Here is a 56,412-nt window from a genome sequence, read left to right as displayed (position 1 = left end):
ATAAGGCTGACCTTTGCCACGTTCTGAGAAAATAAACTCTTTTTCTGTTGTTTCCATACACTAGTTTTTGTGTATAGCTTTTTTAGGAATGGACACTGTAAAGAAAAAGGAGCGCAGTTTAAAATTAAAACAGCCGCTAAACAGCTAAAAAAGCACTATGTCTTAAATTTTAAAAAAAGGTTTGCAATCAATTGATTAAAAATTTGTTAATTACGTTTACACAGTTATTTTTGCTGTCCCCTGATTGTGATCAAAACGCTTATATGAACCACAGCAAATCACGAAAAGGAAAACCAAACAAAAAATAAAACGAGTTAAATAACCTAAACGAGAAGAATTACAGTATGGAGTTTTTACAAAACAATTTAATTTATCTGATCCCTGCAATGGGGCTGATTGGCATTCTTGTAATGGCAGTTAAAAGTGCCTGGGTGAACAAACAGGATGCGGGTGATAAGAACATGCAGGAGCTGGCCGGATATATAGCCGATGGCGCCATGGCTTTTTTAAAAGCTGAATGGAGGGTACTCAGCATTTTTGTGGTGTTTACTGCAGCATTGCTGGCCTATTCAGGAACCATACACGAGGTAAATGGTGTAGCCTTACATTCCAGCTGGATCATTGCTATCGCATTTATTATTGGTGCTGTATTTTCTGCAACGGCAGGATATATAGGAATGAAGGCCGCAACAAAAGCTAATGTTCGTACTACCCAGGCGGCAAGGACCAGCCTAAAGCAGGCTTTAAAAGTATCTTTTACAGGCGGTACCGTAATGGGGCTTGGTGTAGCAGGTTTGGCCATACTGGGTTTGGGCGGCCTCTTTATTGTTTTTCTTAAGGTATTTAATGTAGTTGAGCCCAACAGCACAGAAATGAAAACTGCCATAGAAGTACTTACAGGCTTTTCGCTTGGGGCAGAATCTATTGCCCTATTTGCCCGTGTGGGTGGTGGTATTTATACCAAAGCTGCTGATGTTGGGGCCGATCTGGTAGGTAAAGTTGAAGCCGGAATTCCTGAAGATGATGTACGTAACCCTGCTACCATTGCGGATAACGTAGGTGATAACGTAGGCGATGTAGCTGGTATGGGTGCCGATCTGTTCGGCTCGTATGTAGCTACTATTCTGGCAACGATGGTGTTGGGACAGGAAATTGTGGTCGATAAATTAAATGGAATCGCAGTTGACAACCTGAACGGATTTTCACCGGTACTGCTCCCAATGGTCATCTGTGGCTTAGGCATTCTTTTTTCTATAGTAGGTACCTGGTTTGTGCGCATTAAAGGTGAAGACTCCAATGTGCAAACGGCCTTAAATTTAGGCAACTGGGGCTCAATTGTAATTACAGCCATTGCTTCTTATTTTGTAGTTACGGCCATGCTTCCTGAACATCTGCACCTGCGTGGTGTTAATTTCAGTAGTCTGGATGTATTTTATTCCATTATAGTTGGCTTAGTAGTGGGTACTTTAATGAGTATCATCACCGAATACTATACGGCAATGGGCAAAGGGCCGGTAAATTCAATTATCCAGCAGTCGGGTACCGGTCATGCCACCAATATCATCGGTGGTCTGTCTGTAGGGATGAAATCTACCGTTGCCCCCATTCTTGTTCTGGCCGGTGGTATCATTTTTTCTTATGCCTTTGCAGGTTTATATGGGGTTGCCATTGCAGCTGCCGGTATGATGGCTACCACTGCCATGCAGCTGGCTATTGATGCTTTCGGGCCAATTGCAGATAATGCTGGTGGTATAGCCGAAATGAGCCAGTTGCCACCTGAAGTACGCGAACGTACAGATAACCTGGATGCTGTGGGTAATACTACGGCTGCTACGGGTAAAGGTTTTGCCATTGCTTCTGCTGCCTTAACTTCACTGGCCTTATTCGCAGCATTTGTGGGCGTTGCAGGCATTTCGGCAATAGACATTTACAAGGCGCCTGTACTTGCCGGTTTATTTGTAGGTGCAATGATCCCTTTCATCTTTTCGGCTTTATGTATTGCAGCCGTTGGTAAAGCTGCGATGGATATGGTACAGGAAGTACGCCGTCAATTCCGCGAAATTCCGGGTATTATGGAATATAAGGCAAAACCTGAATATGAAAAATGTGTAGCCATTTCAACCAAAGCCTCTATCCGGGAAATGATGCTGCCGGGTGCAATCGCACTATTGGTACCTATTCTTGTTGGTTTTGGTTTTAAAGGAGTTTTCCCATCAGTAAGCTCAGCCGAAATACTTGGTGGCCTGCTGGCTGGCGTTACGGTTTCGGGCGTTTTAATGGGTATTTTCCAGTCTAATGCCGGCGGAGCCTGGGACAACGCCAAGAAATCATTCGAAAAAGGCGTAGAGATCAATGGTGAGATGCATTATAAAAAGTCTGAACCCCATAAAGCTTCAGTAACAGGTGATACCGTTGGAGACCCTTTTAAAGATACTTCAGGCCCGTCCATGAATATTCTGATCAAACTGATGTCGATCGTCTCGCTGGTGATCGCTCCTTATATTGCAGTAACCGGTACCGGGGCCACGGTAAAACTAACTGCACCGGTAACACCAACTGAGCTGGCCGTTAAACCGGCAAACGGTTTAAAAGTTGTCCGGGTTACGCAAAATGTAACAGCAATTAAAAAAGCAGCAATTAAAAATTTTTAGTTTAGCAATAAGCTTACAAAAGGGATTCAGAAAAGAATCCCTTTTATTTTTAGATATATTTTCTTTAGGTTTGACAAGATTATGATATGGTTATGACAATCATAAAGAAGAATAAAATTAAACGGCATAAAAAAACAACTTATTAAACTAAACCACAAACTATGAATTTTAGAAAGTCGATTGACTTACTCACTAAGGAAGCAGCTGAGAGCGGTGAGGGAACACTAAAAAGAACATTAGGGCCGGTAAATCTGGTTGCTTTAGGTATTGGGGCTATTATTGGTGCGGGGCTGTTCTCCATTACCGGTTCTGCCGCAGCCAACAATGCAGGCCCTGCCATCACAATTTCATTCATTATTGCTGCTCTGGGATGTGGCTTTGCAGGATTATGCTATGCAGAGTTTGCTTCCATGATACCGGTAGCCGGTAGTGCCTACACCTATTCTTATGCCACCATGGGCGAGTTTGTAGCCTGGGTAATTGGTTGGGATCTTGTGCTGGAATATGCACTGGGAGCCGCAACTGTTTCCATTAGCTGGAGCAGATATCTGGTCAAGTTTCTGGCTTATTACGATATACATCTGCCCGCACAGGTCACCATGTCGCCCTTTGAACATGCCACCCTGCTTGATGGTACCGTAGTTTCCGGTATGTTTAACCTGCCTGCAGTATTCATCATTGTAATCATGTCTTTCGTACTGATCAGGGGAACCAGTGAATCGGCATTTGTAAACGGACTCATTGTAGCCATTAAAGTAGTGATCGTTTTCATCTTTATCTTTTTGGGTTGGAAATACATCAATGCAGATAATTATTCGCCATATTTTATTCCGGCCGACAAGCCTGGCCACGAAAGTGTGTTTACACACGGCTGGGGAGGGGTAATCCGGGCGGCAGGAATTGTGTTTTTTGCTTACATAGGCTTTGATGCCGTTTCTACAGCTGCACAGGAAGCTAAAAATCCCAAGAAAGATATGCCCATCGGCATTCTGGTTTCTTTGTTTATCTGTACCATATTGTATATCCTTTTTGCACACGTAATGACAGGGGTTGCCAATTACGATATGTTTAAAGGTCAGGATGGAATTGCCCCTGTTGCTGTTGCTATTGACAATATGGGGACGAAAGATGCAGCCGGCATAGTAACACCCGCCTATCCATGGTTAAATAAACTGATCATTCTGGCCATTTTAGGTGGTTATGCCTCAGTAATCCTGGTCATGTTACTTGGACAATCGAGGGTATTTTTCTCGATGAGCAAGGATGGTCTGTTACCTAAAGTTTTCTCTAAAGTACATCATAAATATAGCACACCTGCCAAAAGCAATTTACTGTTTATGGTATTTGTAAGTTTATTTGCCGCCTTTGTGCCTGCTACTGTAGTTGGTGAAATGACCAGTATAGGTACCCTGCTGGCCTTTATTCTGGTATGTATTGGTGTAGTTATTTTAAGGAAACGTATGCCGGATTTGCCAAGGGCATTTAAAGTACCTATGGTTCCGTTAATCCCTATATTGGGTATAGCCGTTTGTTTGGGCATGATGGTATTTTTACCGCTTGATACCTGGGTACGCTTATTGGTATGGATGATCATCGGTATTAATGTTTATCTTTTTTACGGCATGAGAAATAGCCTGCTTTCGGATAACAACCAGCTTACACTGGCTAAAAGCACCAAAACCGTTTCTTATATAGGTTTTGTACTGGCCATACTGCTGATCATTGTAGCCATTATACACCATCACATTACAGATGGGGCCGATACAGGGTTGTATTATTTCTCTTTGGTTTTTGCGGCTGCGCATCTGGTGCTGTATGTGATTAAAGCTGCTACTTCCGGACAAGTGAAAGCTAAACAATAAATTCATTCGATATAAAAAACCGCCTGGTAACTTATCTGACCAGGCGGTTTTTTTATGACCATATTATCTTGCTCTTTCTACTCAGGTCAGTTCTTCACATAAAACGCCGTTTTCCGCAAGAATAAATTCCACAACATCTGCACAGGGAACTGAAGAAGCTATCCTAAGTAGCTTATCTTCAAATGTGAACAACCAGTTCTTTTTTCCAAACAACAAATTAAAAATTGGTTTTACAGCTATCAGGTCTATCCTGCTTTGTACTGACGTTTTAAAGATAACCATGTTCATTGCTTTTTAAATTATAGCATAAAGATGGGTTGTAAAACCTATACCGGAAAGCAGAAAATGGCAGGCCGCGTTAAAGATTCGGTGAACTACAAAAAAACGCCGGTAAACAAATCTTTAGTAATCTTTATTCTGAGCCATTTTACTGGTCAGGTTTGCATCAATAACATTTTGCGGAATGGGCAGTAAAAGATCCCTGGCCTGAACTACCGGTCCGGCAATCTTATTGTAAAGCTTTACCCTTTCCAGCCATTTTCCGGTCCGCAGCAAAGTATATCGTCTTTCTTCTTCTGAAAAAAGCTCTCTTGACCGCTCATCCAGAATAAAATCAAGAGTTACCTGGCTTGCATTAACCTGTGCTGCATGGGCCCTGGTCCTCAATGCATTAATTGCATCTTTTGCCAGATCTGTTGCACCTAACTTCAGATAAGCTTCTGCAAGTATCAGAAAGGTTTCGGCAGACCTGACCATCATCTGATCGTTATACTGGCGATCTACAGTTACATCCTGCGGGCTTACGTAATCCCATTTTCTCGTGCTTGGCCAATTCGGATTGGTGACTTTCTCGTTAGAGGTTCTATCCAACTGGATGACATCACCAAGATTTTTCCCGACAGGTATGCCTGCAGGGTTATTAATGGCATACGAAAACCGCCAGGCATAATCAGAGCCCCTATCGTCATTGGCATCATACAAAGTAAGTGCAAATTTTGTTGGCGACAAGCGTCCAATGCCACGACCTCCATAATCGGCACTTACGGCAAAGGGGTTCTTTGATTTGCCATCGGTACCACTCACTGCAATAGAATAATACCGGTTAACCCAATACCTGCGCATGATATTATTTCCTTCTCCTCCAGCTACATTCAATTCGTTCTGTAAAACCCAAAGGGCCTCTGTATTTCCTGCTGAACGATTGGCGTTTCCATCAACAAAAAGATCCGTGAATGCTGTACCTGGTTTAGCTGCATTCACACCAAAACGCGTGGTAACTAGTTTATAGTTGGGATTTGTAGTTACTTTTAAAGCATAATCCCTGGCCTTATCATTTTTACCTTCTGCAAGATATAGTTCTGCCAGGTAATGCTGCACAGCCCCCTTTAACACTTTTCCGGGATTGGCAGCAGAAAGTTCGGGAAGAAACTGCTCTGCAAATAACCAGTCTGCTTCTATAGCTGCCCTAACCTCTGCTACCGGAGTCCTTTGCCAGTCAGTCCGGATGTTTGTACCAGAAGATTCTTCCAGTGTTAACGGAACATCTCCCCATAAATAAGTGAGGTGCCGGTAAGCCCAGCCTCTGAAAAACCTGGCTTCGGCAAGCACCTGGTTTTTCTCTGTTTCGGTTAGGCTGTTCGGCTGTCCGGCCCTGTTGATAATGGTGTTTGCAGCATTGATCGTTTCGTACAGCCAGGACCACACATAACGGTAATGAATTACCGAGGCATTATTATTGGCACCCCAGCTGTTAAATACCTTTTCATAGGTGTCTTCATAATTTCCATAGGCATTGTCGACACCAATAAACGCTGGTTCAAGCATCAAATTGGTTGAACCGCCATAGGTACTGCCAGACCTTGAACGACGGGCTTCATCGTACAGGCCATTTAATCCTGCATCAAATCCGGCTTTATCTTTATATAAGTTATCTGCCAGTAATATATTTGGAGAGGACTCATTGAGTGTATCTTTTGAGCAGCTTGAAATAAGTGAAATGGTTAATGCGAGCTGCAATGTTATGGTTAGTGCTTTCATAATAAAATCTATAATGCTATAAGCCAATATTTAAACCCAGTATAAATTCTTTTTGTAGCGGAATGGCATCCTGGGTATTCAATTCTGGGTCCAGGCCGGTCCATTTGGTTATCGTAAACAGGTTCCGCATATTAAGATACACCTTAAACCTGCCCAGCTTAAGTCTCTCCAGCATCCTGGCAGAAAGGTTATAGGACAATGAAATATCTTTAACCCTCAAATAGCTGTCGCTTTGAAAAATGGGAACACCATATATGTTCGCGTTAACGTCGTTTGCATAATATTCGTTGGTAGGGTTGTCGGGCGTCCACCAGTTTTTACGCATGGTGTTATACCGCACACCAGAATTTACATTGTCTGCCAAAAAAGTATTTCTCCTGTTTGTACCTACTACCCCCTGTGCAAATACATAGAGTGAAAAGTTCTTATAGGTAAAATTATTACCCATTCCCCAGCTGAAATCTGGCTGCCGGCTTCCAATAATGGTCTTATCCCTTGCATCAATCTTACCGTCGTTATTGTAATCCACTACTTTGGCATACCCGGCCTTGGTATTGGGCTGGGGCGACTTGCTAAAGTCTTCCCCTACCTGCCAGACTCCCCCGTAAATGTAATCGAAGTTCACATCAATCGGCTTGCCAAGAAACCAGGTATTTAAAGTGTCATTTTTGCCATTGCCGTATAGTTCTTCTATTTTATTCCGGTTAAGCGAAATATTGGCAGTAGTGGTCCAGCTAAAATCTGCAGACTTAATGTTGATGCTGTTAAGGCCTAGTTCAATCCCTCTGTTAGCTGTTTTCCCAATATTTTGGGTAATGGTATCCACACCATGCACAGGAGAGATTTGCCGCTTTAGCAGCAGGTCATGTGTTTTAGATAGGTAAGCATCAATTGAGCCTGTTAACCGGCCTTTGAATAAGCCAAAATCAATACCCGCATTAAGGCTATTGGTTGTTTCCCATCCAAGATCCGGATTGGCCAGACTGGTAGGAATATAACCTGGTGCTGTTGCATATCCATTTACATAAGATCTTTCTGATAATTTTGCCAGTGTACGATAAGTACCTACAGCCTGGTTTCCGTTGCTGCCGTAAGAAAGTCTGAATTTGAGATTGGAGATGGTCTCTACATTCCTGAGAAATTGTTCTTCTGATAAATTCCAGCCAAGCGCTACTGAAGGGAAAAATCCATATTTTTTGTTGGCCCCAAAACCCGAAAAACCATCCCTGCGACCGGTTAGCGTTAAAAGGTATTTGTTATTGAAAGTGTAATTGATACGGCCCATCTGAGATACCAGTGTTTGCTTTGAATAAGAGGCACCAGGTGTTTTAGAGAGGGCAACATTAGCCTGGTAATAGGTTAACACATCATTAGGAAAACCAGTTGCGTCTAAGCTATTGCCCTTTATGTTGTCATATTGATAGCTGTATAAGCCGGTGAAGCTAATGGAATGTTTGCCAAAAGTGTTGTTGTAATTTAATATATTTTCTATGAGCAGGTTTCTCTGCAGCGTTTGCCCAAGACTCAGGTTGCCGTTGTCTTTCAAACCTGTCCGTGTATTTCTGCCATAATAAGTACTCTGATCACGATTGGTATATTCAACTCCTGTATTTAACCGATAAGAAAGCCCTTTTACAAAAGGCAATTGTACATTCAGGTAATTGGTGCTGACTACCTTATAGGTTTCATCATCATTACTTGCCAATGTTGTTGCCAGGGGGTTGGCAAAGAAAACATCATCCGGCCATGGATAAACCGTAAGGTTTCCGCTGGCATCATATGCAGTGGTAAGCGGGTTAAAGCGGTATGCACCATAGTCTCCTGTAAAAGAAGCCGCCAACCCACTTCTATTGTTGTAAGACAATTGGGTATTGGTGCCATAGGTAAGCCACTTGGTTACATTCATTTCCAGGTTTACCCGGGTAGACATTCTTTTAAAATCGTCATTTAGGGCAATACCCTTAACACCTAAATAGGTGGCAGAAACGTAATACTTCGAATTTTCACTTCCTCCGCTCACACCAAGTGTATGCTGGGTACGACTACCCATCCTGGTTGCCAGATCAACCCAGTCGGGGAAAACTTTTGAATCGTATACAGCCTGCTCTGAGGTTGTTATGGCAGTATTAGGTTCGCGTGTACGTTTAAAAGCATAAAATTCTTCAGGGCTCAGCATATCCGGCAGGTTGGCAAAAGACTGCAGTCCGTAAAAGCCATCATAGGAAATAACGGCTTTACCTTTACTCCCCTTTTTTGTGGTGATCAGAATAACACCATTAGATCCTCTGGAACCATATATGGCTGATGCTGAAGCATCCTTTAAAATATCAATAGACTCGATATCAGGAGGGTTAATGTCAGATATGCTGCCATTATAAGGAATACCATCCAATATAATAAGCGGATCATTGGTGGCCGTAATGGAATTCTTACCTCTGATCACTATGGAATTATTGTTACCCTCAGCACCACCACTGTTCTGATCAACACTTACGCCTGGCAGGGCACCTTGCAGGGCCTGGGCAAAATTAGTATTAGGCAGTTGGTCAAGTCTGCTCTTATCTACTGAGGCAACGGCCCCGGTCACATCTTTGCGTTTTTGTGTACCATAGCCCACAACCACCAGTTCGTCAAGCTCGTTTGTGCCTGATGAGAGCGCTACGTTTAGTACGCTGCCCGCTGCCGTATTCACATTTACCTCTTTAGTTCCATAACCGATAAAACTAAATATAAGAACATCATTTGCCCCCGCACTAATCTGATAGTTACCGTTAGGGTCTGTAGCGGCACGTTTAGTGGTTCCTTTTACCGCCACAGTTACACCGGGCAATACACCCTTATCTTTTTGATCCGTTACTTTCCCACGCACTAGCTTTTCCTGCGAAAAAGCAGGTACAACAGCAGCAATATAAAACAACAAGACAAGCGCAATCCAGTTTCTGAAGATTAGTTTCATACAGTTAAAAAATAAAATTTGGTTAGCTTTAACTCCTACTAAGTTACCTATAGTTATAGCGCATAAACAGGGCAATTGGTTCATATGTACCGGCGGTTTGTAGCAGCATACAACCTGTTTTGAATAAAAAATCACCTTCTCAGAAGATCCCTGGTAGCTTTGCGCTTTTTCAGCGCAATTATACAGGCTCCGAAAAGAATGGTTATTTTTTCCGTACTTTGTATACTAAATCAATCTGTTATGGAATTTAACTTCAGTCAAATCCTGTCAACATCGATGGTCTTGTTTGCCATCATTGATATCCTGGGTGCCATTCCTATTGTGATAGAACTCAGAAAGAAGGCCGGACATATCCAGTCAGAGAAAGCCACACTTGTTGCTACAGTATTGATGATCATTTTTTTATTTGCAGGTGAAACCTTATTAAAGGTAATTGGATTGGATGTTGCCTCTTTTGCTATAGCAGGTTCTATGGTAATCTTTTTTATTGCCATGGAGATGGTACTGGGGCTTACTATATTTAAAGAAGGTGATGCACCTGAAACGGTATCTATTGTACCACTTGCCTTTCCTTTGATTGCAGGGGCAGGCACCATGACTACCCTGTTGTCTTTAAAAACAGAGTATGCAACTCAAAACATTGTAGTGGGGATCCTGATCAATATGATGTTTGTTTACTTTGTATTAAAAAATACAGAGCGGTTGGAAAGGTTATTTGGTAAATCAGGTTTAAATGTACTTAGAAAAGCATTTGGAATTATCCTGCTGGCCATTGCCATTAAACTGTTCCGGAACAATACAGGTTTATAGCATTCATTACTGTTTGATCAAACGGGCAACGAACATGGTATCAGCCTTAGCTGCATAACCTTTAATTACCTGCATTTTTTCCAGTTTTAAAGGTAAGTTTTCTAACAGGAAAGCTACAACATCCTCATTTTCTTCTTTAAATACCGAACAGGTGATATAGATCAGGGGTTTGCCCTCCTTCAGATATTTGACCACATTAGCTGCTATTTTTTTTTGCAGCCCCGAAAAATAACTGATCTTATGGTCTTCAAAATAATATAACATTTCGGGAGTTCTTCCCCAGGTCCCCGATCCGGAACAAGGTGCATCCAGCAGGATGCCATCAAACTCATAATGATGAAGGTCCTGTTCGTTATTTTGCAGCAGATCCAGTACTTTTTTCTGATATTTTTTTAAACCCGCCTGCTGAAAACGCTCATCAAGATTATGTAAACTGTTTTCCCTTACATCACTCACCAGCAACTCAACCTTTGGCTCCAGATCATATAACAATAACGATTTACCACCAGATGCCGCACAACAGTCCCACCATTTATCCCAGGCTTGCGGTTTAAAGAAACTGCCTGTTTGCTGTGAAGAAAGATCCTGTACCTGGTACTGTTTATGCGCTGCTAAAACGGAATCTAATTTTGTTCCGTTGGGCAGTGCCAGTGTAGTTTCACTTATTTTTTCAAAATCGATCTCCTCCAGCCGTAGTGTAGCAGCAACTTTCTCCATATAACCGCTATCAACCCTGATAAACAGGTCCGGCTGTATAAAAAAGGAGGGAATAAAATCCTGCTGATCGATACCTGCAGATAGCTTATGATGAAAACTAAAAACATCATCCAATTCAAATGAAGGATATTGTTGTTTGATCAGTGCTAATTTTTCGGGAAGAGAAAGCACTACCTGATCCTTTAAACCTGGCAAATAAGTATCGATCACCAGGCTTGAGGTATGGCTACATAGAAAGTCGGCCACGGCCAGACGAAGGGTATACTCTTCTTTGATCAAAGCTTTCCCAAGCCTGAAAAAATTATACAGATAACGGCTTGCCCATCGCCTGTCTGACGAACCCATCTGCTTGTTCCGTTTAAAATAAGCAAACAAAAAACGATGCAGGGGCAATACGCCATCATAACTTTTAAAGATCTGTTCAAATGCCCTTAACTGGTGTTCTACCCTCATTCAACAATATTTAAAGCAAAGTTTTTATATTTAAGCAGCATTAAACTGGTATTAATGTACCCCAATGTATTGTTGTGCATAAAACGAAAAGAATTGTGCAGACCTTTATATCTTTCTTTGGTCAGGTATTTTAAGTAATCAACGCCATAGCTGGAAAGTAACTTACCAAAATAAAAACCAATGTCAAAGCCTTTAAACGAATACTCTCCAGGCTCAAAATTGAATGAGGCCCGGTACTTTCTGATGAAGGTGTTGACTTCAGGTCTGGTATAGTCAATTTTATATGAAGAGGAAATGATGGTATTTAAAGCTTGCAGCTGCTCGGTATTGTAGTTCTGTTTGCTCCAGTCCGGATGCCCGAAAACCGAGATATTTAATCCTGTCTTCCTGATTTTCATCAATTTATCCAGTGTGGGCACAACAAATTTCCTGTCGGATGAACTGACAATAATTACGTATTGTTTTCCTTTTACAATTTTTGGCTCCATGGTAAAAACAGAAGCATATTCCTGAAAGCTGAATTTATTCCTTTCAGTAAAGTAGGCTCTTAAAGGTTTGGCCATTACTTCATCACTGGAACCCTTTGGATTGATCAGTACAACTACGGTATTTGCCGGATTATAATTTTTGCTGATGTAACTCCCAATTTTCGCTGCATGCTGATCAACATTGTTTACAATTGAGATGAGGTTGGGGTTTGTAAATTCTTCCGGATGGGCTGCCGATAATGGATTTACTACCGGAATATTCCTGGAAACGGAATAATTGGTAATGTATTTTAATCCTTCCGGAAAAACAGGCCCTACAATCAGGTTGCTGCCCATTAGCCCTCCATTGTCAATCAGTGCCCCTATCTGGGCATTGTTGTCCTGCGTATCGTATACTTTCAGCTTAAAATTCTGACCTGATGCAGCCGCAGAATCTATACCCAACTTAAAACCCTGATAAAAATCGATGGCCATTGCAGCTCTCTCTACCTCGGCTTTTGTAGCAGTTTTTAACCGGATCTCATTTAGTCTGAAGGGGGCAAGCAACGAAATACTGGCCTGCTCAAATTTTGCAGCGGGCTTTTCTGTTTTCGGCACTTCTTTTGGAACTTCCGGCTGCTTACTTTCAGTCCTTATTTTTGGCGAACAGGCCGATAAAAAAAGAACTGAAAGTATCAGGATCCAATATTTATTCCCACTCAATAGTAGCTGGTGGTTTTGAGCTAATGTCATATACAACGCGGTTAATTCCTTTTACTTTGTTAATTATTTCATTAGAAATTTTTGCGAGTACGTTATAAGGCAGATGACACCAGTCGGCAGTCATGCCATCAACAGATTCAACAGCACGAAGGGCTATTGCATTTTCGTAAGTACGCTCATCTCCCATTACCCCTACCGATTGAACCGGCAGGAAAATGGCTCCGGCCTGCCATACCTTATCGTATAAGCCTGCTTCTTTTAAGTTATTGATATAGATGGCATCTGCTTCCTGAAGAATGGCTACTTTTTCAGCAGTAACCTCGCCCAGTATCCTTATCGCTAATCCGGGTCCCGGAAAAGGGTGACGTCCGATGATAAAGTGCTCCAGTCCCAAAGAAGTCCCAACCCTTCTCACCTCGTCCTTAAACAAAGTATTCAGGGGCTCCACAACTTTAAGTTTCATGAAATCGGGCAAACCACCTACGTTATGGTGCGATTTAATGGTAGCTGAAGGTCCTTTTACAGAAACGGATTCTATGATATCAGGATATATGGTACCCTGTGCCAGCCACTTCACATCCTGTACCTGGTGCGCTTCATCGTCAAACACTTCAATAAACACCCTTCCAATGGCCTTACGTTTCAACTCAGGATCAGAAACTCCGGCAAGCTGGCTCAAGAAACGATCTTTTGCATCTACACCTTTGATGTTCAAACCAAGGTGTTTATATTGTTCCAGTACGGCAGCATATTCATCTTTTCTTAACAAGCCATTGTCTACAAATATACAGTGCAGGTTTTTACCTATGGCCTTATGCAATAAAATAGCAGCTACACTCGAGTCTACCCCTCCTGAAAGGGCCAATACCACTTTATCATTGCCCAGTTTTTCTTTTAAATCAGCAATGGTGGTTTCTACAAAAGCATCGGGCGTCCACTCCTGCTTACATCCGCAAATGCCAACAAGAAAATTCTCCAGCAATTGTTTACCATCGGTGCTATGTGTAACCTCAGGGTGAAACTGTATGGCATAAGTTTGTGTGTCTTTAACCTGGTAAGCCGCAACTTTTACACTATCTGTACTGGCTATCAGTTCAAAGTTTGCAGGTACTTTCGTAATGGTATCGCCATGTGACATCCATACCTGCGAACCTGCAGTAATATTTTTAAATAATTTATTGCCTTCGGCAACGAAATTCAGGTGGGCCCTGCCATATTCACGTGTAGAAGAGGCTTGTACTTCACCGCCTGCATGTTGTGCGATGTATTGTGCACCATAACAAACCGCCAGCATAGGATGTTTGTCAAATTTGTTCAGATCTATCTGTGGGGCGTCTTTCTGACGGACAGAATATGGGCTACCTGACAGGATGATACCTTTAACATCTGAACCGATTTCAGGAATGTTGTTAAATGGGTGAATTTCACAATAAACGTTTAACTCACGCACCCTACGGGCAATTAACTGTGTATATTGGGAACCAAAATCGAGAATTATGATTTTTTCTAGCATGGCCAAAGTTAAGAATACTTAATCACTTCCACGCCAAATCTCTTCAAAAAATCAACGCCTTCATCGCTGGGCAATCCTTTATAGGCTGCATACGAATCCCGGTAATGAACCACCCTTATGCCCGAAGATAAAATGAGGCGGGCACAGGCAATGCAAGGCGATAAAGTGGTGTATAATGTTGAACCTTCAATTTTAGACCCGTTCTTTATACCATACAATATGGCATTCTCTTCTGCATGCAGGGCCAGAGAGCAGCTTCCCCGGGAATCCCTGGCACAACCTGCTTCCGGCCATTCTTCATCACAATTGTGTGTCCCTGCCGGAGGGCCATTGTAACCGATCGAGATGATACGTGTATCTTTTGTTAAAACAGCCCCTACCTGAGCACGCACACAATGTGAACGGCCTGCCAGGTCGGATGCTAAATTCATAAAAATATGGTTAAAACTTGGTTTTACTGTCATTCTAAGCTTATAGCCCTGATACTTTAAATAGCTCAGTGGCGTTTATTTATAATTATTGTTAATGGATTTTTTGGGCTAATTTATGTTTAAAATTGCATATTAGCACAATTATATACTTTAGGTGAATGTTTGAAGCAATATTACAAGGGATAGGTGCGGGTATTTTATTTTCTTTTTTAACAGGACCAGTGTTCTTTTCAATGATCAAGACCAGCATTGAAAAGGGATTTAAGGCAGGCTTTGCGCTGGCAATCGGCGTCATTCTAAGCGATATCATTTTTATCAGCTTAACCATATTCAGTTCGCAGTTTGTGGATTATAAATCTGAATATTTCGAATACATAGGAATAGTTGGTGGCCTGTTTTTACTGGGAGTAGGTTTATATTATCTGTTTAATACCGTTAAAGTGAATTATGATATTGCTGAGATTGCCAAGGTAAAAAAACGGGGTTATGTATTGAAAGGCTTTTTAATGTGCCTATTATCTCCAACAACATTGATGTTTTGGATAATGGTTGGAGGCATCATTTCCGTACAGCTCCATTATAACCTTTCAGAAAAAATAATCTTTTTTATCATTGCCATGGCTACCCAGCTGACCGTTGATGGCTTTAAAACCTATTATGCAGCAAAGTTAAGGTACAGGATCAAAGAAAAGACTATACAGAACCTGAACAGAATTGCCGGTGCGGTAATCCTGATATTTGCAATCAGGTTGTTTATTGAGGTTGTTTTAAAGCATTACAAATAAAAGTAAATAAGCCATTATGTTCACAGTCTGGCATCTGTTAGGCTTCTGAAGGGGAGCAAACAGCGCCTAGGCCTGTTCACAGAAGGCATATTTTTTCAATAGCATAATGCAGATCAATAACATTGTGCAGATGAAAGTGCTAATACAGCTGCCTAAGACGATCGTCTGACAGCAAAAATGCTTACTGGGAGAAGGCATAGGAATAATTGATGCCCTTCAGCATCACTTGTTCCAGCCTTCGAGTAGTACAGCTTTTTTGCCCCTTTAATAGGCCCTTTGGTTATTTCCTTCTTTCCAGTTTACAAATGCTTTATTTACTACCTTATTACCACCTGGCGTTGGATAATTGCCAGAGAAATACCAGTCGCCACTATGATTAGGACAGGCGATGTGTAAATTATCCAATGTCTGATAAATCACTTCAACTTCGGCTACCGTATTTGCTGGTGTAATGATCCTGGCAATCTGTGCAGAAATTTCTTCCTGTTTAAAAGGTCTGTAAATATCTTTCACATGATTTACTATCTCTTCTTTAGGCAACAGCAGCGAAGCCTTACATTTTTGGTATACTTCTTCTATTACATTTTCCATACCACGCGCTTTCAGCAATTGTATGGCAGCTTCAAATGCAACAAATTGCCCCATTTTAGACATATCAATACCATAACAATCAGGATAACGTATCTGAGGTGCAGAAGAAACAATAATGATTTTTTTAGGATGCAGCCTGTCAATTATTTTGATGATGCTCTGCTTTAAAGTTGTACCCCTTACAATAGAATCATCTACAGCTACAAGTGTATCTGTATGATTTTTGATTACCCCATAAGTGGTATCATATACATGTGCTACCATATCTCCCCTGTCAGCATCCTGGGTAATAAAAGTCCGTAGCTTAACATCTTTAATGGCCAGCTTCTCTACTCTTGGGCGCATAGACAGCAGCTCATCCAGTTCTGCATCACTCAGCGTATCTTTACGGCGCAACAATGCTTCTTTCTGTACTTCCCTGATGTAAGCGTGCAGCCCATCAACCATACCATAGAAAGAAACCTCGGCAGTATTTGGGATAAAAGAAAAAACTGTATTTTTCAGGTCGGCACTTACCGCATCCAGAATTTGTTTGCACAACAACGCACCCAGATGTTTTCTTTCTTTATAGATTTCAGCATCGCTTCCTCTTGAAAAATAGATACGTTCAAATGAACAGGCCCTTTTTTCTTCAGGTTCCCGGAAGATCTCCTGTGTTACGGTACCGTCTTTTTTAACGATCAATGCATGGCCCGGTTCTATTTCCTTTACATTTTTAAACTGTATGTTAAATGCCGTCTGAATGGCTGGACGTTCTGAAGCTGCTACTACAATTTCATCATCGGCATAATAATAAGCCGGACGGATGCCGGAAGGGTCGCGCAGAATGAAAGCATCCCCATTGCCAACAATACCTGAAATGGTATAACCACCATCCCAGTTTTTTGCAGAGCGTTTTAATATCTTAGCGATATCAAGGTTTTCAGAGATCTTATGTGTGATGGCTACATTGTCTAGCCCTTCTTTTTTATATTCATCAAACAGTTCCTGGTTTTCATCATCTAAAAAATGTCCGATCTTTTCCAGTACTGTAACTGTATCTGCCTTTTCTTTTGGATGCTGACCAAGTTCATACAACTGCTCCAGCAATTCATCTACATTGGTCATGTTAAAATTACCTGCAATAACCAGGTTCCTTGTCATCCAGTTATTCTGACGTAGAAATGGGTGACAGTTTTCTATGCTGTTCTTGCCATGCGTGCCATACCTTAAATGCCCCAGTAAAACCTCACCAATAAAACTCACATTTTGTTTTAACCACTCCGCATCCTGCATCAATTCAGGCGTTTCATTCTGGATATCTACAAATTTATGCTGTACATAGCCGAATATATCTGCAACTGCATTCTGGGCCATGGAACGGTACCTGCTGATGTAACGGTGACCTGGTTTAACATCCAGCTTGATGGTTGCTATTCCGGCCCCATCCTGTCCACGGTTGTGTTGCTTTTCCATCAAAAGATAAAGCTTGTTCAATCCGTAAAGTGCAGTACCGTATTTTTCCTGATAGTATGAGAGCGGTTTTAAAAGGCGGATAAAGGCAATTCCGCATTCATGTTTTATCGAGTCACTCATTCGTGTGTGTTGTTTTAAGCGGCAAATTTACCGTTAATAATAATGAGAACCTAGAAAGAAATAGAAAGTTTATTTTTAGATTATAATTGATGTTTAAACAGCAATCCTATCAAAAAACCTGCATTTACCGGGTGCTTGCCTTAAGCGCTACATGCCTGGAAACTACCCTTTCACCAAAAAAGACAGAGGCCTGGGTATCAAAAACCTGAGCATCACCAGATGTAAAGAAAATGGTTTTGTTTTCCCTGGCAATTCTATGCGTCATTTCGGGATGATTTTCCAGGTACAATGCCAAACTATCGGCAACAATATCATCCTGTCCCAGCAAGTTAATATGATCCGGAAGGATCGTCTTTATTTTAGGTACCAGCAGCGGATAATGGGTACATGCCAAAACAATACAATCGATTTGATTGTCCTTTGCCAATAATTCATCAATGTACTTTTTAACAAAATAATCGGCACCTGCGGCTATGTGTTCATTGTTTTCTATCAGGGGTACCCACATCGGACAGCTTTGCTGGGAAACTGATATCTCGGGAAAGAATTTATTGATCTCCATCAGGTAAGACTCGGAATTGACTGTACCCCGTGTTCCCATTACCCCAACATGCTTCGACAGGGTAAAATCACCCACAATCTCGGCTGTTGGCCTGATTACACCCAGCACCCTCCTGTCCGGATATTTAAAAGGCAATACATTTTGCTGTATGTTGCGCAACGCCTTTGCCGAAGCGGTATTACAGGCCAGGATAACCAACGGGCAACCCTGCGCAAACAACCATTCTACACATTCAAGTGTATACTGATAAATGGTTTCGAAAGAGTGGTCTCCATAAGGTGTACGCGCATTGTCGCCAAAATAAATGTAATTATACTGGGGCAGCTTACTGGCGATCGACTTAAATACGGTCAGGCCGCCGTAGCCAGAATCAAAAACACCAATGGATTGATTATCGTTCATTATAAAAAAACGGGATGGTTTTTATCAACCATCCCGCAATTTAAATATTTCAAATAAGTTTATTTTATTTTTTAGGTGCAGGTGCTGTTGTTTTAGCAATACCTAACTTAGTTTTTACAAGATCAGTAATGTCATCACCGCCGTCCCAGTAAATTAAAGCCTGGTTGGCTGTATCAAATACATAAGCAAAACCTTTTTCTTTAGAAACAGCTTTAATGGCTGCATCAGCCTTAACCTGGATAGGGTTAAACAACTCAGCATTTTTAGTTTCCAGTTCCTGCTGTGCTTTTTGTCTGGCATCGCCAATACGTTTTTCAAGATCCTGAAGTTCAGCACCCATCGTCTGCAATTCTTTAGTAATGGCTTCTTTGTTAGCCTCACTCATCGTTTTCTCTTTGTCCTGTGCTGCTTTCAGTTTAGTCTGATATTCCGAGATCATTTTCTCGATATCGGCTTGTTTTGTTTTTTGAAAAGCTTCCAATGCAGTACGTGCAGTTTTAACCTCTGGCATAGCCTCTATAATCGTTGCAGAGTTTAAATGTGCCAATTTTTGTTGTGCATTTGCAATATTAGCAGTAAACAATAATCCTGCCGCTAAAAAAAATGCGTTAATTAACTTTCTCATCCTATTTTTCTTAATAATTGTTTCTAATTTATGTTTAATATATTTATTTAATCGTCGAATCTGGCTTATAGCCTAATCTTTTAATCACATCGTTACTTACATCATAACCACTACTGGCATAGATCATCATCGTAGCCTCACTGCTCTTGTCAAAAATAAAGTCAAGGAGTTTGGCCTTTGCTACTTCTGCTACCGCCTTTGTTACGCCATCCTGGATAGGGCCTAACAATTTGGCACGGGCCTGAAACAATTCACCTTCCGGACCAAATATTTTGCGTTGAAATTCTTTTGCCTGCTTTTCTTTTTCTATAATGTCATTCTCTCTCCTTTTGCGCATATCATCAGTCAGCAACACCTGATCTGCCTGATAGGCTTTATACATTTTATCTATCTCAGTAAAGTTGTTGTCCACTTGTCTTTGCCATTGTTGCGACAAAACATTTAACTGATTTAATGACGATTTATAATCAGGTAAATGTTTCAGAATATATTCTGTATCAACATAAGCAAACTTTTGTGCAAATGCACCCATCCCTGTAAACAGCAAGATGCAAATTAAAATATACTTTTTCATTAGTACGATGATTTTATTTTGTATCGGGTTTATTGTGTGTTTTATTAATTAAATCCGCCAAGCTGCTGTGCTATACTAAAGTGGAACTGTCCTTTGTTGGCATCTGGTGAACCCGGAATCTTATCAAATCCATATCCCCAATCTATTCCCAGCAATCCAAATATCGGTAAAAATATTTTTGCACCAAAACCTGCAGAGCGTCTTACGTTAAACGGATTAAAGTCGGCAAACTTATTCCAGGTATTTCCACCTTCGGCAAATGCCGTTAAAAATGCCGTAGCCTGCTGACTTGCAATTACCGGGTATCTTAACTCCATTACATATTTGGTAAATATAGGGCTACCCGATTGTTGTGCAATATTAGGATTGGCACCTACCGGTATTACGGAGTTATTGGCATATCCGCGCATAGCGATCAGCTCCGATCCCTGAAGGAAATCAAATCCCTGCATACCATCTCCACCAAGTTTAAACCTTTCAAAAGCCGATTGTCCAACCGCACTGTTATACGAACCCAGGAACCCAAACTGGGCTTGTGCTTTCACAACAAACTTACCAGCTAACCGCTGGAACCACTGCGATTCAAATTTCCATTTGTGGTACTCCGTAAATTTATAACGTTGTTTATCAGATGCTGTTGCATAATTTACGTTATTCAGTAAAGAATAAGGCGGTGTAGCCTGTACCGTAAATTTAAAATAAGAACCACCTGTCGGGAAAATCGGGGAATCCCTTGAGTCCCTGCTCAGTTCCTGTGTAAGGTTAAGGTTGTATGAAGTACCTGTACTAAACAGGAACCCTGGATAATTGTTCAGGATATATTGCTGTACATTGATCGCATGTGTTAACTGAAAATAGTTATCCGGGAAGTTCAGTCTTCTTCCCAAACTTACTGTAACCCCATTCAGGCGAATCTTTTGGTACTGACTGCTGGATGGATCAATTGTACCATAATAACTTCTTCCTCCGTTAGACTGTAAGGAAGTAAAAGCACTTACCCCAAAGCTGATCGGTTTTTTACCACCTAACCATGGTTCAGAGAAAGAGAAACTATACGACTGGTAGTATTTACCATTGGTTTGCCCACGCAAGCTTAGCTTTTGTCCGTCCCCTTTAGGTAAAGGTTTGTAGGCACTTAAATTAAACAGGTTTCTTAAGGAGAAGTTGTTGAAGGTTAAACCCAATGTACCGATGATGTTACCACCACCAAAACCACCCGAAAGTTCAATCTGATCTGAAGGTTTTTCTTCTACCGTATATTCAATATCCACTGTACCATCTGCAGGGTTTGGCTTCGGTACAGGATTGGTTTTTGATTCATCAAAATTACCCAGCTGACCGATCTCACGAACTGTACGGATCAACAGGTCTTTAGAGAATTTCTCGCCCGGTTTTGTACGCACCTCACGTAAAACAACACGGTCATTTGTAATCGTGTTCCCCTTAACCGTAATGCGGTTATTGGTGTACTGTGGGCCTTCATAAATCCGCATCTCCATTTCAACAGTATCACCATAAATTTTGGTCTGTACCGGATCAACGTTAAATGTTAAATAACCATCATTCAAATAAATGCTGGACACGTCATCCCCGTTGGCACTTCCCCTTAATTTTTTTTCTAACTTCTCTTCGCTGAATACCTCACCCTTTTCAATGCCTAAAGCCCTTTGTAAAAAGTCGGTATTGTATTTTGCATTTCCTACCCAGGTAATGTTCCCGAAATAATATTTAGGTCCTTCAAACAGATCGATCTTAATGCCCACCGCTTTATCGCTGTACTGATAAATGCTGTCTTTCAGAATTACCGCATCCCGATAACCCTTATCGTGCATTTTAGCAATGAGCTTGGTCTTATCTTCGTCGTATTTTTCTTTATTGAATTTTCCTGAACCAAATACCTTATAAAAAGCCTGTTGTTTTGTTTTTTTCAGATACTTACGCAGTTTGGCCGAAGAAAAATCCTTATTGCCCGTAAAATTGATCTCGTGGACTTTAACTTTCCTGCCCTTATTTACGGCAACCTGCAATATTACACTGTTGTCCTGACTGGGGTCTGGCTTGGTCTTGTATTCAACACTGGTAAAGAAATACCCCTTTTCCAGCAAAAACTTTTTAATTGTAGCAGTGGTGCTGTTATACAGGTTATCGTTGATAATGGCTTTTCCTGCTTTTTCACCTAGTTTTTCAATGATATCCGTTTTTTGGGATTTACTTACCCCTGTAAATTCAAAAGAGCTGAGACGCGGACGCTCAACTACCTCAATATCAAAATACACGGTATCTTCTACTATTTTAGTAATATCCAGTTGAATATCATCAAACAGCCCCTGGGCCCAAAGATTTTTGATTGCATTGGCCGTAGCTTCACCCGGAAGTATAACTCTTTCGCCTTTGATCAGTTTTGACAAGGTAATGATCACGTCTTTATCCAGATATTGGGTACCTGTTAGGGTAGTACCACCAATGATATACTCTTTCGGGTTAAAATAATCCAGTTCAAGTCCTTTTACTTTTAAAGTAGGAGCTGCAGGATTGGACTGGGGGCGGGTGATCTGTGCCATTGTTGGTAAACCAATCAACAACAATAATATAAGTTGGTATATTCTTTTCATTTACAATCTAAAAATCGATGCTAAGTTAATTTAAACACATGTTAAAAAGTGTTAAAAGTAAAATTAGTTCAATTGTTCACTAATTTTACCAAAGCGGCGTTCGCGTTTCTGGTAGTCTACAATCGCTTCAAAAAGGTCTTCCCTTCTAAAGTCTGGCCACAGGGTATCCGTAAAATACAATTCAGTGTAGGCCATTTGCCACAATAAAAAATTACTGATCCTGTGTTCACCGCTGGTCCTGATCATCAATTCAGGATCGGGCATATTTATGGTGGTCAACTGGGCCGAAAAATGGGCTTCATTAATCTCATCAATATCTATTTTTCCGGCTTTTACCTGTACCGCAAGTTTCTTTGCAGCTTCAATAATTTCCCATTTGGCACTGTAACTTAAAGCCAGTGTTAAAGTACAATGGGTATTATTGGCCGTCTTATCCATTGCGCTCTTCAAATCTTCAATACATTTTTGAGGAAGCGAGGCAATATCTCCGATGGCATTCAGCCTGATGTTGTTTTTGGTCAGTGTTTCCGTTTCCTGATTGATCGTTGTGATCAGCAGTTCCATCAATGCATTCACTTCCTCAACAGGCCTGTTCCAGTTCTCTGTTGAAAAAGCGTAAACGGTAAGGTATTTGATCCCGATGTCTACACAACCTTCAACGATATCCTTTACAGACAGCACACCGCTTTCATGACCAAAAGCCCTGAATTTACCTTGATTTTTTGCCCATCTTCCATTCCCATCCATGATAATGGCAATGTGCTCTGGTAAGCGTGTAATGTCTATTTGTTCTTTAAATCCCATTTATTTACCGCAAATATGCTTAAAATGTATAACATTTTTGGGACACAAAGGTATAAGATATGCCAATACCTACAAACATATATGTATCTCTTTTTCTAAAATCGCCCCGCTGGGTACCAGGAGCACCATAATTTGGTATAACTGAGGGGTTTGATAAGTGTTGCCGCAAGGCCCTTGATCCGTCATCCGGCCATACCGCAGCATCAGGATACACCCCACTAACATCATCCAGGTAGTCGGTATGCGCTGTCCGGTATCCAATCTGTGAAAACAATCCCCAGTTCTCCTTCAGCTGTACTTTTATCCCTACACCATAAGGAATGGTTAATGCATAATTCCTGTAAGTTGCCGCCTGGCCCTCGGTCTGATAATACCTTAAATTGTATTCAGTATCGTCATAAGTACCCTTTGGGCTATAAAACACACCCCCTATCCCGGTAAATATATAAGGTGTAAACTTCTTTGTTCCTCCACCCGCAAAATAATTGAGAAAGTTAAAATCAACCTGTACACTTACCTCATTTAACGGGGTCTTAAAATTAATGTTCCGGTTTTTAAAGTCTGCATTTTCGGAAAAAGCATCATTGGCCCTGATCTTACCATAAGTATAATGCAAACCTACGGCCCAATACGGGTCAAGGTTCAGTTTGGCATAGGCCCCTGCCGAAATCCCGCTTATCTTTAATGGCTTATCCGGGTTCAGATCGCCCATATAACCTGCTCCACCCGCCATTACCCCAAGCTCGAAAGTCTGGGCAAATGCCGTCACCGTCCCAAAAAGGACAAGAAAGCAAGTCAGTTGTGGGCTGTAACGCATATTAATAATTCCGGGTATCAATACCCCAAAGTAATTTATTCCGCAATGTGGTCAGGTAGCTCTCATTATTGAGCCTGATCAGGTTTACATGAAATTTAGCCTTATTTAAAGTTACTTTCACAGACCGGTCTACCGTTTCTGTGCGCGAATCACAAGACACCAGAAACTTTGCACTTCTTGCTTCCACCTCAAAGGTTAAAGACACATCATCAGGAACAATTACCGGCCGCACATTTAAATTGTGCGGGGCTATGGGGGTAATCACAAAGTTCTGCGAGCTGGGATAAATAATGGGACCACCGCAGCTTAACGAATAAGCTGTCGACCCTGTCGGCGTTGCAATAATTAATCCATCAGCCCAGTAAGAGTTCACAAACTCATTGTTCATGTAGGCATGGATGATCATCATCGCAGAATTATCTCTCCGGTGTATGGTGATGTCATTCAGCGCAAAATTCGCTTCTCCAAAAAGGTCATAAGTAGATGCTAAACTTAGCAAGGTTCTTTTATCAAGTGAATACTCTTTATTCTTTAAGGCATCAATTGCCTTTTTTATTTCATCTTTATTGATGCTGGCCAGGAAACCAAGCCTGCCAAAATTGATACCTATAACAGGTATACCTGAATCACGGATCAGCGCCAGTGTATCCAGCAAAGTCCCGTCCCCGCCTAAACTGACCAATACGTCAGTCTGTCCGGGCAATTCCGTATGCGATGAAAAAACCTTAATATGGTCGGGGAGCTTAATCTTATCCTTTATAAAATCGAGGTATTTTTTGTAGACAAGAATTGGGCTTTTATACTGTTCCAGAACATTAAAAACCTCCTGTACATAAGGCAATACACTATTATTGAACTCCCTACCGTAGATAGCAATTTTCATTATACGTTTAAATAATTCATAAATGAATTGAAGCGGTCTTCGGTTCCGTCATCTGCTTTTGTACTGTTAAATACGGCTTTCACCTGATAATTATACCGTTCAAAAGAGGCAATAATGCCCGACAATTCTGTTTTATTAATTTTCAGGGTAACTTCAAGCTTTGTAGAATCGGGGAATGATTGCACATAAGAAGAAAGGATCTGTGCATTATCGGCCTCAACAATTTGCGCCATATGGGCCAAAGAATTGTTCCTGTTACTGATTTCCAACACAATAATCCCTCCTGGTGCGGCAACGGCAAAGATACTGGCTGCAGAGGCAATCAGGGTATTGATGGTGATCAGGCCCAGGTAATTCTTTTTATAGTCCAATACCGGAACAGCTGACAGGTTCAACTGGGTCAGCAACCTGATGATGTCGTAAATATGTGCATCCTCATAAACAAAAGGGTTTAAGAGCGACAAAGAAAGGCTGCCTATGGGCACCCCCAAATCTCTAACCTCTATCAGTTCATCTTCTGCAAGCAATCCCAAAAACTGGCTTTCGTTTACAATGGGCAGATGGGAAAGTTTGAACTCAGTCATCCGTTCCATAGCTTTCTGCGCTGAATCAGAAGTCCTAAGCGGTGGTATTGAATTAGATATGAGTTCGGTTGCCAGCATTATTTAAGTAAAATTCTGTTTAAAAAAGTTTGAAGGTATTCATTAAAGATCTCCGGACGCTCCATCATAGGGGCATGTCCGCATTTATCTACCCAGTTCAGTTCCGAATTGGGTAAAAGCTCATGAAATTCTTCTGCCACATCCGGTGGGGTTACCTTATCCTGCATTCCCCATATTAAGGAAACAGGTATGGTTATCCTCGAAAGATCTTTAGACATATTGTGTCTTATGGCCGATTTGGCCAGGGCCAGAATCCGGATTACCCTGGAACGTTCATTTACCGTTTTATATACTTCGTCTACCAGTTCTTTGGTTGCCGTTGCCGGATCATAAAAGGTAAACTCTACCTTTTCACGGATGTAATCGTAGCTTTCCCTTCTTGGAAAAGAACCGCCAAAAGCATTTTCGTATAAACCAGAGCTGCCCGTAAGTACCAGGGCCTTTACATTTTCCTGATGCGCGATGGTAAATACCAGCCCCACATGGCCACCAAGGGAATTACCAATCAGAACCACCTGGTTAACTTTCTTATATTTTAAAAATCTGTTGATGTATTTAGACAAACTTCTCACCCCCAGTGTCAGGATAGGAAGCTCATAAATAGGCAAAATAGGCACCAGAACATGGTAATTTTCTTTAAAACGGTCAATTACCGGCTCCCAGTTGCTCAATTCTCCCATTAAACCATGAAGTAATACCAGGGTTTCACCTTTTCCGGCTTCTATATATTTAAACCCACCTTCGTCTATTACTTCGTATGTCATATAAATATTTTGTGTATGATTATTGCTACTAAGTTAGTAGAGTAAAATTAATTTAATGTAATATAATATATTAATTTATTGAAAACAGCTATATCAACTAAGCAGCAGCACAATTTATGCCAATTGCTTTTTTACAATTTCAGCTATTAATTTCCCATCTGCTTTGCCGGCAAGCTCCTTGTTGGCAAGGCCCATTACTTTACCCATATCTTTAACAGAAACTGCACCCGAATCTTTTATAAGCCCTTCAATAATCGCTTCAATTTCCGACGCTCCAAGCTGCTTTGGCATAAATACACTGATCACTTCTATTTCCTCTTCCTCTACCCTGCTCAGGTCTTCCCGGCCTTGTTGTTTATAAATATCGGCCGATTCTTTTCTTTGTTTGATCAGTTTTTGTAAAAGTTTCAGTTCCGTCTCCTCAGTAATTTCCTCTGCTGTCCCTTTTTCTGTTCTGGCCAGTAACAAAGCTGCTTTTATCGCTCTTAAGCCCCGCAATTTGGCCTGGTCTTTAGCCAGCATGGCTTGTTTTATTTCCTGATCTATTGTATTCGATATCATATCATTTTAAATTATTTCCTGTCTATTATTGTACCATTTGCCTGTGCAGTTGGCATAATCAGCATATCATTTATATTTACATGGGCCGGCCTGCTTACCGCAAACCATATCGCTTCGGCAATATCATCTGCAATTAAAGGCTCCAAACCATCATAAACTTTTTTGGCCCTTCCCTCATCTCCTTTAAAACGTACTATAGAAAATTCGGTTTCTACCAGACCCGGATGAATTGCAGTAACTTTGATACCATGCGGCAATAAATCTATCCGCATCCCCTTATTCAATGCATCTACGGCATGTTTGGTTGCACAATAAACGTTCCCGTTAGGATACACATCTTTACCGGCAATAGAACCAATATTTATAATGTGCCCGCTTTTTTCAGCTACCATCCAGTTAGATACAATCTTTGTGGAATAAAGCAAGCCCTTAATATTGGTATCAATCATGGTGTCCCAATCCTCCACACTTCCTTTATTGATGGGCTCCAGGCCCTGGCTCAAACCGGCATTATTGATCAGTACGTTTACCTTTTTCCATTGTGCGGGTAAAGTTTCAAGGTGGTACGACAGATTCTCAAAATCCCTTACATCGGCCACAATCTTTTTTACTTCAATGGCATATTTATCTTCAAGATGCTTTGCATGATCTGCAAGCAGCTGCGCCCGCCGGGCTACCAAAATTAAATTGTAACCCTGAGCGGCAAATAAATGGGCACATGCGGCTCCGATACCCGAAGTTGCCCCGGTAATTAATGCGGTTTTCATCTGTATCATTTTTTTATGTGTTGACGAACTAAACTCATGATGGTCCATCTGAATAAGTTTTTAATCAAAAAATATCTGAAAAGGTACGAGTGTATTGTAACATGCTGTAATTATCAATGTATTTTTTTTAATACCGAACAAAATGACAATGTGTCTTCCCAATATTTTTTGAACAAGCAAAGCTATTAAAATTTTATTTGGCAGCTTACTCAAAAAATAAACTGAAAGTCACATGACGCAACTGGAGCTTATCAATTGGTGCCGAATAAGGACTTGGATCGTTTTTCAGCACATCGTTAAAGGAATAGGACAGTTTAATTTCGGGCGACATTTTGAAATATTCAAAGTACAGGTCAAAACCAAAGCCGGCCTCGTAGGACAAAAAGTTTTTTCTGTTCTTTAAAAATTTATCCATCGGTGCATTCGGTGCATCATTGCTCCTTTTCTTTGATGCAATGTCTATAGCATATTTCGCTCCCCCAATTACATAGGCCCTGAAATTATTTCTCCTGTCAGATTTTATTTTAAGGCTAAGCGGCAGTTCTACCATTGTAGCCTGTACCTTCTTTTCTATCGGCGTCTCTTCTCCTTCAAAATCATAATAAGCCAGGCGGTCGTTAAAAACCAGGCTCGGCGTAAACCTGAAGTCGGCATTTTCATTGATGCGCTGGTTTACCACAAAGCCAATTCCAAAGCCCGGTGAAGATTTGGATGAGATCGACTTTAAAGATCCTGAAACGGGCAATCCGGTATCGGGATCAATAAAAGGGTCACGCCAGTTTTCTTTCTTTAATATTTTATACTCAGAAGCAATGTATTGAAAAGTAAAACCGAAATGCAAACCAGCGTCATCTACGCCTCCGCCCCAGTTCTGGGCCTTAGCGCTATAAAAGGCTAAAAAACAACAAAGCAGCAGGTATATTTTTTTTATCAGCATTTCTGTTCAGCTAGGAACTTATTTAATACCAGTATATATTGCACTTATTCCAAAAGTAAGCCTGATGTCCCTGGTCTCTTTAAAACCAATCTTATCCATCAGGCGAAGAAAATCATCACCGTCAGGAAATGCTGCTACAGATTCCGGCAGGTACTCATAAGCACGCTGATCTTTCGAAAACAGCTTTCCAAATAAGGGGGTAATGTATTTAAAATAAAAATTGTATCCTTGTTTAACAGGAAAAGCCCTTGGTTTTGAAAATTCCAGGATCACCATTTTACCGCCCGGTTTTAAAACCCTGTACATATCGGCAAGCCCTTTCTCCAGGTTTTCGTAATTCCTTACCCCAAAGGCCACGGTAATGGCATCAAAATGGTCATCGTTAAACTGTAAGCCTTCAGAATCTCCGGGTTGCACAGAAAAAACGTGCTGCAAATTCCTTTCCTGTATTTTTTTTCGCGCCACATCCAGCATGCCTTCCGAAATATCGACACCTATAATTTTTTCCGGTTGCAGGATCTTTATCGCTTCAAAAGCAAAATCCCCGGTACCGGTTGCTACGTCCAGCATTACACGCGGCCGAATGGATCTAAGTTCTCTGATCGCTTTCTTACGCCAAAGGATGTCTATTCCGAGCGACATAAAATGATTTAAAAAATCATAAGTTCCCGAAATATTATTGAACATACTGGCTACCTGCTCCTTCTTTGTTGCAGTTTGAGATTGATAAGGTGTAATGTTTTCGTTCATAGTATGGTGCAAAGATAAGTATTGTTGAATTCTATTTTTCTACCTTTGTCAAATGATTATAAAATCAGCAACTTTTATTTGCAGCAATACAAAGGTTTCCGCTTTACCTGTAGCCAACATGCCCGAATATGCATTCATCGGACGGTCAAATGTAGGAAAATCATCACTGATCAACATGCTGGTTAACCAGCACGGACTGGCCAAAACCTCACAAAGGCCCGGTAAAACCCAGCTCATCAATCATTTTCTGATCAACGAGAAATGGTATATTGTCGATTTACCCGGTTATGGCTATGCCAAAGTATCCAAAACCAGCAGGGAAAACTGGGAAAAATTTATCCGCAACTACATCACAAAAAGGGAAAGCCTGCAATGTGTATTCGTTTTGATAGACAGCAGGCTGGAACCACAAAAGATAGATCTTGAATTCTGCTGCTGGATGGGAGAAATCCAGATCCCCTTTGCACTGATCTTTACAAAGGCCGACAAACAATCTACCGTAAAAACGGATAAGAATGTTGCTTTATTTAAAAAAGCCCTGGGTGGATGGTTTGAAGAGATCCCTCCTTATTTTGTCACCTCAGCCGAAAAAGGAACCGGAAAGGAAAAAGTGCTGGAATTTATTGAACAGGTAAATCTAGACTTTGTAATGCCATGAAGAAGTATTTTTCACTAGTCCTGTTTGCCCATTCAGTCTTTGCCCTGCCTTTCGCATTGATCGGCTTCTTTCTTGGGGTAACTACCACCGAAAATCCATTTAACTGGCTTAAACTTGTCCTGGTTTTGTTGTGCATGGTATTTGCACGCAATTCAGCCATGGCGTTTAACCGGTATCTGGACAGGAATATCGACGCCAAAAACCCCAGGACAAAAATGCGCGACATCCCTGCCGGTAAGGTATCTGCAAAAGAAGCACTGCTATTTGTCATCATCAATTGTATCCTTTTTATCCTTACCACTGCATTTATCAATAATTTGTGTCTTTACCTTTCGCCGGTAGCCCTGTTTGTGGTACTTTTTTATAGTTATACCAAAAGATTTACCGCCCTGTGCCACCTGGTTTTAGGCCTGGGGCTTTCATTGGCCCCTATTGGTGCTTACATTGCGGTAACCGGAGTGTTTAACCTGGTACCGGTACTGTATTCGTTTGCCGTATTGTTTTGGGTTAGCGGTTTCGACATCATTTACGCCCTGCAGGATGAAGATTTTGACAGGGACGAAAAATTACACTCCATTCCTGCAGCTTTGGGCATTAAAAATGCCTTAAACCTTTCTATAGGCCTTCACGTTTTATCTGCGCTTTGTGTGATACTGCCGGTATGTTTTACTACTTTTAGCTGGGTGTATTATGTTGGTGTTGCATTTTTTTGCTTTATGCTCATCAACCAGCACCTGCTGGTAAAACCTAACGACATTAGTAAAGTAAACAAAGCTTTTGCTACCACAAACGGCATGGCCTCTGTTATTTTTGCAATTTGTTTTTTACTGGATGCTTTTTTAAGAACCAATTATAATTTTTAGATCCTATGATCAACCTTACCATACCCAAGAAAAAAAGAGTTTATATCCCGCAGGACCTTCAAATCAAATGGGAAAACCTGGAAGTTATTTTAAATGAGCTATTGGAACGTCCGATCGGGAATGTTCAGGAACTGGAACAATGGCTTAAAGACAAAAGTGAACTGGAAGCAGCCCTGGAAGAAGATTTTGCCTGGCGATACATCAGGATGAGCTGTGATACAGCAAATGAAAGCCTGGTTAAGGATTTCCAGTATTTTGCTACCGAAATTGAACCTAAAATTTCTCCGGTTGCCAACAAGCTGAACCAGAAATTTAACGATAGCCCATTTATTGATGAACTGGACCAGGACAAGTTTTTTGTCTATATCCGGGCAATCAGAAAAGCACTCGAAATTTACAGGGAAGAAAACGTGGAGCTGCTGACCAGGCTGCAGGTTACCCAGCAAAAATACCAGGGCATTACAGGTGCCATGAGTGTAACCATCAATGGCCAGGAATATACCCTGGAACAGGCCGCGAATTTTATTAAAGATACAGACAGACAAGTCAGACAACAGGCCTGGGAAACTATACAACAACGTCGTATGGTGGACAAGGACGATTTGAACATGCTGTTTGATGAGCTCATCGTCATGCGTCATGAAGTAGCTTTAAATGCCGGTTTCGAAAACTACCGCGATTATATGTTCCAGGCTTTGGGTCGCTTTGACTATAGCCCTCAGGACTGCTATCATTTTCATGAGGCCATTGAAAAGCAGATTGTACCAATCCTTAAAGAACAGGCAGAAAAAAGGGCAGAACTGTTGGATATAGCCCCACTTAAGCCATGGGATATGGAGGTGAGCACCACCGGAAAACCTGCGCTTAAGCCCTTCAAAAATGGCGGGGAACTGATAGATAAAAGCATAGCCTGCTTCAATGCAATTGATCCTAAGCTCGGACAAATGTTGTCCATCATGAAAACAAACAACCTCTTTGATGTGGAAAGCAGGAAAGGCAAAGCACCAGGTGGATATAACTACCCACTGGCAGAAACCGGAGCCCCCTTTATTTTTATGAACTCGGCCAATTCTTTGCGCGATTTAACAACAATGGTACATGAAGGCGGGCACGCGGTACACACCTTCCTCACTGCAAACCTGGAGCTGAACGACTTTAAACATTGTCCTTCCGAAGTTGCAGAGTTAGCTTCAATGAGTATGGAGCTGATCTCTATGGACAACTGGAACATTTACTTCGACAATGAAGAAGACCTCATCCGTGCAAAAAAAGAACAGCTGGTAGATGTACTCAAAACCTTGCCCTGGGTGGCTGTTATCGACCAGTTCCAGCACTGGATCTATACCAATCCCAGTCATAATGCGGCCGACCGTGAGGAGGCCTTTAAACAAATTTACACCCGTTTTGGGGCAGGCTTTGCCAACTGGGATGGCCAGGAAAAGGAATTTGGAAACATCTGGCAAAAACAGCTGCATCTTTTTGAGGTCCCTTTTTACTACATTGAATATGCCATTGCCCAGTTAGGGGCCATTGCCATCTGGAAAAATTATAAAGAAAATCCTTCCAAAGCGCTGGAACAATATCTTAATGCACTTTCATTAGGTTATACAAAACCAATTAATGAAATTTATGAAACTGCAGGGATAAAATTCGATTTTAGTTTAGGTTATATAGAACAGCTTGCCAGTTTTGTAAAAGATGAATTGCAGAAATTAAACTAAAGACCAAATTTATGCTGGAGAAACTGTTCAGGAAAAAATCTATTGACAAAATATTGGCGGATGCTGAGAAAGGGTACAATGAGCATGGAACTTCCCTGCATAAAACTTTAGGTGTAAGAGATCTTACTGCTTTTGGGATTGCTGCAATTATAGGAGCAGGTATTTTTAGCACCATTGGCAAGGCCAGCGCCGAAGGGGGGCCTGCTGTTATCTTTTTATTCATTTTTACCGCTGTTGCCTGCAGTTTTGCCGCCTTTGCTTATGCAGAATTTGCCTCAATGGTACCGGTATCCGGAAGTGCCTACACCTATTCTTATGTAGCTTTTGGTGAACTTGTTGCCTGGATCATCGGCTGGTCGCTCATTATGGAATATGCCATAGGCAACATCACCGTGGCCATTTCCTGGTCCGATTACTTTACCGGGCTCCTCTCCTCTATACGAATCCCGGCCCTGAATATAAACGGGATCCATTTGCCCGACTGGATGACGATGGATTACCTTACGGCCTATAACGGCCATAAACACGCTGAGGCCCTTATCCATGCGGGAAAAAACTTTGCCAACCTTGACGATGCCACCAGAATAGCCAGCAGCGCCTGGAACACGGCACCAAGAATCGGCAATTTCCATCTTGTTGCAGATTTGCCGGCGCTGGGCATCATTATATTCATTACCTGGCTGGTGTACAGAGGAATGAAAGAATCCAGAAATGCCAGCAACGCCATGGTTGTCGTAAAGCTCGCTGTCATTTTGCTGGTACTAGCTGTAGGCGTATTTTATGTAGACACCAAAAACTGGAGCCCTTTTGCACCCAATGGGGTATCGGGCGTGCTGAAAGGTGTATCGGCTGTATTTTTTGCTTACATAGGTTTTGACGCCATCTCTACCACTGCCGAAGAATGTAAAAACCCGCAACGCGATTTGCCCCGGGGGATGATGTGGGCAATTATTATCTGTACCATCTTATATGTCGCCATTGCATTGGTGCTAACCGGAATTGTAAACTACAGTCTCTTATCTGTTGGAGACCCTTTAGCTTTTGTATTTGATCAGATCGATCTGAAACTCATGAGCGGCATCATTGCTGTAAGTGCTGTTTTTGCCATGGCCAGTGTATTACTGGTATTCCAAATGGGGCAGCCAAGAATCTGGATGAGCATGAGCAGGGACGGTCTATTGCCCAAATCATTCTCTAAAATCCACCCCAAATACAAAACACCCTCTTTTGCTACCATTGTGGTGGGCTTTGTGGTGGCCGTACCTTCATTGTTCATGAACCTTACCATAGTAACAGATCTGTGCTCCATAGGCACTTTGTTTGCCTTTGTTCTGGTTTGCGTAGGGGTATTGGTTTTACAAAACAAACCGGATGTAAAAAGGGGAAAATTTAAAATCCCTTACATCAATTCAAAATATATTGTTCCACCATTGTTCATTGGGATACTTGTTTTGGGCTTTACCGTATATAAAAATGAAAGCAGTGCTTTCATTTTCAACAAACCTGTTATCAACGACCCTGTAAAGATCATCACTTCATTAAATGATGCTGAAAGGTTAACAATTAAGGATGAAATTAAAGCCGAACAGGCCAAAGTAAACCTGATTGGACATAATATTGATGCTGAGGCCTATCTGAATAAATTAACTGCACAGCAATACCAGCGTTTCATAGATAAATCTGCCATAAGCCCCGAAAAGAAATATGAACAGGGATGGGCACTGTTCAGGCACAAAATACCCATGTGGATATTTTTCTTTATCAGCCTGTATATTATCTGGTTCTGTATCACCAAAAACCTTTCACTTATACCGGTACTGGGCCTGATCAGCTGCCTGTATATGATGTGCGAGCTGGGCATCTCTAACTGGATCGGATTTGGCATCTGGCTCATCGTTGGCCTGGTAGTTTATTTTCTATATGGATTTAAAAACAGTAAACTCAATGTAGAAAAGATTACCAAATAGAAAAATTTTCGATTTTTATTATAAAATTTGAGAATATATCTTTACATTAGATTAGTAATTTATTATATATTACAAATGTTAAGTTAATTCCGGTGTGGAATCAATTGAACAGGATTAAGTTGCCCTCCTAATTATCCCTATAATTGTTTGGTCGGACGACCAACAATAAAGGCTCCTCCCCGGAGCCTTATTTGTTTGGTAAAAACGTTTCATCAACTCATCTTTCCTAAAACTTATACCCTATTTTAAAACTTATGTTATCTGCTAAATTAATCTCATTTTCAGCATAGCCAGCTTGTTTCGCAAAAATATAGCGAACTCCAAGTCCCAGTCCCAATTCATAGTTGAAATGTTTACCCAGGTTTCTTCTGATGCCCCAGCTTGGTATTATAGAAATGTCGCTGATCACATTGATATTGTCGTAGTTTGACACCACAAACCAATCCGGATGATAGCTTGTTTTTATCGACAAGTAGTTGGCGGCATTGTCAGAAATATTCCTTCCTTTTTCCAGGCGTTTGGCCATGTTGTAATAATACTTTGGCTCAACTATAAGTACCGGGGCCATTAAAAATCCAGTCTGATCGTAAAAACTGTTTGCCCAGAATCCAGCGTCAAAGCCTACTTCTGTTCTTATTACAAATTTATCAGCAAGTCTGCTTTCATTGTTTACCCAAAGTCCAAGATACCCGGTTTGAACACCGAATACAGATTTTTCGACTTTGGCTTCTTGTGCGTTGGTTAACTTAGATAATCCGAGTAGCGCTACTAATAAGAGTTTTTTCTTCATGAACACGTTTAATTGCTCAAAACTAGACAAATTATTTTAGCAAAAGTCCTAGCTTCTGCTAAAGTGTTGTTACTTTCTCTTGTTGCTCAAGTAGAAATAAACGGCAGAATTTCATTCTGAAAACTGCATTTCAGAAAACTCCTAAACCCTATTTAATTTTGCAAACTCTTAAAAATTTAGTGAATCTAGCTGAATTTCAGTCAAATTAAGTTTCTCAACTTTCACCAGAGTAACTTTGCTATAACTAAACCAGTAATAAATGCCAGAACAAATAAGTACTGCAGCACACGAACAGGAAAAAATTAAATCAAAGCCCCGAAAGAAGAATGATATCATTTTCAAAGGGGCCTTTGAAGAATATTTTATACCCCTGCTTCGCTTCATCTACCCCAATGCGGATCAAATATTCGATTTTGATCAGGAGATTTTATTTATGAACAATGAACTCGCTGAAATAGACATCGATCCAGACCGGGCCGGAGGAATCACCCGGACTGATCTGCTGGCAAAAGTTTTTTTAAAAGACGGTACGGAAAAATGGTTTTACCTGCATACCGAAATTCAGGTCGAAACTAATGCGGCCTTTCCGGAACGCATATTTGACTATTACATCCGCTTACGTGATAAATATGGTCAGGCTATAGTTTCATTAGCTGTATTTGCCGGCAAAAAAAGTCAGTTGCGTCCAAATGTATATCAAACCAGCCTGCTGGGGACAGAACTGAATTTTAAGTTCTATACCTATCAGATCTTTGACCATACAGAAGATGAGCTGCTGGCAATGGACAATCCCTTTGCCCTGGTGGTAATTGTAGCACAACAGGAGGCATTATGCAGGAAACTAAATGACACCGCCCGACAAAACACACGGATGAAAATTATAGTTGCGCTGGTAGCTAGTGGTAAATATAATGCAGTACAAATCAAAGAATTTGTACGATTTTTGAACAAAATAATCATAGTTAAAGATTCAAAGTATAATATTATCTTTGATAAGCACTTACAAAACATGACAGGAGGAACAGTAACAATGGGACTTACAGAAGCTTTAAAAATGTTGGATAGAGAAGAAGGCATTGAAATTGGCATAAAGAAAACTGAAGCCAGAAAAAACCACGATTTTGTTGAGAATCTTATTGTTAAATTTGGCTTTTCCGATGAGCAGGTAGTAGCAGCTGCAGAAGTGAGTATAAACTTTGTCAAAAAAGTCCGTAAGGAATTAGAAGCCAAAAACAAGGGTACTGTCAGAAAAAATATTTAAAGAAGAAAAGACATTTTATCGTAGATCACTATTCCTTCAAATAACCTTTTTCTTTAAGTTTATTCCGATAGAAAGTCCCACCCTGCCAACAGAGTCCAACCCTGTCCGCATGGGATTAGTACTCCCAACCTGCGCTGTAACAAACTTATAACCAATAAGTAAAACAAACAGAACAACCAGCTTTTTCATACCCAATAGACGTAGTTCAAACAGAAAAGTTTCAAAATTTAAAACCTGTCTTTGTATGAAATTCAATATTGTTTTCTAAACAGCAGCAGCAAATGAAGCATGATACTGAGTACAAACAGTGTCGTTAAGCCAAGATAGATGCCACTGTCCACAAAATAATTGTGTTCAATAGATGATTGCAAGATATGGAATGCCCAAATGCTTAGAAATATAGCAAACACCATGTTTAAAAATGCAAGCACATAATGAACGGGGTTAAATGCTTTCTCATTTTCAAGATGGCGCAGTACCATCCCATTAAATACAATCACTATTAAAATAGCGACAATTGGCCAGGAATAGCTGTTGAGCAGGTAACCGAAAAAATAGGCCAATGCAAGCGCAATATTTAAATAGGACAATATCTTCAGCATGTACTAATTTACGTGATATTAAGTAAGGCAAAAAAATAGGATTATAACGAAGTTTCTTGCATTTTTTACCCCCTGGAAAAAAACACCACTCTATTGTTTCAGATAGCCTTTTTCCTTAAGCTTATTCTCTACTTTTTCCGCTATTTGTCGTCCCCATTCCTGGCCGGCAGCCATAGATTCGCGGGTAATCAACGGAGTTTTTTCTGCAAATTTCTTACCAATAGGCGTTTCATAAAAAGCTATGAGTTGGCGCAGATCTGCTTCAGTTAAATGCTTCTGATAAACCGGCAATATCAGGTCAACAAGCTTACCGATTGCATCCTTATTTATCTCGGTAACAAACTCATCCCAGAATTCGTTAGGAATATTTGATTGCTGTTGCTTAATCATGGAGATCATTTGGTCAATCGCAGTTTTAAAGGTCACCTCCGACCCCGATACCTGCATCATTTTAGTTAATGTCGACTTGTAAGTATTATTTTCCTGACCAAAAGAAAGCGTTGTAACCAACGCAAGGAGAACTGTTAAGATGGATATTTTCATGTTAAATAATTTGCACATATTGCCTGCTAATCCAAATGAAAAGCCTGCCTCATTTCATATCTGATTTTTTTCCCGTTCAATTCAGCGGGAATCCATTTAGGACTATTCTTAATTATATTTTCACACACTTCAGAAAACTCAGATGCCCCTTTCATATGTTCAATATCATTCTTTACATCAACCACATTCCCCTGTTCATCTATCACATAGTTGATAAAAATAAATTTGGAACCACCTTGTCCTGAACCTTTGGAAATGGTATTTGCGTACTTTTTTATACTGGTTTGCAGAAAAGTATCCCATGTTACCTTACCTGCAAAGGTAGGTGCTTTCCTTGTAAGTACAACAGAGTCCTTTACCAGATAATTTCTGTAAGACTGATCATTCTTTCTATCTCTAAGAATTACATACGAAGTGTACGCTTTCTCCCCATTTAAAAATCCCATTTTATGTTCAACCGAAAGCCTGAGTTGGATTGAAACACTATCGGTATAAGGCATAGGAGAAAGTTTCTTTAAATGTGAAAAATAGTATTTCATTGCTTTCGTTACTTCTTCAGGCAATTCACTTTTCACGCTTACATCTTTAATAGCTCCATCTTTAAGCAGCAAAAAATCGATCTCTGTTTCACTGCTAACGGGTATGGTATCATTACTGTTCATTAAAGTTACATTATTAAAAAAGACCCAATAATCTTTATTATAGTATTTTTCAGGAATCGATTCAATTTGAAAATCACCGGATAAATTCATAGCAGCTCGTACCGCAGATTCATATTCCTTCATATTATTGCCATAAAAAAATGATTCGGCAGTTCTAAAGGGCTCAGCATTCTTAAACAGGAAATCGGATAATGTCTTTTGTGAGGCTATATAATCCCCAAATGCATAATCTGCTAAAAACTTGCTGATTGGTAAATCCTTTAGCGGATATAAACTCAATGGATTTTCAGGTTTTACATATTTTCTTCCGTTATCATACATGCCGTAGCTTTTCCCATAAAGGAATTTATCGTTCTTAAAAGTATCATCGTAAAATAATTTTTTTACCTTACTATTTTTGCTAAGCGGAGCATCCAGCGTATAATATTTCCACTGTCCCTCTCTCTTGCCGTTTATAAGCTCACCTTCTAAACTTCTTATTTTAAAAAAAGAAGTATTGGCAATTACTTTTGGGTATTCTTGCGGATCTAATTCAAATTTGCCATTGCCCTCACTAACTAGTGTGACACCCTTTTTATTCCTATAAAAAAGCGGCGTAAAATCCCTGCTTGTTTCACATTTAGCTTTTAAAATGAGTTCTCCGGAAGAATTGTAAAATGACCATAATCCTTTCATATCATCATTTTCGAAGTGGCCTTCTCTTTCTATTTTGCCATCCGGATAATAATAAGTAAACAGCCCTTGCTTCATGCCACTTTCATCATATACACCCCTCATTTGCACAGCGCCATTTTTGTAAGTATCAATAACCTCACCTGTAAAATAAGTAAATTTATCAATTACCAGTTTTCCCTTCCTAAAGTATTGAGCAATTTGACTATCGCAAATCTGCCAATTGCTATTATAAGGAATAGTCAATTCAAATTCTTGTTTTTGAGCTTTCAAACTGCCTATTGTTAACACCATAATGATTAGCGTCAAAATGTAATATTTCAATTTCATGTATTCATGTCGCTTTTAATAAATTTTACAGGCACGTGGTCGGTTAACCATATAATTTGTAAGATAAATTATATTCACGAAATATATGGATAAAAAAGAAAAATGCCATCCAGTGCAACTCAACATTTCCGATACTGTAACTATATTGCATTATTAAAGTCTATACTGCATGAATTTAATTGGCAATATCATCTGGATTATTTTTGGCGGCATATTTATCTTCTTTGAATATATATTTGGCGGTTTAATCCTATGCCTAACTATTGTAGGAATTCCATTTGGCATACAATGTTTTAAATTCGCTATCGTCGGGCTTGCTCCTTTTGGCGTCAAAATTACCGATACTTCATCCAATACCGGATGTTTATCTACGCTAATGAACATCATCTGGTTTTTATTTGGTGGATTCTGGATTGTGTTAACCCACCTGTTTTTCGGTTTGCTTCTCTGTATTACAATTGTTGGAATTCCATTTGGAAGACAACATTTTAAATTGATGAACCTGGCTTTTACGCCTTTTGGGAAATCGATCAGGTAATTTTGTAGCTTTAGTAAAACATGATGATAAAAAACCAGGCTTTATAACTGCTGCACACAGGAGGTCCAGGCCACGCATGTAAATATGTCGCTGCTCCTGTTTATCAGTTTATTTGATCAGGAAGGCTCAATAACTGTCGTCTGGCTTTCAGACGTACGGCAAGTTTATTCACGTTCAGATTTTGCACTGTTGATCTTGTTTCAATACACAGGGCTGCAGCAATACCCGCACTTTCACCAATGACCATCCAGGCAGGTTCTACTCTTAGTGATGAAAAAGCGACATGTGACGAAGATATGCAAACGGGAACCAGTAAGTTTGTACATTCAGCGGCCTTTGGTGTTATGCTCCTGTATGGAATTTGATAAGCGATGCCCCGGCCTTCTATGCGTGTTTTTGCTGGAAATATCGTTCCTTCATTAATAAAGCCTCCGTCAGCAGTTAAAATTCGCTGGCAATCATGAGAATCGATAGGGAACGAGCCAATGCCAATGGGATCAGGTTTTTCTTTGGTCTCCAGGATATCTTTCTGTGTCAAAAAATATTCACCCACCATTCGTCTTGCTTCTCTGACATATAGGACCGGAGGAAAATGACCAAACTTGGTAAATTCATCTTTTGCATAACCCAGTTTTTTCATGCGATTTCGTACCTCATCTGGTACATCCGGATCGGTCATCAGAAAATATAAAAGCCCTTCTGTGTAATTACGGTGGTTAGTCCATATTTCCTTTCTGCGTTTTTGATTGGCATCTGGATAATCCCAATTCCCGCCAACCAGTCCTGTAGACAATTGCCCCACAATGCCATTGTTTGCATCCAGTTTATTTCCCGGAATCGGGTAAAGATCAATAGGAATACCAGCTTTAGGCGCTGCTTTATAAAAACGTCTGAACAGTTCGAATTGATGGGGATTATAATCCGAAGGCTTTTTAAACGGGATCCTGTTTGCGGGATCTTCAGACAGGCACAGCCGAAAACTGTAGGTCATAATTCTATGATCACCGGTTCCTTCAGGTGTAAGGACTGTACCGGTGATTAAAGGAAGGGGTCTTTTATCCGCATCTGATGAAATTACAGCTACTGGCTTTTTCTGATAAACAGCACCGGCAAAAGATTCTCCGAACTCATCTCTTCCCTCACGGCCTACTTTATAACTTACACCTGCTGCGGCCATCAGGTCGCCTTCATAGCTGGCATCGATGAACATTTTGCCTGAAAGCTGCTTTCCAGATCTCATTTTTAGAATTTGTATAGCTTTGTCTTTTAATCGTGCAGATTTTAATGTTTCGCCAAGTAATACCACTACCCCTGTTTCTTTTAACATCTCATTGAAAACAAGTTCAGCAATATGGGGCTCATAAGTCCAGTGTCTGGTATCCTTTTCCTCCACCTGGTAGGTAAGTTTCACGCCTTTGTCTTTGTATTTTTTTTCTACACGTTTGTGAAATTCCTCAAAAAGACCGCCTAAGGTCTCCCTGAACATTTGATTGGAGTCACTAAATCCAAGCCCGCCACTCATCATGCCCCCGGCGATGTGTAATGGTTCGATTAAAACAACTGATTTCCCTTCCCGTGCAGCAGCTACAGCCGCAGTAATACCTGCAGGCGTGGCACCATATACCACTACATCATATTCATGTACAGGCTTCCACGAAGTAAGGAAGAAAAGGATAAAAATGATTAAACTATTGTTCATTATTTAAGTTAGATAAGTTTTACTTTGCACTAAATCATGCCGGACACAAGTTATTTTAACGTCTGATTATTCCATTTCAAATAATTTCTCAAGGGGGGTGGTGACGGGGGAATAGTCGGGATTGGTATACATAATGTCAGACATGTATTTCCACCATTGCTGCATTATCGATGCTGTTCCTAAATCCTGTGAAGAGCCCGTACCAGCGGTCTTTTGAACCCCAAAAAGCGTATCTGATTCTTCGTCAAAAAAGATAGAATAATCACTGACGCCCTTACTTTTTAGCAGTTCAATCAACTCCGGCCAGATCTCATCATGCCGTTTTCTGTATTCTGCTTTAACACCAGGTAAAAGTTTCATCTTAAATGCAATCTTTTCCATTCATTTATGTTTAGTTTATGTTTACAGTTAACTTATACTTGCCCTTGCTCAATTCAAGCTTCCCTTCATTTTTAAACTTCAGCATTAAGGCCTCGCTGAGCTTTTTGTTATTGACCCTGATTTTTTTGATCCGGTAAACCTCAAACGGAAAGTAAATTTTTAATGGCGAGGGGGATTCGATAAGCTGATTAAACTCCTTTTCATTTGTAAAAGTATTTTTAACAGCTATTAAGCCTGCAACACTGCTTACGGTTGCACTGCAATTAATTAAACTGCCCATCTGTGGGGCAATTTTAACAGTTTCATAACCAGGCGAAGCTGGTTCTATTCCAGCCACAAATCGGGATAACAATATTAACCCACCACCGCTCCAGGCATGATTGTAAGAACCCCCTCCATAGCCGTTCACCCCTATTTTCCATCCTTCCCATAACGTAGTTAGTTCGCTGTCGACCATTGCTGTGTAACGTTTCTTTAACCGCTCCAACGCGATGTCCGCATAGCCCATTTTGAACAGGGCTTCCAACACATATTTTTCCATATAAGGGCTGGAGTGCTCTTCGGTTAAAAATACGTCCTTCAGCAGCGGATATTTGGCAGGCGCTGTCAATCCTGCAAGTACCGCCAGGGCATTTGACCTATCATCAGTTTGTCCTTTATAATCGGGAGAGCGATAGGCCTTTCCCGTCCAGAAACGAGTGTCAAAGCTTTTCTTCATCACACTCATTTGATTTTCAGCCCATTTAATTTCTTCTGCATGGTTTAAGGTTTTTGACATCTCCAAATAACCTTTACAGGCAAGGTAATACCACGCATTTGACATCAGATCTATATCAACGTTTTTTCCCCAATCGCCCCAATTCCAGCCGCCCGTTCGTGGGATAACCAATCCGTTCTTATCCATTTCCCATAAACTTAAATACTTTCTTATACTGGGATAGGCCGCTCTTATGGTTTCCAGATCTCCTGTATAATAATAATAAGTCCAAAAGCCATAATATCCCACACTGGTCAGCATTTGTACAGGCAGCTCCAGGTCAAAATTTCCTGCAGGTATAGGAGAAAACAATACTCCGTCTGATCTTTGCCAACCTGTCAGTTCATCAATTCCCTTTTTTGCAAGAAGATTAGCATCAGGATCCAAAGCATAAAAGGACTGCGTCATTTCAGTTACCTCATCACCCCACCATTGGGCCCGCTCCCTGTCCGGACAATCCATATAACTGTCCCTCATATTAACGTAAAGCGTCCGGGATGACTTTTCCCAAAGCTTATTGTAAAATGCATCATTACAATTAAAGCTCCCCGCAAATGTGGCATGATAACCTGTTTCCCGGTATCCCAGCGATAACACTTTAACGCCTTTTGGTATCACAAACATCATAACATGCCCGTTCATCCAACCGAAAGACTCATACTCCTGTATACCTGTTTTTGTGATATATTCTGCCCTAACATTGTTTTCAGAACCTCCAGAATAATTATCGGTAAACATTTCAATTGTTTTTCCGGCTGTAGCTTCAACTTTTAAATAAGGTGTAAATTGCGCATTATAAGGTAACTTAACTTTTATCGTATCCCCGGTTGCATTAAATGGAAAATTCAGGTTAAAATTTACGATGCCATAGTCTTTCCATTGCGGGATTGGCCGTTTGACCAGCTTATTCCAGGGCATACAGCCCGCTGGCCCAACAACAAACGGATTTCGCCATGTCTTATCGTTGTAGGATGCACTGGTCCAATCCCCCAGTGCCAACCTTGCATCGTAAATTACATTAGATTCAGCCAGACGGTAGTTCGGCTGATCGCCGCTATACACATTGAGATACGCAGGTACGACAGAACATTTCCATGACCGGTCAGAACAAATCTTACCTTGTTTATCCATATCAAGCTGAAAAAACATCCCGGCCCGCCCGCTCGAATGATGAGAAAAGCCGTTCTTGCCAAAATACCAAAGCAATACAGCAATGGTATTGGTGCCCGCTTTCAAGTATTCAGTAAGGTCTGCCTCATCGTAATAGGTATCGTCCGGATTTGGTCCACGCTTTAAGCCACCTTCAAATACAACTAATTTTTCATTGATATATAACCAGTATTTAGAATCTACGCTAATGTCCAGCAAGGCTTTAACAGGCTTTTCATCTAATTGCACCACCTTCCTGAATGCAATCCAGGAATTACTTTGGTCCTGGGCCTTATCACAAGTAATCCAACTTGTCGCTTTATCAAACACCTTTAAATCCTGGGATTTGGCGGTAAAACTGTACCAGGCAAGCAGGTTTAGTGCAAAAAAGCTGAATTTAAAAATCTGATTTATCATAAATTATTTATTAAGGATGAGTTTGCTATTGATGATTTTCACCTTTACCGTCCTTCCTTTTCTTAAACTTAACTTTCTGCCGCATAGCTCAAACTGGCAGTCTTTCCAGGCATACAGATTTAACTTTGCATCCCTGCCATTAATTTCACCTGTAAGTTTAACCCCAAGTATGGAATATACCCGGTCCAAATAGACTTTCCCTTCCCAGGGGTTACATTTCGCGATCTCTAGTTTATTGAACCAGTCGTCTACAAGGTTGGAGTATAAAGACTGCACAATAAGCGCATTGGTTGTGGTATAAAACGTGGCATCATAAGCACTACTGGTTTCATATAACTGAATCCATCCGTCGTCCGTATAATCTGCCTTTCTTATATTGGCCCAATCTCTTTTCCAACCATCCACATCACCTGCCCTTGAACCCGCAAGCAGAAATTCTCCAAGAGTCCATCCATAAAAATGAGGTTTACCAGCCTCCTGAGTAATTTCATATCTTTTTTGATATGCCATTATTGAGGCCGGGTTGGCTTGCTTGTTAACAGGCAAATAGGCAAGGTCATTCAACTGAACAGGATGTTTTTGCTTGCCCAGGTCTCCATCTCTGCCCGCTTTATTGGTAAAATATACACCTTTAGCCGATTTTAACGTCGGGAATGCCAGACCATCCAACAATATTGTCCTGTAAACCCCTTCAGGATCTAAATTAAGTTCCACCGCTTTTTGAAAACAGTATTTTGCACTAAAAAGGGCACATAAATAGTCTTGCTGATTGGCGCCCCCCATTTCATCCTGTCCCATTGCAGGTTTTATATACAAGTGCCAGTACCCCTCTTTTCCTTTTTTAGCCATATTCCTGTAGAATAATGCAGTCTGTTCAATCAGGTCGTAGGCATACCTCCTGCTCCAGACTTCGTCATTCACAAATTTTGAGGTTTCATAAGCCATCCTGCATAAATATCCAGAGTTATGGATCTCGTAATTAAAAATATTTGGCGGTCCGGGGGTGTGGTAGCCCTTAAAATCACCATAAGGAAAAACCCAGGGACAAAATACACCAGCTATACCATAAAGCCGTTTGGTATAATCCTTCATGCCCTCAATTTCAGCAGCAAACTGCTCTACCCAGGCTTTGGCAACTCCGATATTACCGGTACTGAGTAAAAGGGAATGGATATAAGACAGGTCCTGCGGAAAAGGAAAAGGCCATAAGTTCCCTGTAAAACCCATTGGGGCAGGAAATCCTTTTTTATCTTCATTAACTGTAGAAAGTATCAATCCCATTGACCTCACCCATAATTGCTGTGCATTTGTATCCGGCAGCATGAGTGTACTTGTCTGCTTCCATCTGGCATTCCACCAGTTTACGGTCCTCCTTCTTGAAACTGCTACGGCAGCTGAAACAGGTCGGTTGTAGGAAAGCTGTATCTGGTTTTGTCCGGGATGCAATTTCAACACCAGTTTATTGCGGCTTTCTTCAACACTAACATTTGTCAATAAAAAAACCGAAGCCTTCCTGTCCATACAATTCAGCTGGATTTCGAAATACTTCTCATGCTTGATGATCTTGGCTGTCTGGATTATTTTCTGTCCATAATGCACGTTAAGTGTCTCCATGGGGTCAATAATCACATCCGAAACCTGTCCTTCAACATCAATCGTAATCCCCGAAAGCTCCCGATCTACCTGATCGAACCAGGTTTCAACAGCAACTTTACCCCTGTCGGTTCCAAAACTTGTCTTGATAAAGCCGTTGTAAAATGATTGATGCTGCTTATAACTGACAACAGCAGGAGGCTCCTCATTCCAGTAAATTTTCAGTACAGGTATCAGATAATCGGCATTAAATTTGGCCCGCACCCAATGACTGATATGCATATATTGGGTCTTTCCAAACCGGTTTGTGTTTTTCTGGCAGGCCGGATTATTGTGCAGCCCTAAAGCACCGTATGAACTCCCGGATCGTCCATTTCCCTGGTAAAGATTGATCTGGGCCGTATCGGTAAAACTTGTCCGGATTACATCTCCTGCACCGATCATTTCTGAAATCCTGCGCTTAACATTTTGCGCATGGCCGGTAAATATCCATCCTGATACCATCAAAAAACAAACCGGGATGAGCTTTAAATATTTCATTAATTACAAGTCCCGCTTATTAATTTATTGTTGTTACAAATATTGGTCGTTTGGATAGTTGTTGAAGCACTATGGTAATTTGTTACCTTAAATACATAACCGCCCCCCAGTGTACAACCAATTTCATTGTTGGTAATCGTACTGTTACCGCTACAATCAAGCGGGGTCTTATAATCACCCAGCCAGATATTTGCTCCCATATGGCTGCCAGTGTATCCTCCAGTCGGGCCGGAATAACCTGCATTATATACTTTATTCCACATTATCGTATAACCATAACCAGAAACATGTATGCCATGGTTACGGTTGTTATAGATCAGACAATTGGTAATAGATATATTCCGATTGGTTGTACCTGTACCTACGTGATAAGAAGTAATGGCATCCTGGGTTGCAGCCGCCCGCCCGGTATCATAAATCGTGTCTTTATTTATGGTAATGTTTTTGGCAGAAGCTTGTATACCTATTCCTGCCTGTGCGGACACGGCCATATTATTGTGTGAAATCTCAATATCCTGACCGTAAACAGATATCATCTGCCCGCCCTGAACGGTGTTTTCTTCAGTTGCATCACAGCCGGCACGTCTCAGCTGACATCTGGTTACCGTCACATTGTTGGCTGCAATGTAAATCAGCGTTGAAGTTCCTCCAGTTATCCGCTTGCCATTCTGAACAGTGATGTTTATCAATTGTGCATCATCTGCTCCGGCGGGAAAAAAAATGCCGTTGGTTGGCATCCATTTCAAATCAATATTAAAATGCAGTAAAATGGAATTTGACGACATGCGGATAAACTCATGGTTACTTCCGGCATCGTTATAGCTAGCCGCATCAATTTTAACCAGCGCTTGTGTACCCGTACCCGTTTGGGATATCCGCGCATTGGCCGGAATAAACAAACGTTGCTTACACATATATGTGGCGCCTTTTTGCAAATAAAAAGTATTTGGCTGAGCAACTGAACCGCCAGAATAGGTGGCCAGATACCAGGCGATACTCCCTGTAGTGGCAGCGTTTCCATGATCGGTGATGGTATCCGCAGGTATGGTATAGCTTGATCCAACAGTAGCCAGGCTTGAAGTGCTTCCGGTTAGCAGTTTAGCCAATCTTCCGCCCTCGGCTAAGGGGCTATCGGCACTAAGGTTTGTGATTTCACGCTTACAGGAGCAGATTACTGTAGCTGCAGCCAGGAGCATTACGGCTACTGACCAATTGATTTTTTTCTTTTTCATATTTTAGGTTTATAATTGGTTACGATAGATTCCATAGGCTTATCTATAAAATCGGATATTATGCTTTGCTTTTAACACGTTTCTTTTTGAGCGCAAAGACAGATGATAAATTTCTTTGCCCCAAACCGCCAAACCGGGGTCTGTGTTCGGCTGTTTTTTGATAACTGCTTCAAAAATTTCAGGATCAAACCTGATATGCAATGCAGCTGAATCGGAAAGAACCAGTGTCAATACGCCCGGGCTTATCAGGCGCGCAGGAACTGCTGTAACAAAGTTGAGCTCAAAGGGCAGCCTATATTCCTTTAGTTCATATTCTTCGGTCAAATCAATGCTTCCGGCAGATGAATTAAAATCCAATTTTCTGACCCATTTGTTAACCGCAGCAGCTTCTGGATAAGCAGGTGCCAGGTCCATTACCAGGGTATTGCCATGTCTGTTGGCTTTAAACGATACATTTCTGGCTTTAAATGATGTTCCCGGACTTTGTACGCTTCCATTGATACTCGGGCAATTGTGCCAGTCTGAATTGTAGACCCATAATTTATACCGGTCTTGGGTAAAGGTTTCCCTAGTATATCTTGCAGCGCCCAGATCAACCAATGCCGGTAATCCGTTCAGGTATATGATAAAACTGCCCAGATCATTGTGATTGTGGCTTTCACCATTATTGCCACCCTTTGCAGCCATAAATAAACCATCTTTACTGCCGGCTTTTTGTCTGGTAAATAACACTTCCAGATTGGGCAGCCAGTTGGTCTGCTCCATTGGTGCCCTGGCGGGAATTCCTTTCAATTGTTTATGCAATTGAAGATTATTTAAAAATTTATTAAGGTCGTCCTGGGCGTACCCGTATTTTTCCGAACCGGAAAGATCATATAAATAACTTGCAAACTGTTGCAGTTTTTCATCCTTAAAAATAAGACCACCCATATAAACTATTGCGGGATCAGGTATAAGTTTTGCAGGTGCATCAGCAAAATTAACAAACCATCGGTCAGCAATGTGCGCTTTATAAATATAGGCAGCAATATGGTGCATCAGCTCATTATTGCCCCAGTTGAGCTTGTTTTTGGAAACTTCAGTTAATAAGTTGACATACTCCACCAACCTGCCTCCGGCAGCGCCCCAGTACCCCGGTCCTTCATCACAACCGCCATCAGCAGGATAGCTGTTGATAAACTTATCCGCACTGCTTATGTTCTTATCGATGACTTCCTGACGTTTTACCGGATCTTCAACGGCCAATAAGGCGGTTAGCAGAATATTGGTATTTATCCATATGTTCCAGTTGTTCATTTTACGTTTAGGATCCTGAAAGCCCATCCACCAGAAATCGTTACGCTGCAAATAAGGAGTAAGGATGCGTCTGTTTAGCTCATAGTCTATCCGTTTGATCAGGATTGGAGAAATTTCATCCAGTTTTGGCTTCAGCAAAAACTTTATCCAGGACAATAACATGGATGTTTCTCCGGCAAACAGGTCAACTACATTTTCGTTAGGGTCGGGTAAGCCGGCTCCCTCTTTTTGTAAATACATGTGCGCAGGCAGGGCCCAGGAACTCTCTTCCAGGATTAACCATAAACCATTCGCAATTTCAGGAAGATACTTGCCTTTTCCATCTATCAGCTCCGCTATAACCAATGCGTTCAGCTTTTTTCGCCTCGCAAAATAAAGGGCCTCATATACCGAACGGTTACCTGCGGTATTGAACAGCAGATAATCAGTTGCTTTAGCTACTTCCCATGGTGTTCCCAGCACTTTATTTGCAGCAGATAGGATATGGGCTTTTACAGCATCCGGAATTGATGCCAAGCCTTTACCCATGTTTATTTTTTTAAGCGCTTTCCATGAACTTACATCCAGGCTTTCAGCCCCAGCCTTCAGGCGATACTCCTTTTCTAAAAAATTTCGCTGCACAATTTGTGCATCTATGGCAGTGCTGGTAAAAATACCCCATAAGAATAAATAAACGAACAAATAGATTTTCACAACTTTATCATTTTTTAAGTGTACGATACCTTAGCATAGCCTCTACATAATAATAATCAGCATAGCTTAATGGCACATCCACTTCACTGCCTGCCGGTAAAAAACCGACACTATGCTTTAAAATGAAACCTCCATTTGTACCTGGCTGAGCAAGATATTCTGGTGACGACAGCTGCCTGAGCATAGCTTCGGCCGTTTTTAAGTAAACCTTGCCCTTATCTCCTTTGCTAAATCCGCTCAATTCTATCAATGCAGAACTCATTACAGCAGCAGCAGAAGCATCTCTGGGCGCAGCGGGTTGGTCAGGCGCATTAAAATCCCAGTAAGGAATTTTATCTGCAGGCAGGTTCGGATGCTTCAAAATATAATCCGCAATGTGCATGGCCATTTCCAAATATTTTGCATCTCCGGTTTCCCTGTACATCATCGTATAACCATACAGGGCCCATGCCTGCCCCCTGGCCCATGCCGATTCATCACTATAGCCCTGCTCTGTAAGCTTGTTTAATACTTTACCAGTTTTAGGATCATAATCTATAACATGATAGGAACTATAATCTGGCCTGAAATGATTTTTAATGGTCAGGTCGGCATGTTGTTTTGCAATGTTATAAAACCTTTGATTACCTGACAAACGACTGGCCCAGGTAAGCAACTCAAGATTCATCATATTGTCAATAATCACCGGGTATTTCCATTTTTCAGGCTTATGGTCCCAGGACCGGATCAACCCTACTTCATCATGGAATCGCTGAGATAATGATGCAGCGCTGTTCAACAGAACAGGATCATATGCTTTGGTTTTAAACAATCTTTTTGCAGTTCCAAAACTACAATACATCATGAACCCCAAGTCATGTGTTCCGGTATTGAACTGTTCCTTTTTCAATACTTTAAGCTTTTTCAAAGCTTCCTCCTTAAACTTATTGCTATTGTTGAATTCGTATAACAGCAATAGCGTACCCGGATAAAAACCGCTGATCCAACTTGGAGAAGTGGCTGTTAACAGCCTGTTGTTTTGAAAGGTCCTGGGAAACAAGGTATCAGGAACAGTTTCCATCAACTGCAGGTATTGGCCCGCTGAACGCGATAAGGCCGAATCTGTGATCTTTAAAATTTCAGGATCAGCTTTAAGTGTTTTGCGTTTTTGCGCCTGTAAGTCTGCGGCAAAAAAAAAACATAAAAAGGAGGCTAAACAGCAGGCAATATTTAATTTATTTACCATAAAAATCTGATGATACTTATTTAATAATTTTAACCTGCTTTGGAGCGTCTACTGTCGTTTTGATTTTCCCGTCAGGCATTTTTAAATGATTTACTTTTATTAATCCAAAGGGCGTAGGAAAGCTGCCGCTTACTGATTTCAGATCGCCAAGATGGGGCTCAATCTTAACAACTTTACAACCCGGGGCCATAACTTTTATGCCCAGTACATGTGTAGTAAGCCAGGATGTGGGTCCTGCAGCCCAGCCATGCGCCAAGCTGTGCCTGAGGTTCTTGTAGCAATAAGCCCCGTATGTTGCATGGACATCAACTTTATCTTTAGGAACAATTTCATCGATCCTTCCGGCATTTTCTTTCCAGGAAAGATCAAAATCCTCCCAGAAAGTAGTGGCACCTAAATCCAGCATCCCGCCCCAATAGTCCCTGATATTATTGATAGCACCCTGATAGTCACCAGCCATTGCTTTAGCCTGGAGCATATAGTAGCCATAAAAAGTAGAGAATCCCCTGGTACTGTCTTTTGACAGGACAGTGTTGGCCTGTTCAGCCGGCAAAAGCCCGGCTAAGGCAAGCAATGCAGCTGCTTGTTTGCTTTCAGCTATATCAGGGACATTTTTCTTTAAAATTGCAACAGCTTCATCACAGGCTCGGGCAGTTTCCGCTTCCTTTAAAATATGGCACAGCTCCGATCCCGCTGTTAAGGTCATTACCAGCATGGCCTGCAGCCCGGCATGTATAGCCGGCTTATTCTCAGAGGAAGGCCAATCCAGGAAACGATTGCCGTCCAGGGCTTCCTTCCCGTCTTTTATTTTAGTCATCAACTGCTTCAAAAGCCCAACCAGGTACTGCCTTTGCAACTGCAGGTATTTCATATCTCCCTGATGAAGATACCAGTCGCGCTGAATAAGGACCCACCACATAGAATAAGAACTGATTCCATTCATCCATGCCGGCAGTGGTGTAGCCGCTTTAGCCAGATCCAGACTCATTGGAACAACTTCATTATAACCGAATACACTGTTGATCACCATCATCTCAGGGTGCATATCCCCAATCCACACCAGTTTGTCACGTTTAATGCCATCCCATAAATATTGCTGCATATTTAAATGAACAGTATATGCCCCGGTTGCCCAAATTTGGTTTAAACGTTCATCATCAGAATGAAAAGACCCCAGGTAAGGAATATCCCTGTACATGAATATCGCACTCACTTCCTTTAACAAAAGTTCAGTATCAGCCTCCAGCAGGTCAATTCTAACAAATCTAAAGCCTGTGTTACCTACTTCCAGACCACCCAGCCATGGCAACTCTATAATAAAGTCGCGCATGGCATGATCATTAGTTGCACCGTCAGTACCACCTACATCAGACATGGCCTCAGTTACGGATTCTCCAAAACGAACCCTTACTTTCACCGGTGTTTTCGTTCTCATTAAACCCGTAGTAATTTGCAGACCGCCAAAAATTTCTTTGCCAAAATCAATTAAGAAACCTGTTTTTGAGCTTTTATCATTTTTTAGCACCGTTAGGTCTTTATTGACCAGCTCGGCCTGGCCATTGCCAACTTTCAACAACCTATCTGCATGCTGGATGTATTTTCCAGTCGCGTCAGACCGCCATATCATCCGTTCCGGAGGTAAATAATAGCGAACTCTAGGATCTTTTTTTAAACCGGTGGCAATTGGCTGTTTAAAAACTGGCGGCAACTGAGCATTCGTCACAGTGGTAAACGCCCAGGTTAACAAAGAAAGAAAAACAAGGTATCTTTTCATTTTATATATTCAAAAATCTATGGAACAATGGTAATCGTCATTTCCTTAATTATCCCTGTCTTTTCCGCCACATCCTGGTTAAAGGCATGAAAAACTACTTTATAAACTCCCGGAGCTGCAAAAACATACTTATAGTCTTTCGGCGGTGATAAAGTAGTGATAGAGATGATTGGTATGCCATAATCAGAAAGCGATACCTGGTTCAATTTTACAGGTACTGAAACCAGCCAGTCCTCGTTGGCCGCCTCACCTACGTTCCCGGCAGTCATCGTCACTGATGTTGGGCTCTGCACATTTGGTGTAAATGCCCATTGAAAAGACGGGTTTGAGACATCAATACCTTTAAACCCTGCCAGTCCCAAATTTGCGACTACGTTATTCACTGTACCATCAGCAAGTGTATTGCTTACCACAAAACTGCTGATTGTCCATTGTCTTGGCTTCAAAGTATTACTCGCCGAAGCATATCTGAATGCAAAATATACCGGTACATCTCCGTCTGTTGCCTGGTCACTGATGTTCACTGCCCCTGAAGATGTTGCTGCCCCTGCCGCACCGGTAACAGGATTAGGGGACAGTACCGCTCTGGAGGTGATATCTGTCCAGGATGCTTTTGCGATGTTGGCAGCGTCATATATTCCGTTAAAATCCCTGGAAATTTTTATGGATAAATTGTCATTCTGCGTACCCTGTCCGGCGGCACTTGTAAATTGCAGGGTCTGCAAAACACCCTTTTCTGTTATCCGGTCCTTATAAGCGTAATTACGGCCTTTTTCCCCACTCCAAAAGACTACATTTTCTGCATTTCCGCTAAATTTAAACGTAACTTCCTGACCAACTTTATAGCTGAGCGCATCAGTCTGCACATCAAAATGGGGCGTTTCGATCTCTTTTTTCTCACATGCCGTTAAGAATATTATTAGTAAAAGCATCCTTAACCTTATACTTTGCTGTATTTTCATTTTCTGATATTTAAATAATTTTCCCTTTCCCGCGCGCTATGGCTACCATCCCGGATTCTGAACAATCAAAGCGTTTGTTGCAATTTCTGCCGGAGGTATAGGCAGGTATAAATGTTTGGCTGTAATGTTAACAGCAGGCGAAGTATATCCATTCCGGATAACACCACCCGGTACTGATGGACCTATAGTTGCCAAAGTCTGCATCGTAGATATCAACCTCCCCCATCTTCGTAAATCGTGCGATCTCAAAGCTTCATAGGCCAATTCCCTTGACCTTTCATCAACAATATGCTCAAAAAACTGGGCTTTGGTTAAACCGGTTGGCAAATCCGCCTCAGCAACTACTATAGGGCTTACAGTTGCCGTGGCAGTCGCTCCGGAGCCCAGGCCATTTGCGCTGGTGATGGTAACCGTTGGTGGTGTAGCCGTATAAAACCCACCCATATTTACCAGGGTAAGCTGGGTTACTGCACCATTTGTTACTGTAGCATAAGCTTCTGCGGTACTCGCGCCATTTGGATCTCCACTACTCCCGATCGTCACAACCGGTGCAGCAGTATAACCTGTTCCCCCGTTGGTGATGACAATGTCGCTTACCCTGTAACCTGTACCATATGCGCGCTCACGTACTTTATTCATTGCGTTATAAGCGGCAACAGTTGGCCCGTTTATATAATTTTCAGCCTCAGCAAACATCAGCAAAACATCAGCATACCTTAACAAGGGAAAGTTGGTCCCGTTACCATTTTGAAACCTGGGTAAACGCAACTCCTCATCCCTTCTCCATTTACCAGGCCAGCGCTGATAAAGATTCCCGTTTTTAGGCCAGTAGCTTTTGGTCATAACCTGTACTGCGGCGCTTCCACCAACCCATTGGTAAGGTGCAATGTTCCTTTCGCGCCGCAAATCTTTAGAAAGACTGGTGAGCGGGTCCACCTGATACTTATTATACAATATTACTGATGCCTGTAAAAAGTTGTACCCAAAACCTGGAAATGTCCTCCCGTTTGCGGCCTGAATGCCATTTCGGATACCAACATAACCCTGTTCGCGGTAGTTGTCAGAAACATTGCCATAAAACTCAACCTCCCACATGTTTTCTTTCACATCATATTCATCACGGGCCTGTTTTACAAAAAGATCAGCATAACTTGGATTTAATGCATTATCTCCTGTGCTGATCACCTTTGAGCTCCAGGCCAGGGCTGCTGCATATTTAGACTCATCATTTAAAGGAAAGCCTGTCATGCTCAGGCAAACCCTTGCCAAAATACCCTGGGCAGTGTTTTTTGACAAACGGCCACTTGAATTGGCCCCAAGTACCGAGGCCTGAGGTAAAACTGCTTCTGCAGCGGTCATATCTTTAAGGATCTGTTCGTAAATTTCAGCTATTGGAGAAGCTGCCAGATTCACATCAAATGAACTTTTCGCCGGAGCCAGCATCATCGGGACTTTACCCCATTTATCTACAAGGAGGAAATGATAATAAGCCCTTAAAAACAATGCCTGTGCGCGGATATTGTCCCTTACTGCCTGGCTTACCTGAGCCTTTGGATTGTCTGCAGCTGCAATGATAATGTTGGCATTGTTGATGCCCTGGTACAATACATTCCACATACCAGTAATGTTAGGGTCGCTGGAAGAATAACTAAAATTTGATGGAACAACCAGCGGTGCCTGGTTGAATACAAAAACAGCTTCATCATTATTGTGGGACATGTTATGTAACAACGCATCCTGATATAAATAGGAAGAACCTAAAATACTGTATACACCGGCCAACCCACCATTAAGCTGTTCTTCATTGGTGTAGTAGTTTACCGAAGTGATAAAATCTGTGGGTAAACTATTCAATTGCTTTTTACATGAAGTAAAAGCAGATAATATGATAATTATCAACAACAAATATGCGCTGTGTTTCATATGTCAATATTTAAAAAGAAAAATTAAGACCAAAAGTCATCGTAAAAGAGCGCGGATATGCGGCATAATCAAATCCTTGTGTCAAAGCGCCCGGACGTGTAGAAACTTCGGGATCTGAACCTTGATATTTACTCCATACCGCCAGGTTTTGTGCCGAAGCATAAATCCTGGCATTTTTTACTTTAAGGGATTCAGAAATTTTTTGCGGCAGATTGTATCCAAGGGAAACCGTTTGCAGACGCAAGAAAGAGCCATCTTCAATTACCCTGGAAGAAACAGCCGGAATAGTAGTTGCGCCGCCAGCCCTGGGATATAAATTAGTCTGATTTTCTGGTGTCCATCTGTTGGCGTATGAGGCAAACTGATTGGTATAGGAGTCTGGCATACCTTCGAAGATCAACCGGTTTGCATTCAGGATATCATTTCCATAAGAAAAGGTCAGTAGTATGCTCAAGTCAAAATTTTTGAAATTAAAATTATTGGAAAAGCCCCCGGTAAATAATGGATTTGGATTCCCTATGACTACTTTATCCGCATCTGTAATCGTACCATCCTGGTTAATATCCTCATATTTAATGTCACCAGGCTGCATCGCTGTCCTTGCAGAACCATTTGCTGGCAGATTGCCCTTTAGCACATACGCCCCATTAGGAAGCAGATCAAAATCTTCATATTGGTAATTGCCCAACCATTTAAAACCTATAATCTGCGAAATCGGGCCTCCTACAATAGCAACGTAAGGAAAAGCCGGGTTAATATTGTAGGAAACCTGGGAAATAAGCCCCCTTTGGCCACTGCTTAACGCCAGTACTTCATTCCTGTTAAAGGATATGTTAAAATTAGAGGACCATTTCAAAGCCTTATCTGAATTTA

Annotated in this window: 46 protein-coding genes (1 of these 46 only partly in view); 10 read left to right on the top strand and 36 right to left on the bottom strand. The window is 41.2% G+C overall.

Annotated features, from left to right (window positions below):
* Positions 1-344 precede the first annotated feature (344 nt).
* Both HDC92_RS11260 and HDC92_RS11255 read left to right on the top strand, forming a co-directional pair.
* Positions 345-2,651 (top strand): sodium-translocating pyrophosphatase, encoded by a 2,307-nt coding sequence (locus tag HDC92_RS11260; RefSeq protein WP_183874523.1) that lies wholly within the window; start codon positions 345-347, stop codon positions 2,649-2,651.
* 161 nt (positions 2,652-2,812) lie between these two features.
* Positions 2,813-4,513: an amino acid permease gene (locus HDC92_RS11255; protein ID WP_183874522.1), complete on the top strand. Its 1,701-nt coding sequence runs from the start codon at positions 2,813-2,815 to the stop codon at positions 4,511-4,513.
* An 81-nt stretch (positions 4,514-4,594) separates the two neighbouring features.
* Here HDC92_RS11255 and HDC92_RS11250 read toward each other — a convergent pair whose 3' ends face one another.
* The 3 genes from HDC92_RS11250 to HDC92_RS11240 form a co-directional block, all read right to left on the bottom strand.
* Positions 4,595-4,795 carry a hypothetical protein gene (locus HDC92_RS11250; RefSeq protein ID WP_143715694.1) on the bottom strand — a complete coding sequence of 67 codons (201 nt, stop codon included), beginning with the start codon at positions 4,793-4,795 and terminating at the stop codon, positions 4,595-4,597.
* Positions 4,796-4,915: 120 nt separating this feature from the next.
* Positions 4,916-6,550: a RagB/SusD family nutrient uptake outer membrane protein gene (locus HDC92_RS11245; RefSeq protein ID WP_183874520.1), complete on the bottom strand. Its 1,635-nt coding sequence runs from the start codon at positions 6,548-6,550 to the stop codon at positions 4,916-4,918.
* A 16-nt stretch (positions 6,551-6,566) separates the two neighbouring features.
* Positions 6,567-9,506, bottom strand: coding sequence for a SusC/RagA family TonB-linked outer membrane protein (locus tag HDC92_RS11240; RefSeq protein ID WP_183874518.1), 2,940 nt, complete (start codon positions 9,504-9,506; stop codon positions 6,567-6,569).
* 240 nt (positions 9,507-9,746) lie between these two features.
* On the opposite strand from HDC92_RS11240, the gene HDC92_RS11235 reads away from it, so the two are divergent.
* Positions 9,747-10,316 carry a MarC family protein gene (locus HDC92_RS11235; RefSeq protein ID WP_012781161.1) on the top strand — a complete coding sequence of 190 codons (570 nt, stop codon included), beginning with the start codon at positions 9,747-9,749 and terminating at the stop codon, positions 10,314-10,316.
* A gap of 6 nt (positions 10,317-10,322) precedes the next feature.
* Here the strand turns inward: HDC92_RS11235 and HDC92_RS11230 are convergent, their stop codons facing one another.
* Genes HDC92_RS11230 through HDC92_RS11215 form a run of 4 tightly spaced genes read right to left on the bottom strand, consistent with a single transcriptional unit; the run spans position 10,323 to position 14,620 of the window.
* Positions 10,323-11,486, bottom strand: coding sequence for an RsmB/NOP family class I SAM-dependent RNA methyltransferase (locus tag HDC92_RS11230; protein WP_183874516.1), 1,164 nt, complete (start codon positions 11,484-11,486; stop codon positions 10,323-10,325).
* Positions 11,483-12,706 (bottom strand): ABC transporter substrate-binding protein, encoded by a 1,224-nt coding sequence (locus HDC92_RS11225; protein ID WP_183874514.1) that lies wholly within the window; start codon positions 12,704-12,706, stop codon positions 11,483-11,485. Before HDC92_RS11225 ends, HDC92_RS11230 begins: the two co-directional genes overlap by 4 nt.
* The gene (guaA, locus tag HDC92_RS11220) at positions 12,663-14,189 is read right to left on the bottom strand and encodes a glutamine-hydrolyzing GMP synthase (RefSeq protein ID WP_183874511.1); all 1,527 of its coding nucleotides are present in this window, start codon (positions 14,187-14,189) and stop codon (positions 12,663-12,665) included. The genes HDC92_RS11225 and guaA overlap by 44 nt, the downstream gene beginning before the upstream one ends.
* A gap of 8 nt (positions 14,190-14,197) precedes the next feature.
* A complete protein-coding gene (locus HDC92_RS11215; protein ID WP_036675538.1) occupies positions 14,198-14,620 on the bottom strand; it encodes a deoxycytidylate deaminase in 423 nt (140 codons plus the stop codon).
* 158 nt (positions 14,621-14,778) lie between these two features.
* On the opposite strand from HDC92_RS11215, the gene HDC92_RS11210 reads away from it, so the two are divergent.
* Complete coding sequence (locus HDC92_RS11210) at positions 14,779-15,405, top strand: LysE family translocator (protein WP_012781156.1); 627 nt, start codon at positions 14,779-14,781, stop codon at positions 15,403-15,405.
* Positions 15,406-15,669: 264 nt separating this feature from the next.
* Here the strand turns inward: HDC92_RS11210 and HDC92_RS11205 are convergent, their stop codons facing one another.
* The 14 genes from HDC92_RS11205 to ubiE all read right to left on the bottom strand — a co-directional run bounded on the left by HDC92_RS11205 (position 15,670) and on the right by ubiE (position 29,291).
* A complete protein-coding gene (locus tag HDC92_RS11205; protein WP_036675186.1) occupies positions 15,670-17,571 on the bottom strand; it encodes a class II glutamine amidotransferase in 1,902 nt (633 codons plus the stop codon).
* A 124-nt stretch (positions 17,572-17,695) separates the two neighbouring features.
* Complete coding sequence (gene murI, locus HDC92_RS11200) at positions 17,696-18,535, bottom strand: glutamate racemase (protein ID WP_183874509.1); 840 nt, start codon at positions 18,533-18,535, stop codon at positions 17,696-17,698.
* Positions 18,536-18,599: 64 nt separating this feature from the next.
* Entirely contained in the window at positions 18,600-19,160 is a 561-nt protein-coding gene (locus HDC92_RS11195) for an OmpH family outer membrane protein (protein WP_012781154.1), read from the bottom strand.
* Positions 19,161-19,203: 43 nt separating this feature from the next.
* Positions 19,204-19,734, bottom strand: a complete 531-nt coding sequence (locus HDC92_RS11190; RefSeq protein ID WP_183874507.1) for an OmpH family outer membrane protein — start codon at positions 19,732-19,734, stop codon at positions 19,204-19,206.
* A 44-nt stretch (positions 19,735-19,778) separates the two neighbouring features.
* Entirely contained in the window at positions 19,779-22,346 is a 2,568-nt protein-coding gene (gene bamA, locus HDC92_RS11185) for an outer membrane protein assembly factor BamA (RefSeq protein WP_036675184.1), read from the bottom strand.
* A 63-nt stretch (positions 22,347-22,409) separates the two neighbouring features.
* A complete protein-coding gene (locus HDC92_RS11180) occupies positions 22,410-23,150 on the bottom strand; it encodes an isoprenyl transferase (protein ID WP_012781151.1) in 741 nt (246 codons plus the stop codon).
* 19 nt (positions 23,151-23,169) lie between these two features.
* Positions 23,170-23,967, bottom strand: coding sequence for a DUF6089 family protein (locus HDC92_RS11175; RefSeq protein ID WP_183874505.1), 798 nt, complete (start codon positions 23,965-23,967; stop codon positions 23,170-23,172).
* Between the two features lies 1 nt (position 23,968).
* Positions 23,969-24,850 (bottom strand): NAD kinase, encoded by an 882-nt coding sequence (locus HDC92_RS11170; protein WP_183874504.1) that lies wholly within the window; start codon positions 24,848-24,850, stop codon positions 23,969-23,971.
* A complete protein-coding gene (locus HDC92_RS11165) occupies positions 24,850-25,512 on the bottom strand; it encodes a CBS domain-containing protein (protein WP_012781148.1) in 663 nt (220 codons plus the stop codon). The genes HDC92_RS11170 and HDC92_RS11165 overlap by 1 nt, the downstream gene beginning before the upstream one ends.
* Complete coding sequence (locus HDC92_RS11160) at positions 25,512-26,276, bottom strand: alpha/beta fold hydrolase (protein ID WP_012781147.1); 765 nt, start codon at positions 26,274-26,276, stop codon at positions 25,512-25,514. The genes HDC92_RS11165 and HDC92_RS11160 overlap by 1 nt, the downstream gene beginning before the upstream one ends.
* 114 nt (positions 26,277-26,390) lie before the next feature.
* Positions 26,391-26,837: a GatB/YqeY domain-containing protein gene (locus HDC92_RS11155; RefSeq protein ID WP_183874502.1), complete on the bottom strand. Its 447-nt coding sequence runs from the start codon at positions 26,835-26,837 to the stop codon at positions 26,391-26,393.
* An 11-nt stretch (positions 26,838-26,848) separates the two neighbouring features.
* Positions 26,849-27,613, bottom strand: a complete 765-nt coding sequence (locus tag HDC92_RS11150; RefSeq protein WP_012781145.1) for an SDR family NAD(P)-dependent oxidoreductase — start codon at positions 27,611-27,613, stop codon at positions 26,849-26,851.
* Between the two features lie 196 nt (positions 27,614-27,809).
* Positions 27,810-28,541 carry an outer membrane beta-barrel protein gene (locus tag HDC92_RS11145; RefSeq protein WP_012781144.1) on the bottom strand — a complete coding sequence of 244 codons (732 nt, stop codon included), beginning with the start codon at positions 28,539-28,541 and terminating at the stop codon, positions 27,810-27,812.
* Between the two features lie 18 nt (positions 28,542-28,559).
* Positions 28,560-29,291, bottom strand: coding sequence for a bifunctional demethylmenaquinone methyltransferase/2-methoxy-6-polyprenyl-1,4-benzoquinol methylase UbiE (ubiE, locus tag HDC92_RS11140; protein ID WP_012781143.1), 732 nt, complete (start codon positions 29,289-29,291; stop codon positions 28,560-28,562).
* A gap of 52 nt (positions 29,292-29,343) precedes the next feature.
* Between ubiE and yihA the strand changes: the two genes are divergently transcribed.
* From yihA to HDC92_RS11120, 4 genes are read left to right on the top strand one after another with little or no spacing between them, the layout of a single operon-like run.
* A complete protein-coding gene (yihA, locus tag HDC92_RS11135) occupies positions 29,344-29,949 on the top strand; it encodes a ribosome biogenesis GTP-binding protein YihA/YsxC (RefSeq protein ID WP_012781142.1) in 606 nt (201 codons plus the stop codon).
* Positions 29,946-30,812: a UbiA-like polyprenyltransferase gene (locus HDC92_RS11130; RefSeq protein ID WP_183874500.1), complete on the top strand. Its 867-nt coding sequence runs from the start codon at positions 29,946-29,948 to the stop codon at positions 30,810-30,812. The genes yihA and HDC92_RS11130 overlap by 4 nt, the downstream gene beginning before the upstream one ends.
* 5 nt (positions 30,813-30,817) lie before the next feature.
* Entirely contained in the window at positions 30,818-32,533 is a 1,716-nt protein-coding gene (locus tag HDC92_RS11125; protein ID WP_183874497.1) for a M3 family oligoendopeptidase, read from the top strand.
* Between the two features lie 11 nt (positions 32,534-32,544).
* Positions 32,545-34,500, top strand: a complete 1,956-nt coding sequence (locus HDC92_RS11120) for an amino acid permease (RefSeq protein WP_183874495.1) — start codon at positions 32,545-32,547, stop codon at positions 34,498-34,500.
* A 226-nt stretch (positions 34,501-34,726) separates the two neighbouring features.
* Here HDC92_RS11120 and HDC92_RS11115 read toward each other — a convergent pair whose 3' ends face one another.
* Positions 34,727-35,290 carry a hypothetical protein gene (locus tag HDC92_RS11115; RefSeq protein WP_183874493.1) on the bottom strand — a complete coding sequence of 188 codons (564 nt, stop codon included), beginning with the start codon at positions 35,288-35,290 and terminating at the stop codon, positions 34,727-34,729.
* A 259-nt stretch (positions 35,291-35,549) separates the two neighbouring features.
* Here HDC92_RS11115 and HDC92_RS11110 point away from each other — a divergent pair, with 259 nt between their 5' ends.
* Entirely contained in the window at positions 35,550-36,551 is a 1,002-nt protein-coding gene (locus HDC92_RS11110) for a hypothetical protein (RefSeq protein WP_183874491.1), read from the top strand.
* Between the two features lie 251 nt (positions 36,552-36,802).
* Here HDC92_RS11110 and HDC92_RS11105 read toward each other — a convergent pair whose 3' ends face one another.
* The 3 genes from HDC92_RS11105 to HDC92_RS11095 all read right to left on the bottom strand — a co-directional run bounded on the left by HDC92_RS11105 (position 36,803) and on the right by HDC92_RS11095 (position 39,303).
* Complete coding sequence (locus HDC92_RS11105) at positions 36,803-37,153, bottom strand: hypothetical protein (protein WP_012781136.1); 351 nt, start codon at positions 37,151-37,153, stop codon at positions 36,803-36,805.
* A gap of 90 nt (positions 37,154-37,243) precedes the next feature.
* Positions 37,244-37,696 (bottom strand): DUF2059 domain-containing protein, encoded by a 453-nt coding sequence (locus HDC92_RS11100; RefSeq protein WP_255484510.1) that lies wholly within the window; start codon positions 37,694-37,696, stop codon positions 37,244-37,246.
* A gap of 26 nt (positions 37,697-37,722) precedes the next feature.
* Positions 37,723-39,303 (bottom strand): hypothetical protein, encoded by a 1,581-nt coding sequence (locus HDC92_RS11095; protein WP_183874487.1) that lies wholly within the window; start codon positions 39,301-39,303, stop codon positions 37,723-37,725.
* A gap of 226 nt (positions 39,304-39,529) precedes the next feature.
* Between HDC92_RS11095 and HDC92_RS11090 the strand changes: the two genes are divergently transcribed.
* Positions 39,530-39,898 carry a YccF domain-containing protein gene (locus tag HDC92_RS11090; protein WP_012781133.1) on the top strand — a complete coding sequence of 123 codons (369 nt, stop codon included), beginning with the start codon at positions 39,530-39,532 and terminating at the stop codon, positions 39,896-39,898.
* A gap of 103 nt (positions 39,899-40,001) precedes the next feature.
* Here the strand turns inward: HDC92_RS11090 and HDC92_RS11085 are convergent, their stop codons facing one another.
* From HDC92_RS11085 to HDC92_RS11035, 11 genes are all read right to left on the bottom strand, one after another.
* Complete coding sequence (locus tag HDC92_RS11085; protein ID WP_183874485.1) at positions 40,002-41,597, bottom strand: FAD-dependent oxidoreductase; 1,596 nt, start codon at positions 41,595-41,597, stop codon at positions 40,002-40,004.
* 66 nt (positions 41,598-41,663) lie between these two features.
* Positions 41,664-41,978 (bottom strand): L-rhamnose mutarotase, encoded by a 315-nt coding sequence (gene rhaM / locus HDC92_RS11080; protein WP_012781131.1) that lies wholly within the window; start codon positions 41,976-41,978, stop codon positions 41,664-41,666.
* A gap of 10 nt (positions 41,979-41,988) precedes the next feature.
* The gene (locus HDC92_RS11075; protein WP_183874483.1) at positions 41,989-44,301 is read right to left on the bottom strand and encodes an alpha-L-rhamnosidase N-terminal domain-containing protein; all 2,313 of its coding nucleotides are present in this window, start codon (positions 44,299-44,301) and stop codon (positions 41,989-41,991) included.
* 3 nt (positions 44,302-44,304) lie between these two features.
* The gene (locus tag HDC92_RS11070) at positions 44,305-46,434 is read right to left on the bottom strand and encodes a hypothetical protein (protein WP_183874481.1); all 2,130 of its coding nucleotides are present in this window, start codon (positions 46,432-46,434) and stop codon (positions 44,305-44,307) included.
* Entirely contained in the window at positions 46,434-47,666 is a 1,233-nt protein-coding gene (locus HDC92_RS11065; protein ID WP_012781128.1) for a hypothetical protein, read from the bottom strand. Before HDC92_RS11065 ends, HDC92_RS11070 begins: the two co-directional genes overlap by 1 nt.
* Positions 47,667-47,705: 39 nt before the next feature.
* Positions 47,706-49,655 (bottom strand): heparinase II/III family protein, encoded by a 1,950-nt coding sequence (locus HDC92_RS25320; RefSeq protein WP_183874479.1) that lies wholly within the window; start codon positions 49,653-49,655, stop codon positions 47,706-47,708.
* Between the two features lie 7 nt (positions 49,656-49,662).
* Positions 49,663-50,880: a glycoside hydrolase family 88 protein gene (locus HDC92_RS11055; protein ID WP_183874477.1), complete on the bottom strand. Its 1,218-nt coding sequence runs from the start codon at positions 50,878-50,880 to the stop codon at positions 49,663-49,665.
* Positions 50,881-50,896: 16 nt separating this feature from the next.
* Positions 50,897-52,654 carry an alpha-L-rhamnosidase C-terminal domain-containing protein gene (locus HDC92_RS11050; protein WP_221270953.1) on the bottom strand — a complete coding sequence of 586 codons (1,758 nt, stop codon included), beginning with the start codon at positions 52,652-52,654 and terminating at the stop codon, positions 50,897-50,899.
* A 17-nt stretch (positions 52,655-52,671) separates the two neighbouring features.
* On the bottom strand, positions 52,672-53,616 hold the full coding sequence (locus HDC92_RS11045) for a DUF5017 domain-containing protein (RefSeq protein WP_183874475.1): 945 nt from the start codon (positions 53,614-53,616) through the stop codon (positions 52,672-52,674).
* 42 nt (positions 53,617-53,658) lie between these two features.
* Positions 53,659-55,539, bottom strand: a complete 1,881-nt coding sequence (locus HDC92_RS11040; protein ID WP_012781123.1) for a RagB/SusD family nutrient uptake outer membrane protein — start codon at positions 55,537-55,539, stop codon at positions 53,659-53,661.
* 10 nt (positions 55,540-55,549) lie between these two features.
* Positions 55,550-56,412, bottom strand: partial view of a TonB-dependent receptor gene (locus HDC92_RS11035; RefSeq protein WP_183874473.1) — the 3' end only. The gene runs 2,533 nt beyond the window's last position; only the last 863 of its 3,396 coding nucleotides appear in the window; its start codon lies beyond the right edge, outside the window; the stop codon is at positions 55,550-55,552.

Origin of the sequence: Pedobacter sp. AK017, from assembly GCF_014200825.1 — a bacterium.
Classification (GTDB): domain Bacteria; phylum Bacteroidota; class Bacteroidia; order Sphingobacteriales; family Sphingobacteriaceae; genus Pedobacter; species Pedobacter heparinus.
This window is presented reverse-complemented; position numbering and strand designations above follow the sequence as displayed.

Coding starts and splice junctions, on each gene's coding strand:
- HDC92_RS11260 (WP_183874523.1), top strand. CDS start 345: ATGGAGTTTTTACAAAACAATTTAATTTATCTGATCCCTGCAATGGGG.
- HDC92_RS11255 (WP_183874522.1), top strand. CDS start 2,813: ATGAATTTTAGAAAGTCGATTGACTTACTCACTAAGGAAGCAGCTGAG.
- HDC92_RS11250 (WP_143715694.1), bottom strand. CDS start 4,795: ATGGTTATCTTTAAAACGTCAGTACAAAGCAGGATAGACCTGATAGCT.
- HDC92_RS11245 (WP_183874520.1), bottom strand. CDS start 6,550: ATGAAAGCACTAACCATAACATTGCAGCTCGCATTAACCATTTCACTT.
- HDC92_RS11240 (WP_183874518.1), bottom strand. CDS start 9,506: ATGAAACTAATCTTCAGAAACTGGATTGCGCTTGTCTTGTTGTTTTAT.
- HDC92_RS11235 (WP_012781161.1), top strand. CDS start 9,747: ATGGAATTTAACTTCAGTCAAATCCTGTCAACATCGATGGTCTTGTTT.
- HDC92_RS11230 (WP_183874516.1), bottom strand. CDS start 11,486: ATGAGGGTAGAACACCAGTTAAGGGCATTTGAACAGATCTTTAAAAGT.
- HDC92_RS11225 (WP_183874514.1), bottom strand. CDS start 12,706: ATGACATTAGCTCAAAACCACCAGCTACTATTGAGTGGGAATAAATAT.
- guaA (WP_183874511.1), bottom strand. CDS start 14,189: ATGCTAGAAAAAATCATAATTCTCGATTTTGGTTCCCAATATACACAG.
- HDC92_RS11215 (WP_036675538.1), bottom strand. CDS start 14,620: ATGAATTTAGCATCCGACCTGGCAGGCCGTTCACATTGTGTGCGTGCT.
- HDC92_RS11210 (WP_012781156.1), top strand. CDS start 14,779: ATGTTTGAAGCAATATTACAAGGGATAGGTGCGGGTATTTTATTTTCT.
- HDC92_RS11205 (WP_036675186.1), bottom strand. CDS start 17,571: ATGAGTGACTCGATAAAACATGAATGCGGAATTGCCTTTATCCGCCTT.
- murI (WP_183874509.1), bottom strand. CDS start 18,535: ATGAACGATAATCAATCCATTGGTGTTTTTGATTCTGGCTACGGCGGC.
- HDC92_RS11195 (WP_012781154.1), bottom strand. CDS start 19,160: ATGAGAAAGTTAATTAACGCATTTTTTTTAGCGGCAGGATTATTGTTT.
- HDC92_RS11190 (WP_183874507.1), bottom strand. CDS start 19,734: ATGAAAAAGTATATTTTAATTTGCATCTTGCTGTTTACAGGGATGGGT.
- bamA (WP_036675184.1), bottom strand. CDS start 22,346: ATGAAAAGAATATACCAACTTATATTATTGTTGTTGATTGGTTTACCA.
- HDC92_RS11180 (WP_012781151.1), bottom strand. CDS start 23,150: ATGGGATTTAAAGAACAAATAGACATTACACGCTTACCAGAGCACATT.
- HDC92_RS11175 (WP_183874505.1), bottom strand. CDS start 23,967: ATGCGTTACAGCCCACAACTGACTTGCTTTCTTGTCCTTTTTGGGACG.
- HDC92_RS11170 (WP_183874504.1), bottom strand. CDS start 24,850: ATGAAAATTGCTATCTACGGTAGGGAGTTCAATAATAGTGTATTGCCT.
- HDC92_RS11165 (WP_012781148.1), bottom strand. CDS start 25,512: ATGCTGGCAACCGAACTCATATCTAATTCAATACCACCGCTTAGGACT.
- HDC92_RS11160 (WP_012781147.1), bottom strand. CDS start 26,276: ATGACATACGAAGTAATAGACGAAGGTGGGTTTAAATATATAGAAGCC.
- HDC92_RS11155 (WP_183874502.1), bottom strand. CDS start 26,837: ATGATATCGAATACAATAGATCAGGAAATAAAACAAGCCATGCTGGCT.
- HDC92_RS11150 (WP_012781145.1), bottom strand. CDS start 27,613: ATGATACAGATGAAAACCGCATTAATTACCGGGGCAACTTCGGGTATC.
- HDC92_RS11145 (WP_012781144.1), bottom strand. CDS start 28,541: ATGCTGATAAAAAAAATATACCTGCTGCTTTGTTGTTTTTTAGCCTTT.
- ubiE (WP_012781143.1), bottom strand. CDS start 29,291: ATGAACGAAAACATTACACCTTATCAATCTCAAACTGCAACAAAGAAG.
- yihA (WP_012781142.1), top strand. CDS start 29,344: ATGATTATAAAATCAGCAACTTTTATTTGCAGCAATACAAAGGTTTCC.
- HDC92_RS11130 (WP_183874500.1), top strand. CDS start 29,946: ATGAAGAAGTATTTTTCACTAGTCCTGTTTGCCCATTCAGTCTTTGCC.
- HDC92_RS11125 (WP_183874497.1), top strand. CDS start 30,818: ATGATCAACCTTACCATACCCAAGAAAAAAAGAGTTTATATCCCGCAG.
- HDC92_RS11120 (WP_183874495.1), top strand. CDS start 32,545: ATGCTGGAGAAACTGTTCAGGAAAAAATCTATTGACAAAATATTGGCG.
- HDC92_RS11115 (WP_183874493.1), bottom strand. CDS start 35,290: ATGAAGAAAAAACTCTTATTAGTAGCGCTACTCGGATTATCTAAGTTA.
- HDC92_RS11110 (WP_183874491.1), top strand. CDS start 35,550: ATGCCAGAACAAATAAGTACTGCAGCACACGAACAGGAAAAAATTAAA.
- HDC92_RS11105 (WP_012781136.1), bottom strand. CDS start 37,153: ATGCTGAAGATATTGTCCTATTTAAATATTGCGCTTGCATTGGCCTAT.
- HDC92_RS11100 (WP_255484510.1), bottom strand. CDS start 37,696: ATGAAAATATCCATCTTAACAGTTCTCCTTGCGTTGGTTACAACGCTT.
- HDC92_RS11090 (WP_012781133.1), top strand. CDS start 39,530: ATGAATTTAATTGGCAATATCATCTGGATTATTTTTGGCGGCATATTT.
- HDC92_RS11085 (WP_183874485.1), bottom strand. CDS start 41,597: ATGAACAATAGTTTAATCATTTTTATCCTTTTCTTCCTTACTTCGTGG.
- rhaM (WP_012781131.1), bottom strand. CDS start 41,978: ATGGAAAAGATTGCATTTAAGATGAAACTTTTACCTGGTGTTAAAGCA.
- HDC92_RS11075 (WP_183874483.1), bottom strand. CDS start 44,301: ATGATAAATCAGATTTTTAAATTCAGCTTTTTTGCACTAAACCTGCTT.
- HDC92_RS11070 (WP_183874481.1), bottom strand. CDS start 46,434: ATGAAATATTTAAAGCTCATCCCGGTTTGTTTTTTGATGGTATCAGGA.
- HDC92_RS11065 (WP_012781128.1), bottom strand. CDS start 47,666: ATGAAAAAGAAAAAAATCAATTGGTCAGTAGCCGTAATGCTCCTGGCT.
- HDC92_RS11055 (WP_183874477.1), bottom strand. CDS start 50,880: ATGGTAAATAAATTAAATATTGCCTGCTGTTTAGCCTCCTTTTTATGT.
- HDC92_RS11050 (WP_221270953.1), bottom strand. CDS start 52,654: ATGAAAAGATACCTTGTTTTTCTTTCTTTGTTAACCTGGGCGTTTACC.
- HDC92_RS11045 (WP_183874475.1), bottom strand. CDS start 53,616: ATGAAAATACAGCAAAGTATAAGGTTAAGGATGCTTTTACTAATAATA.
- HDC92_RS11040 (WP_012781123.1), bottom strand. CDS start 55,539: ATGAAACACAGCGCATATTTGTTGTTGATAATTATCATATTATCTGCT.